A 57,671-nucleotide genomic window follows, 5' to 3' on the forward strand; every position below is an offset into this window, starting at 1 on the left:
TCACCCCTGAGAGATACAGGGGTGAGCGCTTTTTTGTTACTCTGCAGTAATGAAAAATTGAAAATGGAGAGTTGAGAATTGTGGTTACGCGCAAAGCGCGTCATAAAATTCCGTCCCGTGGACGGATACCTTCATTTTCCATTCTCCATTATCAATTACTCCACTCGTTATGATTTTACAAGAAAGGTCTGAATAAAAGTGTCCGAAGAAAACAAGTACACGTTTGAGAACAAGGAATACCGCGACACCTACCGTCACACGGTATCGCACATTCTCGCGCAGGCAGTAAAGCGCCTGTATCCGGAGGTCAAGCTGGCCATCGGTCCGTCCATCGACAACGGCTTCTACTACGATTTTGATGCGCCGTTCTCCTTCACGCAGGAGCACCTCGATGCTCTCGAGGCAGAGATGCGTAAGATCTGCAAGGAGAAGGAGAAGCTTGAGCGCTTCGAGCTGCCGCGTGCGGAAGCCATCAAGTTCATGGAAGAGCGCGAGGAGCCGTACAAGGTAGAGCTGATTAACGATCTGCCGGAAGACGCTACCATTTCCTTCTACAAGCAGGGCGAGTTCACTGACCTGTGCGCAGGACCGCATCTGGACTCTACCGGTCGCGTAAAGGGCAACGGCATCAAGCTGATGAACGTTACCGGCGCATACTGGCGCGGCGATTCCTCCAAGAAGATGCTGCAGCGTATTTACGGCACCGCATTCCCGAAGAAGGACGAACTCGACCAGTACCTCAACATGCTGGAAGAGGCGAAGAAGCGCGATCACCGCAAGCTGGGCAAGGAGCTCGGCCTGTTCATGCTGACCGAGGAAGGCCCGGGCTTCCCGTTCTTCCTGCCGAACGGCATGACCCTCAAGAACACCCTCATCGACTACTGGCGCGAGGTACACAAGCGCTACGGCTACGTTGAGGTCTCCACCCCGATGATCCTCAACCGCAAGCTGTGGGAGCGCTCCGGTCACTGGGATCACTACAAGCAGAACATGTACACCACCGTCATCGATGACGAGGATTACGCAATCAAGCCGATGAACTGCCCGGGCGGTATGCTGGTCTACAAGGCTCAGCCGCACTCCTACAAGGAGCTGCCGCTGCGTGTAGGCGAGCTGGGTCTGGTACACCGTCATGAGCTGTCCGGCGCACTGCACGGTCTGTTCCGCGTGCGCTGCTTCACGCAGGATGATGCCCACATCTTCATGACCTGGGATCAGATGAAGGACGAGATCAAGAACGTCGTTCGTCTGTTCGATGAGGTTTACTCCACCTTCGGCCTGACCTATCAGATCGAGCTGTCCACCATGCCGGAGGATCACATGGGCGAACTGAAGGACTGGCAGTTTGCGGAAAAGACCCTTGCAGAGGCCATCACCGAGATCGGCAAGGACTACGTTGTCAACGAGGGTGACGGCGCGTTCTACGGTCCGAAGCTGGACTTCCATCTGGCAGACTCCATCGGCCGTACATGGCAGTGCGGCACCATCCAGCTGGATATGCAGCTGCCGGAGCGTTTCGAGCTTGAGTACACCGGCGCAGACGGCGAGAAGCACCGTCCGGTTATGATCCACCGCGTTGTCCTCGGCTCCATTGAGCGCTTCATCGGCGTTATCACCGAGCATTTTGCAGGCGCATTCCCGACCTGGCTGGCACCGGAGCAGGTTCGCGTTATGCCGATGACCGACCGCAATATTCCGTGCGCACAGGAAGTTGTTAAGCAGCTGACTGATAAGGGCTTCCGCGTAACCATGGACGAGCGCAACGAAAAGATTGGCTATAAGATCCGCGAAGCACAGGTTCACAAGATTCCGTATATGATCGTCATTGGCGACAAGGACGAGGAAAAGGGTGTTATCTCGGTTCGTACCCGCAAGACCGGTGAGACCACCGCGATGGAGACCGGCGAGTTTATCGAGAAGCTCGCGTATGAGGTTGAGAATAGGCTGAAGTAAGCAGCAAAACGGAGAGCGGAAGCGATATTCCGTTCTCCGTCACAATAGAATAAAGGTTCATAGAGTTTTGTCATGTATGCAGGGAGGGTGCGGCATGAAAAAATTTGTTTCCGCGTGTCTGATGGCAGGTCTGCTGACTTGTGCCGCCGGTGCGGCACAGGTCGGTACGATCAACAACAACTATCCCGGCGATACCGAAGCGCAGGCGCAGATGCTTTACGATCTCGGGCTGTTTAAAGGCACCGACAAGGGCTTTGCGCTGGAGAAATCCATGACCCGCGCAGAGGCCTCGGTGATGCTGACCCGCCTGCTTGGCGCAGAAAAGACCGCGCTGGCAGGAAACTGGAAGCATCCGTTTACCGATGTGCCGCAGTGGGCGGACAAATACGTCGGCTGGCTGTATCAGAATGGTTTGACCAAGGGCGTTTCCGCGACACTGTACGGCTCGCAGCGCAATGTCACCTGCGGCCAGTATTGCATTTTTCTGACCCGGGCACATTTGGATGCGGACAGCTATCAGGGTACGGCTTTTGTCGATAACGATGAGGTACGGCAGACGGATGAGGAGGGCTTTATCCGCGGAGATGCGGTTTCGCTCTCGGCGCGGCTGCTCAGTACGAACTACGCGAAAAATGGCGATGAAAGCGACCGCAGTGTGGCGGAAAAGCTAATCGACAACGGCGTTTTCACAGCGAAGCAGTTCAAAAATGCGGCATGGGACGTTCTGCCGCGTGATTACGGCAATGATTATCAGTACGATGACAAGTGGAACCTGATCGCTTCGCCGTTCGTCTGCCAGATCGCAGATGTGACAGTGGCGCAGTGTCCGATTGACGGAGTGCAGTCTGTCAGCGGTACAGACCGTTATGCGCGGAGCGATATGGAGCAGTCGGATTTTATCCTGTACCGCATGGACAGCAAGACGATGAAACTGACGCAAGTGCTCTCGCTGCCGAAAGAAAGCTCTGTGGAATATCTCGGCCGTGCCGGAGAAACCGATTATCTGCTGGTGTACGACCGGAAAACGGAAACGTATTCGCTGTGCTCAGTGCACGGCGATACGGTCAAAACCGAACTGCCCCTGACCGAAGCACAGCAGCAGGCAGCACATACCGTTTATCAGAGCGCACGTGGCTGCATCATCTGCACGGACGAGACGACCGGTTATAAGCTCACGGAAACAGGCGTGGAGCCGTTGGGCGTGGCAGCGGGTATCTGCCGGCTGACGGATAACGGCATGACTGTTACGCAGAACTGTACGGCGGACGAAACCGTGCTGACGGCGTATAACTGGAACGGTCAAAAGACAGACAGCTATACCATCTCGAATGCGTATCAGTCGGATGATGCTGAGGTGCGCAAGCATTGTGCGCCGCGGATAATTGGCAGCGACGGTGCGTTGCTCTGGGGCACAGCCGGGCTGTACCGCGAAGAGAACGGCCGTCTGGTGCAGGTGACAGACTCTCCGGTCATCAGCGTAAAGCAGGATGCCGATGGGGCCTATTATGCTGTTTCCTGCGATAAATCTGAGCGGACGGAATACTATTCGGATGGTATCGGATACATGGCGGGTGATATGCTCGTGCGTATCGCGCCGGACGGAACGCAGACCACGCTTACAACACTCGATGACATTCTGATCGACGAGGTAAAGACGGTCAAAAGCGGTGCTGTTCGCTTCACGATCGCTATTCCGACAGAGGGCCATAGAAGCGGACACTATACCTGCCTGTTGAAAGACGGAAGGATTACCGTCCGGTCTGCAACCGATGATGTATTCTACATCTGGGGTAACGATGCGCTGGAAAACGAACAGGAAAAAATAGATAAGATTATTGCGAACCAGAAAGGTGAAGAATAATGGCAGAAAAGAAAAAGCTGGTCAGCGAGATCACGTCTATGGACGTGGACTTCGCGCAGTGGTACACAGATATTGTTAAAAAGGCTGAAATGGCCGATTATTCGTCCGTAAAGGGCTGTATCATCATGCGTCCGTACGCACAGGCGCTGTGGGAGAACATCCAGCACACGCTGGACAAGATGTTCAAGGAAACCGGCCACGAGAACGTGGCAATGCCGATCTTCATTCCGGAAAGCCTGCTGCAGAAGGAAGCCGACCACGTTGAGGGCTTCGCGCCGGAGTGTGCATGGGTAACGCACGGCGGCAACGACAAGCTGGAGGAGCGTCTGTGCGTTCGTCCGACTTCGGAGACGCTGTTCTGCGAGCATTACGCAAAGATCGTTCGATCCTGGCGCGACCTGCCGAAGCTGTACAACCAGTGGTGCTCGGTTGTCCGTTGGGAAAAGACCACCCGTCCGTTCCTGCGCAGCCGTGAGTTCTGGTGGCAGGAGGGTCACACCGTTCATGCTACCGCTGAGGAGGCTATGGAAGAGACTCTGCGCATGCTGAACATCTATGCAAAGTTCTTCGAGGAGTGGCTGGCGATTCCGGTGCTCAAGGGTGAAAAGACCGAGAAGGAGCGCTTCGCCGGTGCAGAGAACACCTACACCATCGAGGCCATGATGCACGACTGCAAGGCTCTGCAGTCCGGTACCTCGCACTACTTCGGTGACGGCTTTGCACGCGCATTCGGCATGCAGTACACCGATAAGAACAACACCCTGCAGTATATGTATCAGACCTCTTGGGGCGTTTCTACCCGTATCATCGGCGCAATCATCATGACGCACGGTGATAACGAGGGTCTGGTTCTGCCGCCGCGCATCGCTCCGACCCAGCTGGTTGTTATTCCGGTTGCGGCTCACAAGGAAGGCGTTAAGGAGAAGGCAACCGAGCTGTACGAGCAGGTCAAGGCAGCGGGCATCCGTGCCAAGATCGACCTGAGCGACAATACCCCGGGCTGGAAGTTTGCTGAGTACGAGATGAAGGGCATTCCGCTTCGTCTGGAGGTTGGTCCGCGCGATATCGCTGAGGGTCAGTGCGTACTGGTTCGCCGCGACACCCGCGAAAAGACCGTTGTTAAGTTCGAGGATCTCGAAAAGACCATTCCGGCATTGCTGGAGGATATCCAGAAGTCGCTGTATGAGAAGGCGCTCGCAAACCGCGAGGCGCATACCTATACCGCAAAGTCTCTTGACGAGATGAAGTCCATCCTTGCTGAGCACACCGGCTTTATCAAGTCCATGTGGTGCGGCGACCTCGCCTGCGAGGAGAAGGTCAAGGAAGAGACCGGTATGCCGAGCCGCTGCATGCCGTTCGAGCAGGAGCACATCGCAGATACCTGTCCGGTCTGCGGCAAGCCTGCAAACAAGATGGTTGTCTGGGGTATCGCGTACTAAGAGAAGTCTCAGAACCAAAAAACTGTACAAGCAAAAAGTCCCTCGTCAGTCGATGAGGGACTTTTTTGCGCCAATAGAGAAACTTTTTCAGCAGATAGAACGGTTTGTGCGGCAGTGATCAGATACCAGTTGCAAAGCTGTCGATCAGGAAGCTGCCGTCTGTATTCTGAACGAGAATGAAGAATGAAGCAGTGGCATCCTTCAGGTCATAGATCGAATTTGCCGACGGCTTCATTTTTAACGGACAGTCGAAAACCATCGGCTTGCCGTCATACAGAACGGTGATTTTATAGCCGGCTGGGAGCAAATACTCCCAGCCGGCTGCGTGTAAACGGGTAGATAGATTATCTGCAGGAATTATTGCCGCTGCAGGAATTGTTATTGCCGCAGCCGCAGCCGCAGCCGCTGCGATTGTCATTTATGCCGGCACTGCCGGTGAACAGACAGCCTGCCTTGTCGCTCTGCGGCGGGAAAAAGGCGTCGATGGGGAAGTCGAAGCTCGAGAAGATCTCGCACGGGTCCTGCTCACCGCCGACACCGCTGTTCGAGCAGTCGCGCCGCGGCAGACATACGTCGTAAGCGGGCATGAGCAGCTGAATGTCGCGTTCAAGTCGGATGATCGAGAACTGACCGAGGGTTACGAACAGCTGATAGCCATCGTTGCTGAGCACGAGATCGTCACCGCCGAAGCACGAGCAGATTGAACGGGGTACTTCGTGCAGAGCGCAGCAGCAGCAGTTGCAGCTGGTTTCCGGCGCTACCACACGCGCGTCCAGCATGATCGGATCAACGACCTCTACGACTGCAGTCGGCTTGTTGCTGTCAGGCCGCAGCTGCACATCGCGGCCGTCCTCGATATACTGCGAGGAAAAGATGCGCGCGCCGCCTTCGCCGCCGAACAGTACAACACGTTTGTCGAATACCGCCAGACCGTCCACAATACGCGGACGACCGATTACGCAGCTGATTTCACATTCAATGCGGTAGAAAAAGCGGATATCAACGCTGTAGAAACCTCGATTAAACTGAATCCGCTCAACATCAATAGAAACACAGAGCAGTTCTGCTTCACGCGGCTTCACAGATGCAATGCCACCGGCATTGATCAGCTCCTGCGCATCGCGGGTGAGATACACGCGAATGTCACGCAGGCACTCCTTACTGCGGCAGGAGTCGTAAACCTTTTTGGTGTGGACGCAGACCGCTTCGCGGAAGCCGCCTGCACTGTTGCCGTTATTGCCGCCGATCGGACCCGGGCAGCAAACTTTTTCAGCCATGTATATTACCTCCAAACAAAAATTGAAGCAACTTCAGTATCAATCTATTCGGAGATTTTCCGGGGTGTTACATTAAGAAGTCCCTCTGTACCTTCAATACAGGGGGACTTCCGTCAAAGAGGGATGGGACTGCTTTATACGTCCATCCAGACGCCTCCGGCCTTATGGCTGCGCACACAGGCATCGACAAAGCGAACGCCGAGCACGCCGTCCTCCACAGTCGGAAAGGTGTCGGTCGTGTTCTCACGACCTGCCTTGCGATCGGAGAGCACATTACAGAACGAACGGTAAATATTCGAGAACGCCTCGATAAAGCCTTCGTTATGGCCTGCACCGACGCGGGAAAGCCGCGTGCTGGCATTGAGCAGATAGTCTGCACCGGCGGACAGCCGCTGACTCGGCTGGCTGCGCGGCGTGTAGATCAGGTGGTCGCAGTCGGTCGCGGTCCATTCGAGCGAGCCCTCGGTGCCGATGACATAGATGCCGCTGTCACACTCGTGTCCAATCGCAATCTGGGATGCCCAGAGCGTGCCGGTTACGCCGCCCCCGAAATCCATCAGCACGTTTACATTGGTATCGAGCGGCAGATCACGCGGATAGGTATCCATCATCGCCAGCACGCGCTTGACGTGCAGGCCGGTAAACTGCGTTACCATCTGCTCTGCATGTGTGCCGAGATCGTTTGCACACAGCGAGGAACCGATCTTTTTCGGCTGAAAACGCCATGCCGAGGTGTCCACCTTGCCGTCAACCGCACCGGAAATGACCCAGTCCTCCGGATGCTGCACGCGGACGTGCAGAATATCGCCGATTACACCTGCGCGAATCATCTCACGCGCCTGACGGATGAGCGCATAGCCGGTGTACGAATACGTTATGCCGAACAGAAGACCGCGCTCCTCTGCAAGGCGGGCAAGTTCCTCGGCTTCCTCAGTGCGGAGCGCAAGCGGCTTGTCGCATATAACGTGGATGTCATGCTCAAGAAAGCACTTTGCAATCTCGTAATGCGTATCGTTTGCCGTCATGATGGAGACAAAATCAATACCGTCCTCGCGCGTGGACTCCTTGTCTGCCATTTCGCGGAAATCCGCATACACGCGGCTGGTGTCAGGCAGGTGATACGCCTCAGCGGTCGCGCGGTTCTTATCCATGCTGCGAGAGAAGCAGCCGCAGACCAGCTCGGCGGAATCGTCCAGCATAGCGCCCCAGCGGTGGAATTTGCCGATGTACGAACCAAGCCCGCCACCAATCATACCAAATTTCAGCTTCCGAGGTCTGCGATGCGATCATTGCATCCTCGATGCAGCAGGCTGCAAAGCGTCCTTGTTGCACGGACCTGCGGTCGGCTCAATGCCGCGCAGATGGTTGATCCAGTGCTGCAGCTCGTTATCATACGCCTTCGGGAAACGCTCTGCCCAGTTGTCCATAATCTCGTTGTCAACCTTGAGACGCGAACGGACGATCGGTTCTGCGGGCAGCGGCAGACGGATCGTGTCCTTTTCACATACAATTTCCATGCCGATCTTGTAGCCATAATCGCTGTTAACCGAGCATTCTACGTCGATCAGGATGTTGCTCTCGGTCCACATGAGCGCCAGCTGCGGGTCGTTCAGACCGTCAGCTGCAAACTTCGTGTTGCGCGCCGCCAGCATTTTACCGCGGACAAGCTCCTCGCCGAACAGCCAGCGGAACTGGTCAATCTCTTGGATGAGCACGTTGGTCACCTGCATGGCGTTGGTAAATCCGGCTGCGATGCGCGGCATGCGGCTGATGCAGTGCGCCATCAGCGGCTTGCCCAGTTCACCGGAATCCAGAATGGCCTTGATTTTGCAGTAATCCGGGCCATAGCGGCGCATAAAGTCGACCTGCACCAGATTCCTGCCGGCGGCCTGCTTATTGCGGACGATCTCGGCGCAGTCCGCCTTGGTGGTTGTCAGCGGCTTTTCGCAGAATACCGGCTTGCCGGCTGCGATGGCTTTGTTAGTCATCTCGGCATGAACGCCGTCCCACGCAGTGATGACGATAGCGTCAACCTTGTCGGATGCGATGAGCGCGTCCACGCTCTCCATACTCTCCGCACCGTATGCAGCAGCGAGCGCATCCGTCTTTTCCTTATTGATATCGTACAGCGCGGTGACAGCAACGCCGTCGATCCGCTTGGTCAGTCGCTTGAGGTGCTCCTGACCGATAAAGCCGCCCGCACCGATGATACCTGCCGAAATCGTTTTCTTCTCCATGATCCGTGCCTCCTTTTTGTTCTTCGTGGCGCTCTTTATGCCTCTATTATAGAACAAAATTACACAGAGTCACGTCAGGAAATTAACCTATTCTGTGCAGAAATTAACATCAGAAGTTCATGGAGCGGAATTTACTCGGCGTCATTTTCTCGCGGCTGCGGAATACGCGGGAAAAGTGGCTTGCGCTGTTGAAGCCGCTCTGCTCGGCGATCTGCTCGATGGAGAGCGCCGAACCGGTCAGCAGCACCTTTGCGTGGCGCAGACGCTGCTCCTGCAGATAATCATGCGGATGGAAGCCGATGTACCTGGCAAAACAGCGAATGAGATGCGTGACACTGACATGGCACAAATCGGCAAGTGTTTCGAGCGTGACATCTTCCCGGAAGTGCTCGGCGATATACTCGACCGCCGGACGAATCACCTCGGGAATATCCGGCTTGGTGTCCGGCACGGCAAGACAGCACAGCACGGATTGGATGCAGACCGAAATGCGGTGCTCATTGCACATCTGCTTGTCTCCGTAGTAGAAAATCTGCTCAAAATACTGGAGAATCTCATGATTTCCGTCAAAGCAGATGCCGGTGCCGCCAGTCAGCAGCCGGACATAAGCCGCGCTTTCGCCGCCGGAAAAGTGAAACCAGAGGAACTCGGTCGGCTCGGTGACGTAATACCGGTGGGGAAGGCGGCAGTCCATGAGTACAAGCTGTCCGGCGGTAGCGTCCGCGCTCTGTTCTCCGCAGAAAGTGTGCAGCGAACCGCTGCGCACATACGCACACAGGTACATATCCAGAAAATCCCGCTTGACCTCATAGCCGGGTACGCACTGATAGCGTCCGTACTGGATGAGATAATACAGGTGCTCCCGCGCAAAGGGAGATGGAATGGTAAAGTCCACATGCGACGAGAGCAGCAGGCCTTTGTCGGGTGGTTTCACAGGCATCACCTCTGTGAGAGTATACAAAAATTATAATGCAGATTTACACAAAGAACAAGATCGTATCCGGCAGATTGCCTAAAATGTACATGGAAAACAAAAACAGGGGAATTAACCCATCAAATCCTCATCGGTGACGAAAAACTCGTTGTCGAGTTCCGCGCACCGGCGGTCCAGCTCAGAGGTCGTGCCGAGCGTGCGGCGCACGGCATCGTACTCGGCTTTCGCGCGGTTGTTTACCTTGCCAGTTCGCGTTGCGCGGATGAGCAGGTTTTTCGGGGTATCGAGCGGCGAAATATACTCAACGACAGACACCTTGTAGCCTTCGGCTTCCAGTTTGAGCGCACGCATGCTGTCGGTCAGCACATCGTTAAAGCGCGCCTTGAATACGCCGAATTTGGTCAGCGGCTCGAGTCCGGGCATGGTGTACTGATCGAGCAGTTCCTTGTGGCAGCACAGCACGCACGCGATGTATTTCGCCTTGGCGCGGATAGCTGTGCCAAGAGCCAGATCGGTCGCAATGTCGCACGCGTGCAGCGAAATCACAGCGGTGACGTTTTTCGGCGGCTGGTACGTCCGCAGGTCCGCGCAGATGAACGTCATATTGTGATAGCCGAGACGCTTGGCCATTGCACGGCTCTCATCAATAACGTGCTCCTTGATATCCACGCCGATAACACGGCAGCGACGATGCAGCACCTCGTGGATATAGTAATTCATGACAAAGCTGAGGTAGGACTTGCCGCAGGCGCAGTCCAGCAGCACAATTTCGTCGCTGTCATCCTGCTCGAACATCGGCGCAACCAGTTCGACGTAGTGGTCGATCTGATTGTACTTGCGGATCATGTCGTTTTTCAGCTTGCCGTCTGCGGTTAGGATGCCGATCTCGCGCAGCAGCGCTGCCGCCTGATCGACACGAATGAGGTACTGCCGGCCGCTGTCGAGCAGCGGATTGGCGGCAGCCGCCTTTTCCTCGGCGGTCGCTTCGCGCTCGGCCTGCTTCATCTGCACGCCGCGTGCCGTCACGGACAGCGTAACAACCGTGCTGCGCTCGGTGTAGGTGAGCACGCTCTCGTCGTATTTCTCGGCCTGCTCGGCAAAGAAGGTACAGAATTCAGCCGCGTCTACGCGGCGGTCGCTGCCCTGAAAATGCAGCGTGTAGTCCTCGTCCGCGCGGGACAGCTTTGCGTCAAATTTCTTTTTGCCGGAAACCAGGGTGCAGTCTGCCTGCACAAAAAAATCGCGGTTTTTGGTCAGCCGTGCTGAAATGCCTGCCAGCAGCAGCTTGAGCTTCGCGGAATCTCCCTTTTGCATGAATATCACAACCTTTATTGTAATGTTTTTTGTTTTAGTATAGCACAACGGAAAGCATTTCCGCAATTCCAAAGTATAATTTGTGGAAACGAGTGAGATAATATTACCGAAATCACAAAAGGAGGTCATTCTCTATGAGTAACGATCGCTGCAACAAGTCTATCCACTGCACGGTGGAGCAGTGCGCAAACCATTGTCCGACCGCTTCTTACTGTGCGCTGGACAGCATTACCGTTGGCACGCACGAGGCTAATCCAACGATGGATCAGTGCACCGACTGTAAGTCCTTCCAGCGAAAGTGATGCTGATTTCCCCTCGCAATGCAGAAAAGGGAGCCGGATTTGTCCGACTCCCTTTTCGGGTTTACCTATTAAAAATAAAGCGTTGGAATGCGCTGTGCTTTGACCTCGGAATCCTGCAGAACATATTGATTGAGCCACGCCACAAAGGCTTCCGCGCCGTCGAAGCAGAGTGCCTTTGTGCCGTCCGGCGCAGTAACCCAGTAATCATGCTCGGTCGATGACTGCAGCCATTTGTCAAATTCAGCCTGATAGACTCGCGCATTTTCGGCGACAAACGCCGGAACAGACAGCAGGCACTGACCGTTCTGTCCCAAATCCAGAAAAATAAACGAAGTGTTCTGCGACTGATTATTCATTCTCCATCCTCTATCTTCAATTCTCCATTTTAAGCTCCGGCATCACCACATGCCGCATGGTAAAGTAGCACGCCAGACCGCCGATGCAGTTGGACACCGGCTCTGCCGCAAATACGCCGCTCACACCGAGATTCCAGCAGTACGGCAGCAGCAAAGTCAGGGGCACAACAATGAACGCCTTGCGCAAAAGCGAAAAGAACACCGCGTATTTCGCCCGACCCAGTGCGCGGAACGTGCTCTGACCGGAATACTGGAACGCCATCATCACAAAGCCGAAAAAGTAAATGTGCAGCGCCGGAACAGCCGCCGCGACCAGTTCCGTGTCCTGATTGAAAATGCGGATGAACAGGGCGGGGAAAAGAGAGACCAGTATCCAGACAAGCATGGTATATCCAATAGCAATCTGTGTCATAAACCGGATGGCGTCCCGGGTGCGCCTGTACAGCCTCGCGCCATAGTTGTAGCTGATGGCGGTAGATGCACCGTCCGCGATGGCGAGCACCGGCGTTTGTGCGATCTGGCGCACGGAGTTAAGTACAGTCATGACGCTGATGTAAAGGTCGCCGCCGAAATTGCGTAGAGTAGCATTGCACGCCACCTGCACGAGCGTATCCGTGAACGACATGACGAAGCTGGCGATGCCGAGCACGGTAATGCGCTGAATACACTGCCGGTCCGGACGGAAACCGCGGAAATCCAGCTTTAGCTCGGCTTTTTTGCCGGTTAAAAACTTGACAACCCATGCAGCAGACAGAAACTGCGACAGTACGGTTGCGATAGCAGCGCCGCACACGCCGAGGTGCAGTGCGAAAATGAAAATCGGGTCGAGCACGATGTTGGCTGCCGCGCCGAGCGCCACGGTGAGCATGCCGGTTCGGGCAAAGCCCTGACAGTTGATGTACGGATTGAGACCGAGCGACAGCATGACGCACAGCGTACCGATCAAGTAAATCACGATGTACGAGGACGCATACGGGTACGTTACCTCACTGGCGCCGAACAGGTACAGCAGCGGGCGATGAAACGCGATGCCGAGCACGGTCAGCACGGCACCGCTCAGCAGCAGCATAAAGCCGGCGTTGACCATGATGCCTTGTGCGCCTTCCCGGTTGCCTTTGCCGCGTGCCATCGCGCAGAGCGGAGCACCGCCCAGTCCGAACAAATTGGCAAACGCGGTAATGAGCGTCACAAAGGGGAAGCACAAGCCAATACTCGCCAGCGCAAGCGTGCCCTCGCCGGGGATCTTGCCGATATAAATACGGTCTACAATATTATACAGCAGATTGAGCAGCTGCGCGATCAGCATCGGTGTGGCCACCGCAAGTATCCTGCGGCGGATGCTGCCCTGAGAAAAGTCGATTTGCTGCAAACGAATACAGTCCTTTCAAAATCAGAAAAAGCAGGGAGAAGTCCAAGCTTCTCCCTGCTTTATTGTATCACTGCTGCTGATTTTCGTCAAGAATCCAGCAAAATCAGTGCGCGGTACAGCATTTCGCACGCCGTTCGGCGGTCGAGCGGAGTTTCGGGATTCTGCGCCTGCGCCGAGGTGAGCACGGAGACCCGTTCAAGACGGCTCATTGCCGGCTGTGCCCAGTCCTGCGGCGAATGGTCGGACATCGACCAGGCGTACTGCACACCGCTCAGCGTGCCGTCAAGCAGGTGATCGAGCACCACGCCGGCTTCAGCGACTGTGATGGTTTTCTCGCCGCGAATCTCACTTACGCCGGAGGCGGTCGCGTAGCCGCTGACCAGTCCGTTTGCGGCTGCGGCGCTGATATACGGCTTAGCCCATGCAGAAAGTCCGCTGTCGTCCGCAAAGTCGGTCTGGTCTGTCGGCGCAACGGACAGGTCTGCCGCGGCGGCTGTCATAGCGATGAACTCACTGCGTGTTACCGCTCGGCTGGGATGGAAAAACGCACAGCTGCCGATGGTTTCTCCGGTCATTACACCCTTTTGCGATAGATAGATCGCCGCGTAATGCGCCGGATCACCGTCCATGTCCGAGTAGGTGAGTCCGGTCTTATTCTTTTTGATCTCAATCGTGATAGCGGCAGGCTGCGCTGTATTGCCCTCGGCGTCCACGGCGGTATAGCGGAAGCTGTCGCGTCCGGCTTTGCGGCCCGGTGTGTAATATAAGGTACTGCCCTCGATCTTCGCTGTGCCCAGCCGCGGCTTTTCGGTCAGTTGATAGAGCACTACGTCGTTATCCGCGTCGGTCGCGGACAGTCTGGCCTCCACGGCAATATCCACGCAAGTCTGCGCCGTGACCGGCTGCACCACCGGTGCATTGTCCGCCGCCTGTGCAGTTACTGCGGCAGCGCCGATCAGTCCCGCATAGGCGAGCACGGTTGCGAGCAGCACCGCAATGATGCGAATCTGCCTGTTTTTCAAAATCCTTCACCCTTTCCGGTCGTTTCTTCTATCGGAAAGTATGCACGCGGCTGTTAAATTTTATACCGGATCGGCAGAATTCCGGTCTGTGTATGTTTTCTTCCTGTCGGGAAACGGAAAATTCCGCAAAAGCCCTTGCCGAAAACGCAGAAATGTGGCATAATTCTATTATATATACATTGGGAAAACAGAAAGGAGATTGGCGATGGAAAATCATCAGCTTGTTCTGGTGCTCGACTTCGGCGGTCAGTACAATCAGCTGATTGCACGACGCGTCCGCGAACATAATGTTTACTGTGAGGTTAAGCCCTATAAGACCTCGATTGAGGAGATCAAGGCGCTCAATCCGATCGGCATCATCTTTACCGGCGGTCCGAACAGCGTTTACGAGGAAAAATCCCCGAAATGTGATCCGGCTCTGTTCGAGCTGGGCGTACCGGTTCTGGGCATCTGCTACGGCTGTCAGCTTATGGCGCACACCCTTGGCGGCGAGGTAACCGCAGCACAGGAGGACACCGCGCGCGAGTACGGCAAGACCGAGACCTTCTACAACACGGACTGCAAGTTGTTCAAGGGTCTGCCGGGGCAGGGAATTTCCTGGATGAGCCACGGCGACTACATGGCGAAGGTGCCGGAGGGCTTCGAGTTGGTCGCTCACACCGATATGTGCCCGACTGCTGCCATCGCTGACGAGAAGCGCGGCTTCTACGGCGTACAGTACCATCCGGAGGTAAATCATACTGAGAACGGTTCGCTCATGCTGAAGAACTTCCTGTATGAAGTCTGCCATGCAAAGGGCGACTGGACCATGGGTGACTACAAGAACAGCTCCATCAAGGCCATCCGCGAGAAGGTCGGTGACGGCAAGGTTCTGCTGGCGCTGTCCGGCGGCGTTGACTCCTCGGTTGCAGCTGCTCTGCTGGCTGAGGCAGTCGGCAATCAGCTGACCTGCGTATTCGTAGACCACGGTCTGATGCGCAAGAACGAGGGTGATGAGGTTGAGGCAGCTTTCTCCAAGTGGGACATCAACCTGATCCGCATGAACGAGGAGGACGCATTCCTCGGCGCTCTCAAGGGTCTGACCGATCCGGAGGACAAGCGCAAGGCCATCGGCGCACAGTTCATCCGCACGTTTGAAAAGATGGGCAAGCAGATCGGTGAGCAGGTCGGCAAGATCGACTATCTGGCACAGGGCACTATCTATCCGGACGTGATCGAGTCTGGCAAGGACGATGCCGCTGTCATCAAGAGCCACCACAACGTAGGCGGTCTGCCGGATTTCGTGGACTTCAAGGAGATCATTGAGCCGCTGCGCATGCTGTTCAAGGACGAAGTTCGTCAGCTCGGCTTTGAGCTGGGCCTGTCCGAGCAGCTGGTTATGCGTCAGCCGTTCCCGGGTCCGGGTCTCGGCATCCGTATTACCGGCGAGATCACCAAGGAGAAGTGCGACATTCTGCGTGAGGCAGACGCAATCTTCCGCGAGGAGATTGCAAATGCAGGTCTGGACAAGGAGATCAACCAGTATTTTGCCGTTCTGACCAACACCCGCACCGTAGGCGTTATGGGTGACAGCCGCACCTACGATTACGCACTCGCGCTGCGCGGCGTAACCACCAGCGACTTCATGACCGCTGACTGGGCGCGCATTCCGTACGAGGTACTCGATAAGGCTTCCAGCCGTATCGTAAACGAGGTTGTCGGCGTAAACCGTATTGTTTATGATATTACCAGTAAGCCGCCGGCTACGATTGAGTGGGAATAATTCGTTTACCAAGAAACATAAAGTCACCCCAAGTCTCGGGCAGCGGAAGGCTGTCCGGGACTTTCTCTATACGGTATTTTTAACCGAAAATTTGCTGATTCGGTCGATGAATTGCGAATTTTGACGAATCGGGTTAAAACGTTGCACAAAAAGCGCTGAAAAGGTTGACAAACGCGGAAAATATCGCTACTATATATGTGCAGACAACGGAAAAGCAGGTGTCTGTCAACACTCCATTTTCTGATGAATCCGTTCCGTGAAGAAGCAGCCGGAACGGATTTTTATTTGTTTACAAGCGCATAATCGCGCATACCCGGTATCGCACCGCCGGAGACTTCCCATAGATACAGACTGGCCACGCTGCAGTACGGACTGAATCGCCGATGATATTTCTCAAACAGTTTGCGGTCAATTTTGCGGTGGTGATATACCATGCGCAGTCCGCGCTGGATCGCCAGATCATCGTAGCTGAACACGTTCGGCCGCTGCAGGCAGAACAGCAGGATCATCTCGGCAGTCCATACGCCGATACCCTTAAGCGAACTGAGTGCGCGGATTGCATCCGCGTCGCTCATGTACTTCACGCTTTCCAGATTGAAAGCGCCGCTGCGTATCTTTTCGGCAAAATCCGTGATGTATTCCGCCTTGCGGAAGGTCATGCCGAGTGACTGCAGCAGGGGAACACCGGCTGCGGCGATGCTGTCGGCGGTTACCGTGCCGAGCGCGTCCTGCATGCGCTGCCAGATGGTCGCCTGTGCTTTTGTGGAAATCTGCTGCCCGATGATATGGTGCACGACCGAGGAAAACAGGTCGGTGTCCACTGTTCGGTTAATATGGCCGAGCCGGTCGATGACAGCGGCAAGTCTGCTGTCTTTGGCCTTGAGATAGTCGGTTTCGGTCTGTCCGTACGCGAAATACATGGCTGTCACTTCCTTATGCAAACAGTATAACAGAAAGCGGTTTGCAAAGCTAACAGGAGAGGATAAAACTTGGCAGTTCCACCTAAATTTTCGGCAGCACTACCAATTTTTACTTTGCGATTTCGGTGATACTGCCAGATACTCTGTGCTTGACATTAACCAATCCGTTGCGTTATAATTTTTATGCAAAGTTTATTAGCCGAATCGGGGGCGTAGCTCAGCTGGGAGAGCGTTTGACTGGCAGTCAAGAGGTCATGGGTTCGATCCCCACCGTCTCCACCAAAATGAATGACCCTACCCAATTCGAACAAGTCGATGAGACTTGAGGATTGGGTAGGGTCATTTTATGTCCTGAAAGTCTTGGTATGACAGGGATTTCAGTGAGTGGCGCGCTGAAGCAAATATGAGACACGAAAATACAAACCGTCTCAAAACGTAGTAGAAAACGAGCAAATTAGGCGATTCGAACACGGATGTCTCATTTAACAGTTGCACAGCAGCTCTCTTCCATTTGGCATGGCGTCAGATTTTCAATGTGCGATGAGGTCGTTTGGTATTGTAAAACTCAATATAGGAAGCTACACTGGCTTGAAATGCTCTATCGGAAGGATGATTTTTCCGGTAGAGTTCTTCTTTTTTCAACGATGCGAAGAATGATTCTGCGACCGCGTTATCATGCGGCTTGCCGGGCTGAGAAAAGGATTGCTTCGTATTGTATTTATGCAAAAGCTGTTGAAACCGGTGAGAGGTATATTGCGCTCCACGGTCGCTATGAAAAATAAGACCAGATGGGGGATGGCGTTCTTCATGCGCCATTTTAAATGTTGCTGTGAGAAGTTGGGTGCTGTTCTTTTTTGAAACCTTATGTGCGATCACTTTGCGTGAGAAAAGGTCGATAATCACGCAAATATAAAAGTAGTGATCCCCAAGTTTAAAACAGGTGACATCGCTGACCCATCGTTGATTTGGCTGCTGAGCGTTAAATTGTTGCCGCAGGATATTTTTCTTTCGTTCCGGTTCACGCAGCTTTAGATATTCCTGCTTCGCCGTCGTCCGAACGCTGCTTAAGCCCATTTCACGCATGAGTCGCGAAACATATTCCGCGCTGACTTGGTATCCACGCTGAACGAGAATCGTCCGAATTTTCTCTGCACCCAGCACCTGCCTATATTCGTCAAACACATCACGGATGAGCTGGCAGTATTCTTGGCGACGTTTATCAAACCAAGCGTTGCCGCGCTTGCTGCGTAACATATGGTTGTAAAATGTACCGCGGTCAACATCCAGCGCCTCGCATATTGTGTGAACTTCATATTTTCCATAAAACGGCTCTAAAGCATGAAGCCGTTCCTTTAATGGTGCGGATACCAGACAATCAACAGATTTCAAAATTGTGATGATATTCTGCAATTTTTCAACTTTGCGCTGGAGTAATGCGTATTCTTGATAGGAAAATTTCAATGGCTTGCCCGAGCTGCCTGTCGGAAAAGATTTAAGCCACCGATATAAGGTGCTGCGCGGGATACTGAATTCACTGGAAAGAGCGATAACACTTTCTCCTTGCTGATAGCGTGCAACAATGAATAGCTTTTCTTCGTTTGAATATTTCATGGTGATGCCCTCCTTTACCAATCAAGGATAGCATAAAGAGTGAATATTAGAATAATTCCATAATCGCTTGTGGCGCGAATTGTTTTTTAATCAGCTTATCTTACGAATTAGATAGTGATCAGAGAACATGTTAATAAATATAACCGATGCATTCTAAATGACTTTGTATAATATAGACAAATGGAAAGAATGGAGGTATACTTTAAGAAAATAGGCGATTAAATGCATAAGACTTTTTTGATTGAAGAAGTTAATAATTGAAAATATACTCATTGTATATCATAGGAAATAATTCGTTAAGGTAGGTAGATTAGAATGAAACTGTCTAAACTGAAATTAAAGAATTATAGAAGCTTTGGCTCAGAAGAGCAGGTCATCTTAATTGATCAACTAACGACATTTATTGGAAATAACAGTGCGGGAAAAACTGCTGCACTGTCAGCCCTTAATTGTATGTTTAACTGAATCATTTAATAGATTTCTAATTATCTCTTTAGATGTTCTTATATGCCGGTATAGCCCGTTATTCCGGGCTTTTCCGGCACTTTTCATATCGGAAGAACCTCACAAATCTTTTTATTACCCCTTATGTTTTCGCTCTCAAAAGTAGTAAAAGCAGTAGTAAATTCTGCGTACTACTTATGCCGCCTTGGTTTCCTCGGCGCTTTCCGCCGCAGGCTCCGGCTTGGCCTCTGCGGTGGTTTTTGCCTTGGCTTGCAGCCGTTCCATTTCCTCCTGTGCGGAATGGAAAGTAGCGTGGGCGTAATAGTTCAGCGTCATTACAATGTTGGCGTGTCCCATGATGTACTGCAATGCCTTGGGGTTCATGCCCGCGTTTGCCATTCTGGTACAGAATGTATGCCGCATGGTGTGCGGCGTCATCACATCGGGCAGCGGCTCCTTGTGGCACTTGTTGTACTTCTTGGCAAGGCACTTGAACATGGCGTCATAGTTGACGGCGGTTTTGGGCAGACCGTCCCGGTTCAGGAACAGGAAGTCCTTATAACCGTCAACCTCAATGCACCTGCCGTCCCTGCGCTTCTTCAACACGCGCTCAAACGCTTCATAGGCGGCTGCGCTCATAGGCACTTGACGGAATCCGCTTTCTGTTTTTGGCGCTTCGGTATAGTAACCGTCCTCGGTGCTTCTCAAAAGCTGGTGGTCTACATTCACAAAGCGCTTCTCAAAATTCAGGTCGGCTGGCGTCAGGCCGCAGAGTTCGGAAATACGAAGCCCGGTTTCCAGCAGGATCACCACCTCGTCATAATACTTGGCATAGACGGGATCGTTCTGCATGAAGTCCAAAAGCTCGTTTTCCTGTGTAGGGGTAAGCGGCACCTTTGGTACGGTATCGTCGTTGATAACCTCATTGATCTGGAAGTCAAAGGGATTCTTGCGGAGGCAATCGTCCTGTACGGCCATATAAAAGATGGCTTTTAAGGAACGCTTGCTGTTGCAGATGGTGTTGTAGGCAACGCCCTTTTCCTGCATACGCAAGGCCCATTCTTTCGCGTCAGACAGCTTCACGCTGTCAATGCTGGCCGCGCCCAGCTTATCTTCGGACAGAAGTTTCATCAACTGCTGGCGGCTCTTTTGGGTTCCTTTCCGCACATTCCCGCGCTGCCGGGTGTACTTTTCATAAAGCTGGCACACGGTCATTTTCTTGCCGATGGTGTCTATCCCGTCGTCAAGGTCTTTCTGTATCTGCTTGATTTTCTCGCGCAGGGAAAGACAGGGCCGTTTCCCGGCAGGTACTTTGTCGGTGGGTACTAACTTCCATGAGTAAACAAACTGGGGTTCTCCAAAGGTGTTAATGTATTTGTAAGCGTATCTTCCATCTGATCGCTGGCTCTCTCCAGACTTCAAAAGGCGGCCTTTGTTGTCCCGTCTTTTTTCATCTCGTTCTTTTCTTGGCATTTCGTCATGCTCCTTTCCATGACGGAAAGAGCCTTGACACGCTTATAACCTATTATAACACGCGCAAGGCCCTTTTTCACTATATTGTGTCAAGGGAATCAATGATTTTTTCAAACTGCTTCCGCTTGATCTGGATGCGGTTGCCGTTCAGGATCACCCAGCCAGCGGTGGGGTTTTCCTCGGAAAGCCGACGCAGTTTGTTTTCCCCAATCCGAAAATATTTGGACGCTTCCTCAATGGTAAGCGTGTATTTTTCCCAAATAGGCACATCGTTATTACTCATAACAAGGCCCCCTTTCTTTTCAAAACAAAGGTTGTTTTTGTGAAAGTGGGCAGAAAAGAACGGACGGCTGCTGGCACAGCTCCACGGGAATCTCACCCCCGCGTGGTTCTCACGCGGCCCTGCTCGTTGCCTGCGACGCTTCAAACGCTCGGACTACGACGGCAAGGGAGTATCATTGTCCTATCTGCGCGTCGTCGCCCGCAGGCTGCCACACCTGCTTTACGGCACGGTAAAATCGCTCCGCTTACCCCAATGAGGGAAAGCCTCTTGGCGCACCTGCCGCCCGGCTCGGCACAGACAGAATGTATCCGTCTGCCCTATGACGCGCCGCCATTGTCCTGCGGGCGTATTTGTCAAGGAGCAAAGGGGCCGCCAGGAAAACAGGCAGGCGGGGAAAGGGAAAGCCGCCTGTCTATGGCCGGGGCCTTAACCGTCAGTCGCCAATGGGACTAACGATGGAATGGATCAGCTTGATTTGCAATCGGCGCTTCATATACTCGTCAATGCAGATATGAGGCTGGCCGCTGCCGTCATAGAGCGTCCGGGTACACAGCTTATTGATATAGCCGTCGTAATGCTGCAAGACACGCTCCACGGCTTCGGCGTTACCGGCGCAGGCCGCGTCGATCACAAAATCCGGCAGAGGGCTTTTGCCCTTGTAACTGGATTGCTTCATCCGCGTTTAACCTCCCTCCGGCATGAACGCCATCAATTTTATACGCAAGTCTTTCAGGGTGCTTGTCCTGTGGCGCTGTACTGCGCTGCGGGACATTCCCATCAGGCGGCCGATTTCTTCGTCAGTCAAATCCAGAACAAAGCGGAGAATCAAAATACTCTGCTCGTCTTTTGGCAGGCTGGCAAACGCTTCGGCCACAAGCTCGTTGTCGATATGTAGGTCATAGCCATGCGAACTGAATGTAAAGCTGTCGCAGGAATACCGATCTACGGTCGAGAGCTTGTCCCAATCAGCCGGGGAAACAGCGTCCAGCGACACTTCACGGTCGCGGCGGCACTTCATTTCCCGCAGATAATCTATCGCCTCATGGTACAGAACCAGCTTGCAGTAGCGGTCAAACTGGCTCCATTCACCGTATTTGCGGGGGATCGCTTCCATCTTCTCACCCCCTTTCTATGGGGGATGTGGTGGTTCTCTCCCTTTCCGCCAATAGAGCGAATGGAATCTCTCTGGCTGCCCGCTAAACGCCTCCTTTTTTCACTTTTTTGAAATTTCTTTTTGCGCCGGATAGCAGGCCGCAGGAAACAACAAAATTCGCCCGGCAGGTCAAAGACCCACAGGGCGAAACAAAAAGCAATATGTTCTTTCCCTACATGGTATAGTACATACGCACAGCCGCTTGTCCCCGCTGCCGGGGGACGGCTTTTTTTGACAGGCTAATCCCTGTCGGATTTTGTCGAAGTAGTTTTCGTTGCATAGCGGCTCCCTCCTAAAGCCGCCATGCCAGAACACGGTGCAGGGGTCGTCGAAGCAAAAAAACGGCGGCCTTGATCTACTCAAAACCGCCGTATCCGTCAGTGATACAGGAAAGCGCACGAAATCCTCTGCCCGTCAGCGGTTTTTTTCTTTTCCCCGCTGTGGAGGCAGATGTTTGAATATGTAGGCTCGTTTCATTCCACAAAGAACAGAACCTGCCGGATCAGCTCCGGGATATTGACCGGGGCGGTGATATAGTCGTTCACGCCCTCATGCCGGTATTCATATTCCGTGGCAGGGTCGTTGTTCTCGGTGAGGATAAAGAACGGCAGAAGCCGGACAGGGGGATTCTTCATTTGGAACATCCCCGCCACCCGCCGTAGCGTATGAAACAGCTCCATTGCTGTGCCGTCCGGCAGTTCCAGATCGCACAAGATCAGTTCTATTTCCTTATCCTCAAAAATCCGGCGCTTGGCTTCCCAAATCGAGGAAACCAGAATCAGGTCAAAGCCCTTTTGTAGCATAGCAGCCCGCAGCACTTCGGCGCTGGTATCTTCTGCATAGACAAAGAGCAGCTTGTGAAAAGTCGGGGCCTTTTCGCCGGATAACTGCCGGTAGGCGTATTCCACCAGCTTATCTTGTAGTAGCAGTCCTTTCATTTTGTCCATGCACAGCGTCGCGCCCCGGCGCATAGCTTCCTGTTCGTAGTCGTCCTTGTCATGACAGGACGCCAGAATAAAAGGCAGCTCCTTGTCTGCGGCCCGCACCTCGTCCAGAAAGTCCATGCCGGAACCGTCCGGCAGGTCGAGATCACAGCAGACCACCAGCGGCATTTCCTCTTGGATGGCGGTCCGCGCTTCTTTCAGCGTACAAGCCGTTTTTACCGGGTAGCCCCGGTGCTGTAAGTATTTTTGCAGGCACCATGTATAGGTGTCGCTGTCGTCGATCAGCAGTATCTTTTTCATGTGTCCTCACCCCCAATATTGATTTACCACAAGCATAAACTACAAATGTTACACAAATGTCCGAGGTGCCTTTGATTTCGACAGAAAAACAGGCTGAATTGTTACAACGCTCGGACATTTCAAAAATTTCTTTGAGAAATGGCGAAAAAAGCGGGGCAGCACACGCCGCCCCGCCGATCCCATACGGCTATTCCATCGTCCTGATTTGCTCAACAAGAGATTGCTTTTTCAGATTTCCAGTTGTGTAAGAAATCAAGGTGAATTGCACAATCAGCAGGATTGCTAAATATATCAATACGATCAGCCACGGAAATGAATAGTAAAAGTATGGATTCATCGTTTTCACAACGACCTGTACGGATAGGAAGCCCAGTCCAGTCCCCAAAACCAATGTTACCAGCGTAGCAAAAACTGAATACATTAACCCCTCATAGCACAGCATTTTGATAAGCTGCTTTTTACTCAAACCAATCGCCTGTAACATTCCAATTTCCTGCCTACGGGATAAGAAGTTTGTGATTGTCGTATTGACAAGGTTGATTAAAGAAAAGCACACAACAATAACAGCCACGATCAACAATACCCCGAAAGAAAGTTGTTGAAGTCCGCTATAATAAGTGATACTTTCTTTTATGGTTTCCATAACCAAATCGCTATTTCCGTCTATCAGTTGATTTAATGCAGCTTCAACCGTATCATATTTTTTCATATCGGTAATTACGGAAATCGTACCTGTGCAATCTATCCCGGTCGCTTCATTCATAAACTGCTCCGGAAGCGCAAAGCATTTTGAGAAGCCGGAGTAAGAATATTCGTTTACAATGCCCATGACGGTATAGGCCTTTGTGCGAATTTGGCCGGATTCGGTTTTATAGTCCACTTCGACGGTATCACCCAACGCAGCCTCAATATCATAGAGATCGGCACGCTCTTGAAGCAAGACAATTCCATTGCCTGCCACCAGTTCATCATAATCAGTCGTTCCCGCAATTCGCTCTTTCTCCAAATTCTGCTGTTCATCTCGGCAAAAGCCCTGAATCCATTTTCCAGAATTACCATTTACACGATATTCTGCGTCCGTGTAATACCAGTGCTTGATTCCTGTAACGCCATCAATAGATTCTACTGCATTTATAAAATCGGCATTTAGAAAATTCTTTTGCTGCAATCCAGACAAAGAAATACCAGCAGTGTCCCACGATTGATTTGCGTTGAGCTGAATGTTAAATTCACCGACAGGGAAAGCCCTGCCTCTTGCCTCTGCAACGCCATCATAGGAAACTAACATTGTCGAAATCAATACAACCAATACTCCGCCGAGTGAAAGAGAAAGTATTGTTAAAGTGGACTTTGCCTTTTGTCTGGACAGATTCATTTTAGCAAGTGAAGCAGGCGTTATTTTACGGTGCAGCACGGAACTTTCTTTCATTTTTCCCTGATAATCGGAATATCGCAATGCTTCCAGCGGAGATACTGCCGCAGCTCTTTTTACAGGAGTATGAATGGCAATCATCACAATAATAAATGCAAAAAGGCCAACCCCGACCGTCACACATAAAGTAGTCAGCCAGTACCAACCGGCAGGAATCAGGAAGTACCCAATCACATTTCCAATAACCAGACCAATCGGGATAGCAATGGCAGCAAGTAATTTCCCCTCGCGGTAAACCATCTTTTTGATCTGTCGTTTTGTAGTTCCGATTGTGCGAAGCTGTCCATAGTTACGGATACTGCTTGCTACTGAAATATAAAAAATCGAATAGATCACAATGCCGGAACCAATGAAAGTTACAAAACCAATCAAGAAATAGAACAGCATATCGCTTCCGTGATTTTCGTCCTTTAAGTTAAAATATGTGGAACGGACAATCACATTATCATCGGAAATTTTTAATTGCTGCGCCAGAGTGTTTGCATAGTTGGTGGCTTCTTCCTCGCTCATATTTTGAGCGCCTTTCAGCCCAATGTAATAATCAATCATGCCCTCGTCGCCATACTGCTGTCTTACTAATTCTTTCGATATAATGGCTGTATAGCGCCCAATATCGCCGGTTTTCACATCTAAGATTCCCGTCAATTTGAAATCATGGGTAGTGCCGTCAGAAAAGGGGATTTGAATTGTCTGTCCCAATTCATTTGAATAGCCCAAACTATCCAAAAAGGATTCTTGCACTACAATTTCATTCTCCGAAGCTGGTAAATCTCCCGAATAGGGCATACTTTGGGATTTTAGCATATCTGCATTTGCATAAGTAAAATTCACGGTTGAATGGTTTACCTGTTCAGAAAATGCGTTAAAAAATTCCCCAACCCACGCAATTTCTTCTTGCTTGTATAGTTCCTGTCCCTGTTGTTCAGAAATCGCATGATACATAATCTGCGCTGTTTTTTGGTTGCGGTTCTGCGTTTCCTGCATAACCCCAAAGCCATAGAGGACAATAGCAGATAGCAATGCGCTGGCAAGTGCAATCGTCAAAATAATAAAGATATTTCTTTTTCGATTTGCCGATATACTGCGGTTTGATATGCGCTTTACTATGCCGCTGGTATCATTTTCAAAAGGCCATGTCATAGCCTGCCACCTCCTTACTCCACAATCTTTCCGTCCTCAATGCGGACAATCCGATCTGCAAGGCGGGCTATGTCGTCATTGTGGGTAATCATCACAACAGTTTGCCGGAACTCCGCACTGGTGCGCTTGATAAGCCCCAGCACCTCGGCGCTGGTCTTGCTGTCAAGGTTGCCGGTCGGCTCGTCGGCCAGCACGATAGCCGGTTTGGTAATCAAGGCGCGGGCGATAGCCACACGCTGCTGCTGTCCGCCGGAAAGATTGTTCGGCATATTTTTCAGTTTATCTTCCAGCCCCAGCAGGTGAACGATCTCGTCCAAAAACTTCTGATCCACCGTGTCCCCGTCCAGCTCCACCGGCAGGACGATGTTCTCATACACATTCAGGATGGGAACAAGGTTATAGTTCTGGAAGATAAAGCCGATGTTGCGGCGGCGAAAGATGGTAAGCTGTTCGTCGTTCATCTTCGACAGTTCTTTGTCCCGGACAATCACATTGCCAGAAGTAGGGGTGTCCAGCCCGCCCATCATGTGAAGCAGGGTAGACTTGCCGCTGCCGGAGGTTCCCACAACGGCCACAAATTCGCCGTCCTCCACGGAGAAGTTCACACCGTCAAGGGCGCGGGTGATGTTCGGCTCTGTGCCGTAATACTTTTTCAGGTCGATAGTCTGTAAAATGCTCATAAAATTCAATCCTTTTTTTGTTTGTTGTAAATGCGGAACGCTGCTGCGCCGGTGGCAGCCAACTGCACCAGAATCAGCACAGCGAACAGGCCGAAGCTCTCATAGTAGAACAGTTCATCCCAAAATAGGAGAACATCACAGAGAGCAGTCAAGGCAACCGTCCAGCGGATGTGCCGGGCCAGCCATTGCCGGAACACCAGCACAAGGGCAACGGGCGGGACGATCAGCAGCGCCAGATTCAAAATCAATGTCGGGGTCAGTTCCATTGCGTCGCCTCCTCACTTTTGTTGATAAGGGTATTGTAAAACCCAAATGTCCGCGAAATGTTACAGCGGCCAAAAAATTTCATTGAAAATCGGGGTGAAATGTTACAACGCTCGGACATTTCAAAAAAATTCACGGCGGACAGCCGGAAATGGTCGTCCGCCGAATCATACTACACAATCTTTTAGATAGATTGATTGTGAAATAATTTCAATCCAATCACCACATTTATCATAAATTCCACAATGAGAATTATACTAATGGCAACATTAAAATTACATAAGTTATATAACCCGATATAGATTTCACAAGTAAGAAATACAACTTGCAGACACAAATTTAAGTATGTCACTAAATGCTCGTTAGTTCTATTCCACAATCTAAACAGGAACATTGTAAAAATAGGTTTTCCCGTAAAAGCAAAAAGCACTGACAATACCGGCACCAAAAATACATAGTAAGAATCTACTGCATTGCTGGGGGATGTACCTACCCATTGAATTGCTATTTTATCAGGAACAACGAAAAATAAAACAATAGATAAAATAACATTGATTATTAAAATGATTGTTGTTGCTTTGCAAAAATTGATTTTTTTCATGGTGTTTTCTCCTGTTATAAGTGTGCTTTATTTAGTCGGCAACATAATGGAAAATTCCGAACCCTTGCCCGGCTCCGAAACCACTTTGATATAGCCGCCCTGCCGTGTTACGATCTCGCGGGCCAGATACAGGCCAATGCCCACGCCCTGCTGTTCGTGTACTTCTTCCTCACGATAGAAGCGCCGGAAGATGGCAGCCTGATTACTTTCGGAAATGCCCTTGCCGGTATCGGCTACTTTGATCTCCACATACATTTCCCACGGTATCACCGACACCGTAATTTTTCCACCTGCCGGAGTATACTTCACCGCATTGTCCAACAGGTTAAAGAGGGCTTCGGATGTCCACTTGCTGTCATGTGAAAAGGTCAAATTCTCCGGGCAGTCCACAGATACAGCGATTTTCTTTTTTTCCGCTACATACACGATCCCACTCATGGCTTGCGCCACGGTATCAAAGAGGCGGCCCGGTTTCTTGTCCAACTGGATCACGCCTGTTTCCAGACGGGAGGTTTTCACAAGGGCCTGAAAGAGAAAGTCCAGCTTATCCGTCTGGTTGCGGATTCCACGGATAAAATCGGTACGCTCCGCCTCGGTCATGGGCTTTTCCAGCAGGGTGTCCGTCGCCATTTTCAGATTGCTTACCGGCGTTTTCACCTGATGGGAAATATCCGATACAAGGGTCTGTAACTCCTGCCGTTCCTCGTCCACCCGGCGACGGTTCTCCTGCATGATCTGGTAAAGTCTCGCCAGCCGGTGCCCGATTCTGGCGAGCTGGGTTTCACTGTCCTCCGGGCGTTTTGGCGCTTCGTTTCCGGTGATCATGTGGTCTAAGGTTTGGCACAGGTCTACGGTAAACTGCGACAGCCGCTTTCCAAATGCCTGCGTCAGTACAAAGATCCCTGCAAGGGCGCACAGCAGCATCGCTCCGCCCGTCAGCAGCACCGCCGTCTGTTTTGTCACAAAAAACAGGGCTATGGTGATCCCGGACATGGAGAGGACAAGTCCTATTGCCACCCAGCCAAACAGCCGCTTTACCGAGAGGTTTTGAAACTTCATTTTGCCTCGCCTCCCGTCCATTGATAACCCATGCCGTAAACGGTCTTGATGTAGGGGGCACCTCCGTCGGATTCAATCTTGCTGCGAATCCGACTGATGGAGGTTGTCAGGGTGTGTTCGTCCACATACTTCTCGTCTATATCCCACAGCTTTTCCAAAAGCTGTCCACGAGTCAGCACTTGCCGGGGATTTTTGCGAAACAGGTTCAGCATTTTGTACTCCATCGGGGATAGAGTCAGAGGCTTTCCATTTAAGGAAGCCATCTGCTCTGAAAAGTCCAGAAACAGCCGTCCATCGTCGTAAATGTCTTTAGCTGGTTTGTGGTGTTCCAGCATGGCGAACATGGCTTTGATTTTTCGCTGCAAGGCTCTGATCACAAAGGGCTTTGTGATGTAGTCCACCGCGCCCACCTCATAACCCCGTATCTGGTCGCTCTCCTGATCGTTGGCGGTCAGGAAAATTATGATGGTGTCCGGGTGCTGGGGCTTTATTAGCCTGCACAGTTCAAAACCGTTGCCGTCCGGCAGGTTGATGTCCAGCAGCACTAAATCAAATTCCCGCTGGCGTATGGCTTCGGCTGCGGTTCTGGCGTTTAGGGCAGAAGTCACGCCGTAGCCGTCTGCGGTCAGGTTATAGGCCAACATCTTATTCAAAAAACTGTCGTCCTCGACAATTAAAATCTGCTTCATATCCTCACTTCCTTTGCTTTTTGCAGATAGTATAACAGGCAAATGTCCTTAGTTGCAGAAAACACAATTTTCTGATAAAGGAAAATTTACTCCATTGTTTTAATGCGCTCGATCACAGGATGTCTTTTGCTATATCGTACAGAGAAAACGGAGTAAGCTGCCAGTATGAAGAAAAGCGCTACAAAATATATGCTTATTTCTAAAACTGGAAAATGATAAGTCAATGTCCCGAATGTCCCAACCTGATTGAAAACTTTGCAAAGTACAAATCCTGTTAAAGTTCCAATCGTTAAAGTTAGAATAGCCGTACCAGAAACATAATAGAAACATTCTGTTTGCAGCATTTTGGAGAATTGCTTACTGCTCAATCCCACAGACTGTAAAATACCAAATTCCTGCTGTCTTGATATAATGTTTGTCATTAGCGTGTTGATAAGGCTGATTAGCCCAAAAACAGCAATGAAAAATACCAATCCGTATAACGGCATTTTTATGTTATTCATTTCCTCTTGCAGATAAGTAATAATATCGCTGATACTGAAAACTTCTATACCTCCACGATTTTCCGCCAACTGGAAAATCTTATTCTCAACTTCTGTAAGCTGATCTCTTTCCACATCTACAATGCAGGTTATGTTGAAGTTGGAAACATTTTCTTTCATCATAGGTAAGAGTTCCTGCGGAAAATAGAAAGAAGCTGAATCCCCACCGAGATTAGGAGCTTTCCCAATCCCCATTACAGTAAATTCTTCCCATTGTCCATCCGCTGTTTCCACTTTGACTATATCGCCAATTTGAGGAGTGTAATTATAATAGTCGCTTAACAGCTTGGCGGAATTATCTACGATAACTCCTTTTCCGTTGATAAGTTTCTGGCGGTCTGCGGTTCCCTCAATTAGTCCTTGTGAAAAGGCCTCGTACTGATTTTCGGGGATTCCAATTTGGGTAAAGAAATGGCTGTTACCATCCTTGAAAGGAGTGGGAAATTCCATATTTGAAACACAGCCCTGTATAAATTCAATATTCTTTACGCCATTCATATCTGAAATCGTTTCTTCCAAAACTTCATCCAATGGATTTTTCGTTTGAAGTGCATTGATCCCGGCGGGGCGATCTTCCGCATTTGTGTTGGCGGGATCAAGGGAAAGTACAATGTCGCCATTTGCAAATTGCTGTTTTGCCATGCTTTCTACATCAGTTGAATTAAGGTAGGTGGCGGCACACATCAGTAAAACTCCGGCAAATCCCAAAGACAATACGGTTAGTATAGCTTTTTTCTTGTTCCGGGCAAAGCTCATTCGGGCAAGCGAAGATGGCGTGATTTTTCGATGTTCGATCCGCGTTTTTTCTGTCGCCGGTGTATCAGTCGTATTGATTCGCAGCGCCTCAATAGGCGATACCATAGAGGCTTTCTTTACAGGGGTATGGACAGCAATTTTCAAGGCAATTTCTGTAACAAGGGCAATCACAACGGCACATTCCAGTGTAGTCATCCAATGCCAGCCGTCCGGCACGAAACAATAGCCCAAAACACTTCCCAATACAACGCCGATAGGAATTGCAGCACAGGATAACAAAAAATTTTCTTTTCGCACGATACGCTTGATCTGAACCGATGTAGCCCCCAGCACACGCAGTCTGCCATACTCATGTGTTTTCCCGATAACAGAAATGTAGAACAGACTGTAAATAACCAAAGAACAGGCCAGTACAATTAAACTGCTTGCTCCGATAATCACTAATAACTCCTGCGTGGATTTTTCTTCTGCCAATCCAAAATAAGTAGAGCTATACATAACATACTGTTCAGGTACACCGCTTTGTTCCGCAATTTCGTTTATCAACAGCTTCAAAGTTTCGCTGTCCATATTTTCGGTATTTTTCAAGCGAACCAAAAGATCGTAACAGTTTGCTTTTCCATACCGGCTATATAAGCCATTCGATACAATGACTTGATAAATACGGGACACATTTCTGCTTTGAATAATGCCGCAAACATGATATGTCTGATTTTCTCCAAAAGGCATATCCAGTGTAACGGTCTGATCCAGTTGAACCGGAAGCCCTAAATGCTCCAAATAGGACTGTTCCACAATGATTTCATTTTCTGCCTCCGGCATTTTTCCCAGTAAGTCGGTAACGCCTTTTAGTTCAAGTGCATTTTGATCTCTGTAATACACATCCAAAGTGTAGTCATTGATACGGCTCGTTCCCATTGCAGCCTCTTTGCCGACTGATTCAATCTGGTTGTTATGTTCCAGTTTTTCAAAGACGGTACTGGTACTGTTAATAAAACTGCTCTGGTAGCGTCCTTGCAGATAAAGCCTATTTTCACGGTCTGTTCCGAGATTATATAGTGCTAATACCATCATCAAACTAACTGCAAAAGCAATCGTTATGATAATAAACGCATTGCGTCTTTTATCCGCTTTCATGCTTCGATCTGCTAATTTTTTTACAATGGCGCTGGTGTCATTCTCAAAAGGCCATGTCATAGTTGTATCACCTCCATATTTGATAAGGCCATTGTAAACCCCAAATGTCCGCGAAATGTTACAGCGGACGGATTTTTTCAAAAAAGTGCTTTTTCTTTATTATAGGATAGCCCGCTTTTCCGTACAAGGCACAAAATATGAATTATAAAGTTTAATCTTCCTGCATATAGCAACATTCCATTGAGAAAATATGAAATATACAATGTAGATGGGTGGTGCTATATGGCAAATATCAAAGATTGTCCCGGCTTTGAAACTTTCGGCGCTGATGTAAAAGAGGCGCGGAAAGTCAAGCAGTTATCGCGTAAGACGCTGGCAGAACAGGTCAATATCGACTGGCGCTATCTTGCCAACATCGAAAATGACGGCACGATTCCCAGCCTGCCGGTTATCATACAGCTTATCAAAATCTGCGGGCTTCCCGTGGAACGGTATTTTAACCCGGAGATTATGCGGGAGGAAAGCGCACAGCGGCAGCGGGTCAGCCACAAGCTGAAACTCTGCCCGGAAGAATTTCTGCCGGTCATCGAGGGCGCGATTGACGGGGCCATTCAAATTCAACAGAAGAATGACGAAACGGAGGGTGCATGACAACCCTCTGTTTTGTTTTTGGGAGGACGCAAGCTGCGCCCTCTCTTTTTTTGTACGGTTTTCGGAAAAACCGGGATTTTGCGGGTATTTCCTTGGGGTCAGAACGCTTTTTAGGGGAAGAAGAACAAAGACAGCAAGCATAGGGAGTGTAGCCACACTCCCGGCAAACGGCTTCCCGTTTGTATCTTGGGGAAGTCCCCAAACCCCTGAATGAATGGAGGTGAGAAAGTGGCAAACCGAAAACGGAAGTTTGTGCTGCGCGTCCCGGTGACGCCGGAGGAACGGGCGCTGATCCAACAGAAGATGGCCCAGCTTGGCACAAAGAACTTTTCTGCCTACGCCCGGAAAATGCTGATTGACGGCTATATCGTCCATATCGACACCGGCCCCGTCCGGGCGCAGACCGCAGAGCTGCAAAAAATCGGCGTCAACATCAACCAGATTGCAAGGCGTATCAACAGTACCGGGACTGTGTACGCGCAGGACTTGGAGGACATCAAGGGGGCGCTGGCACAGATATGGCAGTTACAAAGATCCATCCTATCAAGTCAACGCTGAAAAAGGCGCTGGACTACATCGAGAACCCGGACAAGACCGATGAAAAGCTGTTCGTTTCTTCCTATGGCTGTTCCTATGAAACAGCGGATATTGAATTTCAAATGCTGTTAGATCAGGCGTACCAAAAGGGCAACAATCTGGCCCACCACCTGATACAAGCCTTTGAACCGGGGGAAACCACGGCGGAGCAGGCCCATGAGATCGGGCGGCAGCTTGCCGATGAAGTGTTGCAAGGCAAATACCCCTATGTGATTACCACCCACATCGACAAGGGCCATCTGCATAACCACATCATTTTCTGCGCCGTGGATATGGCGAACCAGCGCAAGTACATTTCCAACCGCCAAAGCTACGCCTTTATCCGGCGAACCAGCGACCGGCTGTGCAAGGAACACGGCCTGTCTGTGGTAAAGCCCGGCAAAGACAAGGGCAAAACCTATGCCGAGTGGGACGCACAGAAAAAGGGCAAGAGCTGGAAAGCAAAACTGAAACTTGCCATTGACGCGGCCATCCCGCAGGCCAAAGACTTTAATAGTTTTCTGCGGCTCATGGAGGCGCAGGGCTATGAAGTCAAACAGGGCAAGTTTATTTCATTCCGCGCTCCCGGACAGGAACGCTTCACCCGCTGCAAGACCTTGGGGGAGGATTACACCGAGGAACGGATCACCCAGCGGATCAAGGGCATTGCCATTGACCGGGGGTCGCGCAGAAGAAGCGCCGGGGAAATCTCCCTGCGGATTGCCTTGGAGGACAGTATCAAGGCCCAGCAGTCGGCGGGCTATGCGCGGTGGGCGAAGCTGCACAACTTGAAGCAGGCCGCCAATTCCTTAAACTTCATCACAGAACACCAGATTGACAGCTACGAGGGCTTGGAAAGCAGGCTGGCCGAGATCAGCGCGGCAAACGACGCGGCGGCCTCCGCCCTGAAAGACGCGGAACGCCGCCTTGGGGATATGGCGCTGCTGATAAAAAACCTCTCCGCCTACAAGCAGCTCCGGCCTGTGGCGCTGGAACTGCGAAACGCCAAAGACAAGGCCGCGTTCCGGCGGCAGCATGAAAGCCAACTGATCTTGTATGAGGCGGCGGCAAAGACGCTCAAAGAGGCCGGGGTCACAAAGCTCCCCAACCTGTACGCCCTCAAAACCGAGTATAAAAAGCTGGACGCAGAACGGGAACGGCTGTCCGCACAGTACAGCGAAGCAAAACAGAAATTGAAAGAATACGGCATTGTCAAACAGAATATAGACAGCATTTTGCGGACAGCGCCGGGAAAGGAGCATACGCAGGAACGATGAACATACCGAGAATGAGTTACCCCCAATACCGCAAGGCACGCAGGCTCACCCATGAGTGCTGCAACTACTGTAACGGAAACTGCCTCCTGCTGGACGATGGGGAGGAATGTGTCTGTGTGCAGAGTATTTCCTATTCGCTGCTGTGCCGGTGGTTCAAGGTAGCCGTCCTGCCGCTGGACGCGGCCCTGTGCGCCGAGATCACCAAAGGCCGGGACGAAATCAAACGCTGCGCCGTCTGCGGGGCGGCGTTTACTCCCAACTCCAACCGGGCTAAATACTGCCCGGATTGTGCGGTGCAGGTGCGCCGGAAGAAAGAGGCGGAACGCCAGCGGAAAAGATACCTCCTGTCTACGCATTTAAGGCGGTAAAAGTCCACGGAAATCAAGGGTTTTTCCGCATGGTCGGCAGGCAGGTGGATAAAGTTATCCTGTTCCCCTTAAAACGGGGTTCTAAATGCGGGAAAATGGACAAAAAAGAAGCGCCGGGCGCAGAGGCTTTGACACCTCCGCGCCCGGCGTTTTTTCAGCCTATTAACTGATCTACATAGGTAATCAGGGGATGCAGTTGTTTCAGGCGAAACATCTCAAATAACTTATCTGAACTTACCCATTGAACATCTACAACTTCTGTTTCCTGTAAACGCATTTCTTCAATCTTTATATCCCTATGAAACAGCCAAACATCGTAAAAATCCTGCACATTTTCCCGTCTGGTCTGATAAATCAATTTTTCACTTCCGGGAGTAAGCAGTATTCCTAATTCTTCTTTTACCTCTCGGATTGCTCCTTGCAAGCTGGTTTCCCCGGAAAATACAGAACCACCCGTACATTCCCAATAAAGAGGGTATTGCTTTTTCGGATGCCGCTGTGATAAAAGATACTGCCCCTGCTGGTTGACGATCCATACACTCACAGATAAATGATACAGCCCTTTGGGTATGATTTCTCCACGGCACATTGTTATTCCAGACTTTTCCCGTTTTGCATTATATAAATCCCATTTTTCCATTTTCATACCTCTTTGTGTGGGATCGGTGCTTGCCGAAAATCAAGTAAGTAAATATCCGCAATCCTTTCTATTTCTGTACGCTGATCTGCGGAATACTTATCATAAATCCCACCTGCTAACATACGGGCTGCCTTTGCGCTTTTAATTGCTGGAAGCACATCATCAAACACAATACAGTGTTCAGGTGCAACCCCTAATTTTCTTGCGGCCAATTCAAAGACATCCGAATATTCTTTTCCCCGCTGAACCTCATCTGTTGAACATAGAGCGTCAAATAATTCTAAAATAGAATTGTTCTTTAAGCATGGAATATAGAGCTTTTCCGGCAACCCCGTAGCAACTGCAAGTTTTATTCCATGTTCTTTTAAGCGCAGAAGATAATCAAGGGCATGGGGCAGCAGACCGACATGGTTACTGTATTCCTCGACCGCCATATTATTCCATTCCTCAATAATTCCCTCTACCGTTTCCTGCAATCCAAAAAGATCAATGGTATATTGTGCGGCTTCCTCAAAACTCCTTGCACATATTTCAGTTACATAATTTTCCGGGACGGGAAGATTTCTCTTTTTCAAAAACTGAATATCTATATGCTCCCATACATCCATTGAATCCAGAATTGTTCCATCTAAATCAAAGATTGCCGCATTAAAATCCATGTTTCTTTTCCTTTCCGCAAAATAAATCTTTCAGTTCCGCAGCAGCAGCTTTTATATCAGACTGCGCTATGATGGCAGATACAACAGCCAGCCCGTCAATTCCCATGGGCTTGAAACGCCCTGCATTTCCCTTATTGATACCGCCAATAACAACTATCGGCAAAGAAACGGCTGCGCGGATTTTCTGTAATTCTTCCATTGATACAGAATCAGCGTCGGTTTTAGTTCCAGTAGGGAACATTGCGCCAACTCCCAAATAATCTGCACCATCCTGTTGTGCCTGTATTGCTTCTGCAATGGAAGATGCAGATACTCCCAACAGCATATTTTCCCCAATTACTTTGCGGACGGCAGCCGCAGGTAAATCATGCTGTCCAATATGTACCCCCGTAGCCTGCACAGCCATTGCAATATCTATCCGGTCGTTTATGATAAGGGGAATATGGTATTTATCCGTAACCTGTTTCACGGCAACAGCCTGATTGTAAAATTCTAATGAGGACAATTCTTTTTCTCGGAGTTGTATCATTGTGCAGCCTCCTAAAATTGCCTGTTCTACCGCTTCTGTCAGGCTATCGCAGCTCATTAGTTGACGATCAGTAACAAGATAAAGTGTATAATCAAAGTTCATTTTGCACCTGCCTATTCTTTAGATAAACCATGCTGATACAATTCGTAGAAATGGTGCGTCGGGCCACAGCCTTTTCCAATCGCAAGAGAGTGTTCGATTGCCATTGTGACATAAGCCTTTGCAGATTCGACTGCAAGCGGAACACTTTTTCCCTTTGCAAGCTGGGAAGCGATTGCAGAAGAAAAGGTACAGCCTGTCCCATGAGTATTTTTCGTATCAATGCGGGATGTTTCAAAATGGTAGAAATTTTCTCCATCAAATAGGACATCAACAGCATTTCCTATATGATGTCCACCCTTGACAACAATCGCCTTACAACCCATGGCATATATTTTTCTTGCGGCAGCCTCCATATCTGAAACTGTGGAAATCTGCATATCCGCTATTTTCTCTGCCTCTGGAATATTCGGAGTAAGTACATCGGCCAGTGGAATTACTGTGTCTATCAAGGTGGAAACCGCCGTAGGATTCATCAATGGGCAGCCATTTTTGGCATACATAACCGGGTCGATTACGACATTTTGGGGCTTATATTGTAATAGTTTCTTTGCCACCGCTTTCATACATTCTGGTGTAGAAAGCATACCGATTTTTACTGCGTCCACTTCAATATCTTCAAATACGGCGTCAATCTGTTTTTCAATCATATCCGGGGTAATATCTTGGATGTCGATAACACGGCTGGTGTTCTCTGCAACAACAGAAACAATAACACTCATTCCAAATACACCGTGAGCAGAAAAAGTTTTCAAATCAGCCTGAATACCTGCACCTCCGCTGCAATCTGATCCGGCAATGGACAATACTTTTTTCATTTTGCATTTTCCTCCATTCTCTCGTTCCGATAGGCCATCTTCCAAAAAGCAAGCTCTAACAAACTTGCTTTTTCAAAAATATCAGCCAGATACTTTTTATTTGCTACTGATAACCCGGCACATTTATGCTCTGCAAAAGCAGACCATTCTTTGCAGCTTTCTGCATATTGTTCATCCGCATAATCTTTGATAAAGTCCCAATATCTTGACTGTCTGCTTGTAGGAACAGCCGCCAATTTGCGGAATATATAGCTGTAACTTAGCATACAGGGAAGAACCGCCATTAAAATTTCTTCATTCTTTCCATGTGACGCAATCTCAAACATGAAATCAATGTAATTTTGATTTTCAGGCAAAGGGGCGATCAGTTCAATATCATCATCTGTTATGCAAAATTGCTTTAGATAATCCAGCCGCACTTCCGATTCCGTATCATTTACAAAGTTCAGCATGGAGTAGTAAAGCTGAATTTCTCTTAATGTAGCAGCATGAAAAATTGCCTTTCCGTATATGCGGGCATAGTTTTTCAGATAGATACTATCCTGAATCATATATCTCTTGAATTTTTCAAGAGGTAGCTTTCCAGTTTGCACTTCCTGCACAAATGGGGTAGCTGCACATTCTTCCCAAATGGGGATGTTGTGGGTTAAGATGTCTTTCATAAATGCCATGTTTGATCCTCCTAAGATAAAAAAATAGAGCCTCTAAAACAATTAGAAGCTCTTTCAGACGCAATACGAGCGTAAGAAATTGCTTCCCTACGCCGGTATTAGCCGACAGGTCCAGAGGTCAGGTCTTACCTTTTTCAACTTGTTCAGTTCCCTCGCAAACACATATCATATCTTATTCAATTAAAAAAGGACATTCCCAAAACAGAGAATGTCCAAAAAATACGAATCTGTATTCTTCAGCTCCCTGCGTTGGTATTAGCCAACAGGTTCAAAGGGTCAGGTTTTAACCTTCTCAACTACAAGGTAGTCCCCCTGCTTGAGTATTATTATAGTTAAGAAGTCCCCAAAAGTCAAGTCTACGCATTTAGGGCGATAAAAGTCCACGGAAATCAAGGGTTTTTCCGCATGGTCGGCAGGCAGGTGGATAAAGTTATCCTGTTCCCCTCAAAACGGGGTTCTAAATGCGGAAAAATGGACAAAAAAGAAGCGCCGGACGCAGAGGCTTTGACACCTCCGCGCCCGGCGTTTTGCTTATTCGTCTGTGAAGTGGAACCGCTGCGCCGCAAAGTCGGCGTCACTCATGGTGTCCAACTTATCGGCGGTCTGGCAGGCCAGCGCTGCCATTTCCTTGTCCATGTCCGGCAAAGCTGCCCGGAGATTTGCCGCCGTCCTGCGGCGGTCGGCGTTGTGGTACAGACAGATCAGGTTTTCTTCTTCCACGGTGAAATACATTCCTCATACCTCCATTTCTTTTGATTTTTCCCGCGCCGGGGGCTTCTTTTTCTGCTCCTCCTTGGCGGCGGCAAGCTGCGCCCGGATGGACGGCTTCTTTTGTTTCTGCGTTGTCTTTTGGGTCTGCTTGGGCTTTTTGGCCTCCGCCTTGGTTGCCTCGGCCACATCCAAAAGGGAAATCTGTTCCCCGGCTTTTGCCCTTGCTTCCAGTTCCTCCATAGACGGGGCGTTGTTCATCATGCCGTCGATCATGTTGTAGTTCTGCTCGGTGGACATTTCCGCCGTCTTGATATGGCTTTCTGGCTGGGCGGGGATGGCAAAGGCTCTTGTGCCGTTTGCCATAATAAGATACCTGCCGTCCTCCGACTGGTGGTGGAATCCATACCCGGCGGCCTCCATCTGTTCCCGGCTCCTGTCGGTCAGATAGAAACGGCCTCTCGGCGTCTGGATTTGTTCGCCGGTCATGCACTCGTCCGGCGTGAGCTGCTTTTCCGGCTGGGCGAAAAACTCCGGCACCTGCCGGTAGTCGGCCCCCTCGTCCACATAGTAGGCGGTCTGTTTTCCATCCTGCCGGAACACCACAATATCCCCCATCGAGAGGGAATGTCCCTTGTAATCGGCGGGATGTTCCATGTTGAAGCGGCGGTAAATCTCGTCCAGTGTGATGTCCTTGTCCAGCGGCGCGGAGTAGATAAGCTGGTAATTCTTCCTGTCCACCGAAAGCCCATCCGCCTGCAATTCCTCATAGGAACGATAGCGGAAGTCGCGCCCCTCCGGGCCGGGCGGCACTTGGTAGATGGAAAAGTTGGGCTGCGCCGGGGCCTCATAGTCAGAGGCAACATATTCCTCCACCGTCAGCCCGGCAGTGGCGGCCTCCTGTTCCAGCTCTGCCTCGATCTGTTTTTTGTAGTCCTGCAAGCTCTGGTCGAAGTCGGCAAGCTGCGGCGGCTCCGGCAAGTGGTACTGGCCCTGATTGAGAAGCGGGCGGCACTCTTTTACATAGTCCAAAACCGCGTTGAAATAAGCGGTCTGTTCCGGCGTCAGGGTTTCCCCGGATCGCAGGGGACGCCGGGCCTCCTGCTCCATAGTGGCCAGATTGCAATGCAGCTCCATATATGGGACGAACTCATGCAGCAGCATATCCCGCTGGGCCTTGTCCGCCTCCCATGCCTCCGGCCCCTCATGGTGCAGCACATGGTTTTTCCAGCTTTCATCCTGTGCGTAGTATTCGTGATAGCCCCGGATATGCTGGATCAGGGAACCGTCCCCGTCGCCAAAGTCCTGCCGTCCCTCGTAGCTGTCCGGCTGGCCCTGCATGGTAAAATCAATGCGGAACTTGGTCTTGTCGTACCAATGGCCCGTATAGCCCGGCTGCTCCCGTTCATGGCGTCTGGCGCTGTCCAGCTCCTTAAAAACGGCCTCGGCTTCATGCAGCGGCATTTGCTGGCCGTCTTTCAGATGGGGGCTTTCACTCCAAAGGATCGTGACAACTGGCTCCGCTGCCGGATTCTGGGCGATCTGCCGCTTGGCGTTTGCAACGGCAATCTCACTTTCGATCTCGCTTTTCACAAAGGAATCCATCTGGCCCTTTTGCAGCTCATAGCCCTGTTCACACAGGCGGTTGATAAGCCCGATTACCTTGTCGTTATCGCCCACGGCCTCGGCATAGGCCACGATCAACTGCCGTTCCTCGCTGCCCAAACGCGGGGCGTTTTTCTCTGCCAGTTCAATCAGAGCGGCAGCCCGGTCAGCCGGGGACGCCTCCGGCATGAACGGCTTTCCATTCAAAAGGCCGTCGATCCCATTCCACGCCTGCGGCTGGGGAATGGCGTTGGCCTGTTCGGTTGCTTCCAGAAAATCATCCAGCCCGTCGCCGGTCAGGGGTTCTATTGTCCCAGCCGGTCGCTCATGGATGGCAAGGATTTCTTTTCCGGCTTCCGCAAGGGACAGGTCGGGATTGTCAAGCTGGCCTCCGTCCAGTTCTTTGTAGTCGGGACCGTACAGCGTGTAATCGTAGCCGGTTTCTGATGTCTGGATATACAGATATTCGCCGCTTTCCAGACGGTAGGCGGCCTCCTGCGGGGCTTTGGCCTGTTCCAGCGTTCCATCCCCGGCAATGGTAAAGCCCTGCGCCTGCGCCGCCTCCTTGGTTCCCTGCGACACTTCGCCGGTGGATTTCAAATCCGCGTCAATGAGGGTTTGCAGCATGGCTTTTACGCTGGCGGTCATTTCCTGCTGTTGCTCCGGGGGCAGCTTGGAAAATACGCTGTCCGGGTCTGGCTGCTCGGCGGCCTGTTCCAGCGGTGCGGCCTGCGGCTGCTCCTGCTGGGCCTGCCGTTCTTTCTGAAGCTGGGCAAGGTGGCCGTCAATGGTGGTAATCAGTTCATGGGCGGTGGCCCGGATGGTTTCAAGGGAGGCTTTCAGCTCTTTCAAGTCCTTGCCGGAACTCCAACCGGCCACATAGCCAAAGGAATAATCGGAGGTGTCCAGCCCGTAGTGCTGGCAGACGGCATAGGCCACGCTTTCGGCCTGCACTTCGCGGGTGCGGCTGTCGGGACGGTCGGCCTGCTCAATGGCCGGGGCTTCCGGGTCGATGGCGTGGAGCTTGGAATGGGCGATCTCGTGGATAGCCGTCTTTAGGGTCTGTAATTCGCTCATGCCCTCCTGAATGGCGATCCGCTTTTCCGTCAGGTGGTAGTAGCCGTGGGAACCGCTCGGAATGTCCTCAAAACCAATGGGAACCGGGGAGGTCTGTTCCAGCGCCTTAAAGAATTCCCCGTAGCGTTCCACGCTGCCGGTCAGTTCTTCCACGCCGATAGAGGGCAGCGGTTCTCCCTCGGTCTGGCTCACATCAAAGGCGGAAACGATCTTAAAGGCCGGAACCTGTATTTCCTGTACTTCGGTAACAGGCTTTCCGTCTTTTCCCATCACCGGCCTGCCCTGTGCGTCCAGCTTTTGCACTTCCTTTTTTGCCTTGAACGGGGCCGGGGCCAGTATCTTGATGGCCTTTTCGCCTTTCTTCACATTGCGGTGAAAATCGTCCCGCCACTTGTTGTAGCCTGCCACAAGCTGTCCGCCCTGCATGGCGATCAAGAGGGTATTGTTGAAGCTGTAACTGTGGAACTTGGACATGGTGGTGAGATAGGCTTTGTAGCGTTCACTCTCGAAAAGCTCCTGTATGCCGGTTTCCAGCCGGTCGGTGATCTCTTTCATGCGCTCGGCGCTGTTCTGGCCGTTTAAGAGAATGGGGGTGACAGGCTGCGGGGCCTTTGCGGGGGTTGCCGCCTCCGGCTGCACCTTGCTTTCCTCCCGCAGAATTTCCGGCGCAGGATAGGCCATCACCCGGTATTCCTCCGGCACTGGCTGACCCTCATGGACGCGCTGCCATTCGTCGCTGGTTCGCAGGATATAGCCGTAATCGGTAAAGGTTCCCTGTTCCTCGTTGGCGATAAAACTTCCCAGCCGGTCGGTGTCAATGGCCGGTTTCCACGGGTCGGGAACGACAAACAGCCCGGAATCATTCAGATAATATTCCCCCAGACTGCGGTTGTCCTTGGCGTTGATTAAGACAAAACAATCGGTGTTTTCAGCGTAGTCCAAAAGCTGCCCGATGGTCTGCATTTTCGCCGGGGACTGCATGACGGCGTTCAGCTCCGCAAGCTCCACGGCGTCCAGCTTTTGAAGCTGGGCAGCAAGGAAGTTCAGTTCGTCCACGCTGGCTGTCTTGATTAAGTCCTCCGGCAGTTCCAGCGGTTTTCCCTCCGGGGCGGAAAAGTCGCCAATGAACAAGTCCTGCTGGTTGTCGGCGGTGATATGGATTTCCTTTAAGGTTTCCTGTACCTGTTCGGCGGAAGTCGGCAGGGAAAGCCAGTACCCATGCGGCCCGCCGGTCTGCGCCTCGGCGCGGTTATCAAGAAAAATGGAAAATACTTCGTTCACGGGTTCCCTCCTTTCCGGGGTGGCTGTGGTCTGTTGCGGCTGTGCGGCTTCCTCCTGTGTGGGAAGTGCTGCGGCTTTTGCCGGTTCCTCCCCCTCGATGGTATAGCCGGGGAGCAGGCAGCCATTGACCTTAAAACAGTCGGCGTATTCCTTGGGGATGGCCGGGGAAATTTCGGTAAAGTAATGGTCGTGGGCTTTGATCCGGCCATTCAGGTACTTGTCCAGTTCTTCCCGGCTGGAAAAGACTTTCCGTTCCTGTCCGGCGATCTTTTCCATCGGGTTTCCGTGGGGTGCGTTGGTATAAAGACCCCAGCGGAGCGTCCACGAGTAGGGGACGGATTTTTGGGCGGCGCTGTCATACCGGGTGTTCTCGGAAATGGAGTAATCCATCTGGTAAACCATGTTGCTGCGGATATGGCGGTATTCGTCCGGGGCCTCCCACTGGTTTGCGGTGTGGGTGACGGGAAGCGTCCGGGCATATTCAAGGGCTTTGTCCAGAAACAGGGTTCTTCCGGCCTGTTCCTCCCATGCGGCGGCCTGTTCTTTCAGGCGGTCAAACACTTCCTGTTCTGCGGCGGCGCTTTCCGCCCGCAGGGAAAGAAGCTCCGCAAGGGGCAGCTTTACCATTTCGGAAAGATCGGCCTTGCCGCTTTCAAAGTAAATCCGACGCTCGATCCGCATAGTGCTGGCCGGTTCTAAATCGTCGTGGTCGTAGGAGCTGTAAGACATTTTGGGTTCACATCCTTTCTATGGCGGTGATCTGATACAAGGGGTTTGGGGCTTCCCCAAAGAGAAAATCCCCGGCCCGGCAGGTGCGCCGGGTCAGGGATTTTGCCGGGAGTGTGGCTACACTCCCTATGCTTGCTGTTTTTAGTTCTTGCCCCTCTGTTCCACGCGGTAGTTTACATACTTGCCGCCGGTATCGGCCAAAAGCACCGTCCCGTCATAGGTTTTGCCGGTTTTCATGGAGCGCAGGCCCTTTACCTTTGCCTTTCCGTCTTTAAGGAGCGCGGCGGCGATTTTCGGGGTGAACGCCTTGCCCCGTTCCTCAAAAAATCGGTCATTCTTCCACATGACAAACTGGCAGCTTCGGTTTCCGCAGTAGTAGTTCTTTTTGCCCTCGTAGACGCTTTCCCCGCAGCGCGGACATTTGCCGATAACCACACGCTCGGCTTGAAACAACTTCTGCGCGTCCTCGCTGATCTGAGAGTAGTTTGCGATCAGGCCCCTTGTCATTTCTGCAATGCCAGCCATGAAGCCCTCCGGGTCGGCCTGCCCCTTGGCAATGGCCGTCAGCTCTGTTTCCCACTGTGCCGTAAGCTGGGGAGAGGTCAGCACCTCCGGCAGCACGCAGGCAAGGTTGTGGCCGTCCTTGGTGGGAAGTAGCTGTTTGCCCCTGCGCTCCACAAAGCCCATCTGCACCAGCTTTTCTAAGATGGAGGCGCGGGTGGCCGGGGTTCCCAAACCTTGGCGCTCGGCGTCCTCCGGCAGATCGTCCGCACCGGCGCGCTCCATAGCGGAAAGGAGGGTATCTTCTGAAAGCTTTTGTCAAGGGGGTGCGTGGATATTTTTTATATTACTTACGCAGATTCTCTCTCTGCTTCTGCCTGAATAATGCGTTTCAATCTGTCCTCAGCAGTCAAACCGCTACTATGGTCAAAAAACACTTTGACTTTATAATTTGTTTTGCCTTGCTTAATCACAAAAACTCCATCCGGTTTGTTTTTCTCCGAATGGTTATTTGGGGTGGGTAGTGTACTGTTCACAATATTTGTCATACGATATTCCTCCTTGAATGAAAAAAGCCCGACAAGGAAAGGTCTGACAACGAAGTTCCGACAACGGACATCAGAAAACCTTTTTTCTTTATCGGGCGATACTATCTTTTTACTATTTCCTTTTTCTTTATAATATTGGTTGTCATGGTTGTCAGAGAGGGAAAAGTGCCGCAATATCAAGGCTTTCGGGATTTTTGCCCGACAACCAGACCGACAACCGGCTCGACAACCGAAGCGACAACGAGCTTTTATTTTTGCTTCAACCATTCTTCCGGAAGCCCTAACTGTTCCATTTCCTCTGTCGGGATTTCTTGAAAACCATCCATGCTGTTGTCAGGCTCGTTGTCGTTCCTGATACGCTCCCAGCCTTTTTGTCTGCGGTAAGGCTCTGGAAAATACCTAGGATTGCTGAACGCCCTCCAGCCTGTGACAGCGTTATTCATAATGTCGTTGATCTCTCGCAGTTCCCATTGTTTCGGTTCGTCATAATCATGCCCCAGTGCTTCCTTATAAAGCTGTTTGGAACAGACCATGCTGCCGGAATAGCGTTCCAAATAGTCTAAAATCTGTCCTGCCTTTGTGTCCTCCGGCATAAAGTCCTTTTGGTGGGCTTTCAGATAAGCGTTCATAGCCGGACTGAATCTCAGACGGAAATTTCCGCTTCTGTAAATCTCCATAGCTTCTGCCCACATCTGATTGATATACTCTCTTGAAGCCTGTTCATCTGCCAAAATATGAACCTCAGCCCTTTCAGGATAGACCATAACCGGAACGAAGCGGCGGTTGCCTGTTCGGTCGAGGGGAAGAAAGTCAAGGGTATTGGAAGAACCTCCAAACACACATTGTCGTTTTCTGTCTGCCGGATGTGTTTCATAGGGTATCTTATAGGTTTCCTTTTGGCGGCTCAGAAAGGACTTGATTTCTTCAATGCTCTTAGCGTTGGCGGTTGCAATCATTTCCGACATTTCAATAATCCAATGCCCCTGCATTTTGCGGTACACATTTTCATCATCCAGCTTCTTCAAGTCATCAGAGAACCAATCATCATTGACCGCAAGCAAACGGAAGAAAGAGGACTTTCCGGCTCCCTGACCGCCTACAAGACAGAGCATTACCTCAAATTTGCACCCCGGCTTAAAGGCTCGTGAGATAGCACCCAACAGAAACAACTTCAATGCTTCATAGGTGTAATCATCTGTATCAGAACCGAGAAAGCGGTGCAGACAGAAGCGTATGCGTTCCGTTCCGTCCCAGTGTAGGGCATTGAGAAAATCGCAGACAGGGTGGTAACGGTTTTCGTTGGCAATAACCGCAACTGCGTCTATGATTTTCTTTTCTACGGTCAATCCATAGTTTTCTTCAAAATATAGGAGCAGATATTTCACATCCACATCCGTCAATGTCGGGCTGTCACGATACCAACCGAGGGGCTTCACAATGTCGATTCTTTCGGTCAGAAGATTTTTTCGGATAGCTCCTTTCAAAAGTGGGTCATATTGCAGAACACGCTTATAATTTGCGGCAGTATTATAAACCTTACCTTTCTCGCTCTGCTCTAAGCTGTTTCGGATTTCTTCTACTGTGCATGGTTCTGTCTGCTGACAGTTCTGCAATTCGTTGTTCAAGTTTCAACACCTCCTTTCTCTGTTCTGCCACAAGTGCTTTTCGTTCCTCCAATGAACCATACAGAAGAATATCAAGCAGATATTCGATATAGTTCTTCTTATACAGTGCTTCTGCAAACAGAGGATTCCATTCCTCATCCGGCTGTTTAGGAGCGTATTTCTTTTCCCATTCTCTAAGAAGATGAAAATAATCCGTCAGCACCTTGTAGCAATGATTTTCTTCTTTTTGATATTTCTGCTCCGGTGTCGGCTCACGAATACGAGGGCGGACACTGGGCTTTTGTCGGCTGTCATAGTTAAGACCAAAATCTTCAGCAAGTTTGACAGCAGCTTCCCTCAGCCCGATACCGAATAGCTTCGCTGTGAGATCAACAGCGTCTCCGGTTGCTCCGCAGCCAAAACAGTAATAGCGTTCATCCAGCTTCATACTGGGGGACATATCCGAGTGAAACGGACAGCACGCCATACCTGTGCGACCCACTTTCAAGCCATAGGCTTCTGCGGCTTGTCGGGCAGTAACATTTTCTTTTACAATTTCAAATACATTCATGTGACTCCTTTCCTGAAACGAAAAAAGCACCTGTCATTTTCAAAACGAAAATAGCAAGTGCCTTAAAGTTCCATATTTAATTTTAGGTGCAAAAAAGCAGGAGACCTTTTCAGATTTCCTGCTTAGCAAAGCTGTGAAGATTTAATTGTGGTTGGGTTGCCAGTTATACAAACTGGGATTTTTCTTTTTAGAATGAATTATTTATTTTCTACAATAGCACCATATTTCGTATGCGGAAGATATTGTACCTTTAAATAAGTATTTTTATCAACATACCTTGAAAATACTGTGATTTCGATTTCATCATCTTTAACTTTATCATATAGAAAAATACTTCTTCTTTCAGAAGATATATCTGCACCACCATGAGATTGTTCAGTTACATATCCTTCTGCATAACTATACTGTTTGTTTATGATGTAAGGCATATCTAAAACAAAATCTTTCAAATATAAGATTAAAAGAATAGCTACTATAACAAGAATGGTATTAGCCAATCGAAGAAATATTATATCATTTTTTCCAGTATATTCTTTTTTTATCGCTTCTTTATCAAAAAATATCGAATAGATAAGTTTTCTTTTTTTAATTAGATAGATAATGCAAGCAATTAAAGCTATAACAAATAATGAAACTCTTATAAACAATCTAAATATAGCAAAATCCATAATATCATTCCCTTAAACTTCAAGTTTGTTGCTTACATTATACTTCATCAACCTAAAGAATGGAAGATATTTTCTTGCTCCCTAAAGCAAAAGCACCTGTCATTTTCAAAACGAAAACAGCAAGTGCCTTAGAGTTCCATATTCAGTTTTTGGGAAAAAAAGCAGGAGACCTTTTCTGATATGCTCCCTTTATGAGAGACAGTGAAAAAACAAACTGTCATCATGAAGGGAGCATATCATTCGGATCTCTTGCTTAGTAAAGCTGTGAAGATTTAATTGTAGTCAGTTTTTCTTATACCATCCGAAATTTATACTTTAATGTTCTCTCATAACAAAAATCAATTTTGTCCTCCAACAAAAATACCGTTTGGGGGATTATCCCATATAAAATTATCCTCAGCCACTTCGCTCTCTAATGCAATTTCAATTTTATATATCCCCACATTTTGGGCATTTTCATCATCCTCACTATACATATAAAAATTCATACAATACCGTTCCTTCTCTGTCAATATGAGATACATACCATCCAATTCCGTTTTCCTTTTACCATAGTTGCTTTCACTTGATGATGCACAATCGCCCTCAAAACTTTGGATACTGCCCTCAATATAATCGAAAAAAGCAGAGATTTCAGTGTCTAAATTCTCAATGTTCTTTTTGCTTTCTTCGGAAAATAGAGATTTGAGTTTCTCTGAATCCTGTTGCTTACATGCCTCGATAATTTGTTGACACATCTTATCCGTTTCATTTTGTTCAGAGCTAAACCAGTCATTGAAATATTTGTTAGAGCAGCCTGTTAAACCGAGTATAATAATCACACTGAAAAGCAACAGTACTTTCTTCATATAATTACATCCTTTACTTGATAATTGCAAAATCACTTATTGGATTAAGGTCATTACAAAAAATTTCTTACTATCATTATACTTCATCAACCTAAAGAATGGAAGATATTTTCTTGCTTCCTAAAGCAAAAGCACCTGTCATTTTCAAAGTGAAAACAGCAAGTGCTTTAGAGTTCCATATCCTGTTTTTTGCTTTTCGCCGGAAGTGTCCGGCTGACTTCACGCTCTGCCATTTCTTTCTTTTTTCGGCTCAACTGCTCTATAATGGAACTTTTGGCTTTCTTCTTGATTTGCTCCGTTCCGGCTTTTTTGACCTCCGGTTTCATCAGCGTGGTTTGAATTTTCTGAATGGTTGATTTCATAGCGTTTGTGATTCTGGCAATCACGCCATCCAATCGTTTCGTTGCATACTCGATTTCTTTCTTTGAAGCCTTACGCTCAGGGGAGAGAACCCATGCCTTAGACTGCTCCACCAGCTTAATATCCTCCTTGTGCGTTTCCAGTTTCACAGTATCAGCAACGACCTCAACCGCCTTGTCATAGGCAATATCGGCAACCTCGTCCACCAGAGCTTCCACATCCTCAATCTTCATCGTGAGTTCTTCCAGCTTTTGCTCCTGTGCTGCCAGTTGCTCCTTTTGCTTGAAAAGAATATAGTCCTGTTTTTCCAGATATGCACGACCACCATATTCCGGTTCTTCTTCCAGTTGTAAGCCATGCTTTTTCGCCACATCAAACAGCAGCACTCGGCAAGCTGAATCGAAAGTCATCTTGCGGTTATTTTTTCTTCCGACAGGCTTCTCCGGTTCCGGCAGTTCAAACCCCAGTGCTTCCAAAGCCTTTTCCTGTTGTGGGGCAATCTCCCCATATTGATTTTCACAGTCGAACACATGACGCTCGTGAATATGAGGGGTACTTTCATCCAAGTGCAGAGCCCAATTCAGGATATGGACATGAGAACCGAAACGCTCATTTACGATTTCCATAAATTCTGTGACGATCTCAATGAGCAATTCCGGTGGAACATGATTATCAAGCGTTCCAATCTGATAGACCGTTTCCTCTGGACAGGTCTTTTTGCTTTTGAGTAAATCTCCGGTTTCCTTATTTCTTTCAGGGTGTCGGTTCTTCACATTTCTTTCGTTCTGTCCGGTCACAAAATCACGATACCGCTGACGATAAAAAAGCTGTTCCACATCTTCAAAAGTGGCAGACAGCTCATTTTCCTTTTCGGGATTTTTGAAATTGCGGAAGCCATTGTAACAGTCCCAATAGAGATTTTGTTTGGCTCGTTCTTCGTCAATGTGTTCGCTGTTGGCAATGTCAAAACTGCGGTCATTGTGCTTCGGATTATAAACGCCATTCTTTCCGGCTCGTCCATTGTGTCTTGTTAATTTCACATGAGTTCCTCCTTTTCTTTTTGATTTCCCCGACAGGGGAGAAGGGCAGCGAAGCTGATTCCTTGCGGCTTTCTGCGTCAAGTAATACCCAGTACTAAGTGGCGAAACGCCACTTAACTGGGCAAGGCTGCCGCCCTTGACCTGCACAGGGATATTGCATTCCCTGTACCCATGCACAAAGGGTTGCACCCTCCGTACTCCCGCCCGAACAAACTGACTTCGCCCCGTCCCAAGCTCCGTCAGTTCCTTCGGTTTTACAAAACAGTCCACCGGACTATTTTGCAAAAAGAAAAACCGACGCATGATCGCTTTACGCTCAATACATCGGTTTCTTCATCTGACCTTAACGTTCATATTCAGTTGTGGCAGATTACGGATAATCTGCAAATGGATAAACAAAAACGACCAACTATGTAGCTGATCGTCCTTGCGTGGTTGCCTTAAAAAGTAGTTGATAAACACCCTACTCTTGAAAAGCTCGTTGTCATTTACATCTATTATTTTTGAATAGAAAAATTCCTTTATAGATGATAAAAGGAATTGAACCGATTACTCCAGCAAGTGTATAAATCGGGAAAGTAACAAATCCAATTATAATTTTAGGTGCGATAGGAGTTAGCCATTTCTTAACTAAACCACTATAAAAAATCAAACCTGTTGGTATTCCAGCAAAAAGCAATCCAAAAGAAAGAATACTTCTTGTAAATCCTAATGGTTCAGGAACAGACATATTTTGACTTGTCCAAAACGCAATGTACTCAGGGTCACTAAGTTGATTCATTTGATTAAGTGCTACAAAATAACCAAGTACACAACCAATAATTAAAAATAAACATATAAGCAATATTTGTTTCAACTCTTTTTTCATATTTCATCTTCCTTTACGGTCATATTCAGTTGTCTAACATCGTACTGTTATAAAATCTATGTCATTTACGATTTTTCTTATGCTGATTTGCCCAGTAAGATTTTACAGGGATTCTTCTTCTTTTTATGTCCTCCATAAATTCTTCTTTGTCAATATTACTATCAATGGTAAATAATTTTTCTCCATTTACATATACACGCATAGAACCTTTCCTTCTCTCGCAATAGGTAATATCTTCAAAGTGAAAAGTTCTCTTTCTGCCAAAAGTTGAACGCCATGTGATTTCATCTTCATCCACTTCCAGTTTCCACATAATCATATTCAATGAGCCTATAAAAAACACAACAAATGCAATGCCAAATACCAAGGGAGGAAATATATCATCCTGTTGGATAGCACTTGCTACAGTACAACCTCCTGTAAATAAAATTCCAAAAACAAATATAATAGTCAATGTTTTCTCTGTTTTTATTGTATAATGCGTTCTAATTATTCCCTTTTTCTGTTCTTCCTCTCGTTCTTTAGCTCTCTTTTGTTGAAGATTTATAAGATATTTCAAAAGAAGAAGTACAACTAAATAGGGGCCTATTTGTGTAATTATATTCAAACACATTCGTAAAAAATCATTCATTTTTTGCCCTCCATAGTTCCAGCTATATAAAAATGATTGTTTAAATTCGAGTATTTAAAACCTCACTTTTTCATATCTCATTATACTTCATCAACTTAAAGAATGGAAGAAAAAATTTTGTGTACAGAGTTCCTGTTCAAGCCTTGTAACGCACAATTCTGCAAAATCCATAGTCCCCGATACTTTCCTCACAGGCGATATACAGTCGGAATTCTGTCAGCTCATGAAATAAGAAAAACCGACGCATGATCGCTTTACGCTCAATACATCGGTTTCTTTATCTGACCTTGACGGTCATATTCAGTTGTGGCAGATTACAGGTAATCTACAAATTTCCCAAAACAAAATAGGATATTTATTTTTATTCTATTCAACTACATACCCATATTCTGTGTGTGGTAAATACCTTACAGTTATCTTATCTCCTAAATCGCTACCTGTTCCCCAATATTTTAATGAATGTTCTTCTCCAGTTTTCTCATCTCTAATATGTATTCTTCTTTCACTATTAGAGTTTTCTCCTGACATTGCACCTTGTGTAACTTCTCCGGTAACTTCAACTAAATTGTTAGATAGTAAATAAGGTATATCCAAGCAACAAGGAACAGTTATAAATATACCGAGAATCAATAACCCAACAACTGCCATCACATTGATTATTTTTTCCCATTTTTGATATTTTATTTTTTCTTCTTCATTGACAGCCTTTCGTTTTATAAACTTCCCATTTTTCTTTCTATGCAAAACATACATAATTAAGACTATAAATGATACTATAATCACTCCAAAAGTTCTAAACATCAATAATGCCATAAATTTGTACTCCTTTCAAAGCGACACGCTATTTATTAACAGCTTTATCAGCTAATCTTTTATCTCCCCATGGCGTTTTCAGCATAGGCTCATTATCAATAATTCCTGCTCTTAAAATTTCAAGAGGTTTTTCTAATTGTAAGATGTTTTTATTATCTATAATAATAGCAGTTTGAAATTCCTCAAAACTTTCAAAAACTCTGTCTTGAAATATAAAAGATATATTTTCTTTACATTCCTCTGCGTTAGCAGGTAAAACACAGGAACCCATCACATATTTTTTCTCATTATAGGAAAACTCAATAAGAGTAAAAGCCATATCATTATCATAATCAGACTTGATAATTTCCATTAGATCTTTTGCTTCAATAATGAGCGTTGGCTTTTCATTTTTCTTAAAACCAAACATGAATAACACCTCCAAGAATTAACTTTATCTTATTTTTCATTATACTTCATCAACTTAACGAATGGAAGAAAAAATTTGTGTGCAGAGTTCCTGTTCAAGCCTTGTAACGCGCATTTATGCAAAATCCATAGCCCCCGATACTTTCCTCACGGGTGATATACAGTCGGAATTCTGTCAGCTCATGAAATAAGAAAAACCGACGCATGATCGCTTTACGCTCAATACATCGGTTTCTTCATCTGACCTTGACGGTCATATTCAGTTGTGGCAGATTAGCCAATTTGAAAAATTACTCTGGCACATCTACTGAGTAGCTCAGACAATCGCCTCTTTTATTGCTTTTCAAATCGTTATAATACCACATATACATCGTTCTACCATATTCTTCATATTCTATAATCCCATCTGGCTTTTGACCTTCTACTTCTAATGAGTAAATTTCTTTATCATGTGCATAGCCAAAAACGAATCTGGTATCCGGATAATTTGGATTTAAGTCTTGTTGAATATCACTTATTGTTAAAGATAAATGGATAAATTTTTTGAAGTCTCCCCCATAAGTGGTATCTGGTGTAGTGGTAGCTGGTGTAGCATTTACAAACGCATATTGTACACTTGCTTCCTCCACCTGTTTTTTGCAGCGTGCCATCACAAAACCTTGAACGGGATCGTTATCGCTTCCTGCCCGATAGAAAATAGTATCATACTGTTTGCCATTCCATATATGCAATATTTCATCAACATGATTAAGAAAATCTTCTGGAACAGAAAATTCTTCATTTTCAGCATTCAAAGGAGAATTCAAAATAGCTTCTTCGACAGAACTATAATATATGAGTTCAGAATCCTTTTTATCGTAATCACTCAAATTGAATTCGACATATGCATTGTCTTTATTGTCATCTTCCGGAACATAAGTATAACGACCATTTTCAATATGGTCATCATAATCAACAAACAGTCCAATACATATCAGCGCTGCAAAAATCAAAAAAACTATTCCTACAATGATTAGCAATATTTTCAAAAATTTTTTCATACAAAAGTCCACCTTCTTGCTTCATTTCAGTAAATTATATCATACCGATATGAACAATTCAATTCACGCTCTATCAAGTAGTTTTTTACTTACCTATAACGCACATTTCCGCAAAATCCATAGTCCCCGATACTTTCCTCACAGGCGATAGGCAACGGTCAAAACATCAGGTCTGCACCTGACATTTTAACCGCATATCAGCCCTGATTATCACATTATCCCTGCTGGCTGTTCAGCCCATGCTTTTTCGCATATTCACTGGCTTTCTGTCTGCGTTCCTCACTGTAAGGCGGCAGGAAACGGATAGACAGACGGGACTTTGCCAGCTCATAAGAAACACCGCCTTGAACATTGGATTTTTCCAGTCGGCAAAGGTCAGGGTACTTCTTAGCAAAAGCAGCCAACCTCTTTTTCAATCCGGCGTTGTGGGTGTAGATATTTGCCTTGTCCTCGCCCTCATTAAAGAGAACGATTGTTTCTTTCTCAATCTTTGTCAGTCTCGTCATAGCAGCCCTCCCTACGGTTTTTCAACACCCTCAGCCTGCGGTAAAAGCAACGATACCACCTTTCAACACCCTCAGCACTCAGCTTGACGGAAAGCATATAAAACAGCTTCTTCGCCACCGGATCGGGTGCAAGGGCAGCCACCATACGCAAACGCTCGACAGTTGCTTTCAGGTTCGGACAGCCAAAGGCATAAAGGGCTTCCATTTCATTCCGGTTCATCTTCATTGTGTTTTCCTCCTTAAAGTTTGATAAATGAAAAGCGACAGACACTTCATAAGGAAATACCTGTCGCTTCGTTGACGATATAAAATTGTTGGTTTTGGACTTGATAAAATCAGCAGTAAATCATTTCCTGTCTGATGATTTCTTCGGCTCGGTTACGGATAGAGTTTATGGACTGTACCCACAACATCTGATTATCTGCTTTCATGGTTTCGGTCACACCCTCGGCTTGTTTCATCTGCTCAATGATAAGGCTGCACCTTTCCGCTGCCTGTTCGTTCAGGTCAGCAAGGTAAGTATGCAGTTCGCCGGATAAACAGAGGGCAGATAACCTTGCAGGGCGGTACTGCTCCAAATATGTCCTGTGCAGTCTGCCCCACATACCGATAGGGCGGTGTTCCTCCGGCAGCTTCAAGTCCGGCACATAGTAATCGCCCACAAGAACATAGTCCAGACCATTGCTTTCATCATGGATTCGTGGTTTCAATTCTGTCATGCTATTTTTTCTCCTTTCACTTTTTGCCGATTTGATTTGCTTGTGGCGTTCTGTTCAACACACACATTGCTATCAGAGCTTTTTTCTTCTGCTATACGCTCATGCTCCGCAAATTCTTTTGATTTCTCACGAATCTTTTTCATATACTTACGATTGGATTCTCGTTTTCTGCGAAGTCGTTCCGCCTCTTTTTCAGCAGCAATCCTTTCTTCCTCGGTTGGTTCATGCTGCTCCACAGGTACTTGAAATTGCCCGACATAGTTAAGATATATCTCCACCTCTGTGGTGCGGTCTGCACCTTTTCCTTGTGGCTCGTGAACCAGAATTTTGTCGATAAATTCATTTATCATGGCAGGAGTAAGTTCTGTAATGTTCTCATACTTTTTGACCAGCTTTAGAAAACGCTCCACATTATTTTGACCGCCTATAATCCGTTGCATATCAGCGGTGTCAGTCTCAATAATCTTGTTCAGCTCGTTCTGCTCATTTTCATAATCAGTAAGCATACTCTGAAAAAGTCTGTCCGGCAATCTTCCAATCACATTATCTTCATAGATTTTCCTGATAAGCATATCCAGTTCGTGAACTCGCTTCTGATTTCTTTCAATGCGGTTTTTTACAGTTTCAGAAACAGCAATATCTTTCATCGCCGATTCTTCTTGCAGAGAATAGACAAACTCCTGCTCATTCAAAGAAACATAATGGCAAGTCTCCTGTATGGTTTTCAGAATGATGCTTTTAAGTGCTTTTGTTGAAATATGGTGGCAAGTACAGTGACGATCATACTTCTGATAAGCAAGATTATAAGTGGAACATTCATAACAATCTGCCGGATTGGAATAACTTGTCCTTTTTTCGCCTTTGGCAGTATAGTATATTCTTTCTCGCCCTTTCCGCTGCCTGTGATTATACATCGGCGCACCACAATCAGCACAGTAAATCTTTCCGGTCAGAACATTAGGCTCGCCCATAGGATCTGCTTTTCTTACATTCTGTCTTAACTTTTGAGCAAGCAGCCATGTTTCTTCATCGACAATAGGCTCTTGTGTATCATCAAAAACCACCCAATCTTCCTTGTCTGCCCTTTTCGTCTTTTTGTCCTTATAGGAATTTTTGAATGTCCTGAAGTTGACAGTCTTTCCGATATACTCTGGTCGGGCAATCAGAGTAGTAACCTGATTTCCTCGCCACATATACGGATTTTCTTTGTCATAGTTGCTTGCATGATTTCCAAGTCCCTTTTTTCCAAGATAATAAGACGGTCTTTCTATTTTTTCTTCTGAAAGTTCTCTTGCTATCTGATAAGGTCCTTTTCCCTCAATAGTCATGCGATAAATTCTGCGGACTACTTCAGCAGCTTCTTCATCAATAATCCAATGGTCGGGGTTTTCGGGGTCTTTCAAATAGCCGTATGGTGGGATATTACTTGTATGAGCGTTGCCGGAAGAACCTCTGGATTTCAGTACAGCTTTAATTTTCTTACTTGTGTCCCTGACAAACCACTCATTCATGATATTCAGAAAAGGGGCAAACTCACTGGTTTCTTGACGGTCACTGTCAATACCATTATTGATTGCTATAAATCGAACTTCCTTTTCTCTAAACAGAATGTCAGTGAAAAAACCTACTTGCAGATGATCTCTGCCGATTCTGGACATATCCTTGCAGATACAGGCAGTGATTTCTCCGTTTTTAACACCTTCAACAAGTCTGTTCCATGAAGGTCTGTCAAAGGTCGCTCCACTCCAACCATCATCGGTAAAATGAACAAGATTCGTAAAGCCATGTTTTATAGCATAATCTTCAAGCATTTGCTTTTGATGAACGATACTGTTACTCTCTCCAGCATTATCATCATCACGAGACAGTCTTTCATACAAAGCAGTAATGCCATTGCTTTTATCTTTTTTTCTTCTCATGCTGAACTCCTTTCTTCAATTCCTATCCACTCCTTACGCTCACAAAATATCACATCTGTGTAGGATTTTGGCGGTGCGGTGAAATGCTCGGTGACTGTGGCAGTTACCTTGTCAAAGGTCTGTCCCTCGGTGATCTCCAGCAGTTCCCGCGCAAGCTCCGGGGCGGTGTCGTCGGCGTCTGTTTTGAACGACGCCTTAAATCGGCGGTCAAGCTCTTTCCAGCCGGGGGTCAGGATGGTCTTTCCCTTGGCGGTAAAGGTTTTCCCGGCACAGGTGAATGTGGCGGTGACAGCCTCGTACACATGGGGCGCGGCCACGGCGCACAGCAGCTTGCAGCACACAAGGGACAGCAGTTTCTTTTCCCCCTCGGCCAGCCCGTCAAAGCCTTTCTGCACAAATTCCATCGTCGGGACAATGGCGTGGTGGTCGCTTACCTTTTTGCTGTTCAGCACCCGGCCAAACTGCGGGGACAGGTCAAGCCCCGCCGCAAAGGGAAGCAGCGGCCACAGGCCGGACACAAGGCTTTCCGCCGTTGGCAGCATATCATCGGTCAAATACTGGCTGTCGGTGCGGGGATAGGTCAGCAGCTTCTTTTCGTAAAGCTGTTGGGCATAGTCAAGGGTCTGCTTGGCGGTAAATCCAAACAGCCGGTTTGCCTCCCGCTGCAAGGTGGTGAGGTCATAGAGGCGGGGCGGCTGCTCCGTCTTTTTCTCCCGTGTTACCGACACACAAACGGCCTGCGCCGTTTCACAGGCGGCTTTCAGGGCCTTGGCGTCGTCTGCGTTTCCCATGCGTTCACTGGCCGCCTCCATGCCGCCCGCCGCGATCTGAACAATGTGGTATTTCTCTTTCTGAAAGCTGCTGATCTTGGCCTCCCGGTCAACCAGCATTTTGAGGGTCGGTGTCTGGACACGGCCCACGGTCAGGGTCTTATGGTGGAGGATGGAGAACAGCCGGGTCGCGTTGATCCCCACCAGCCAATCCGCCTGCGCCCGGCAAAGGGCCGACTGATACAGGTTATCATAATCGGTTCCCGGTTTCAGGTGGGCAAAGCCGTCTTTGATGGCCGCGTCCTCCATGCTGGAAATCCAAAGGCGCTGAAACGGTTTCTTGCAGCCCGCCATCCGGTAGACGAAACGGAAAATCAATTCCCCCTCGCGCCCGGCGTCGGTGGCACACACAAGGCCGGTAACATCGGGGCGCTCCATCAAAGAACGCAGGGTGTCAAACTGCTTTTTCTTATCGTCGGGAATGATGTACTGCCATTCCTGCGGCAGAATCGGCAGGTCGTCATAGCGCCATTTTTTGAAACGCTCGTCATAAGTCCCAGCGTCGGCAAGGGAAACAAGGTGGCCGATACACCAGCTCACCAGATAGCCGTTCCCCTCCATGTAGCCGTCCTGTTTCTTGTCCGCGCCGATCACGCCCGCAATGCTGCGGGCTACGCTTGGTTTCTCTGCAATTACTAACTGATAGCTCATACTTCGTCCTCCTTATTTCCATCTTCACTTGTCATATCCTCGTCCGGCTCCGGGGCTTCGTCCTCGTCGTCCTCGTCCTCGCCAAAGTCATACTCGGCCAGATCGTCATTTCCTGTGGTGTCGGCTTTTTCCTTTTTGAATTTCAGGAAGTAGAGGGCTGCGCCGCCGCCCAGCAGCACCACCACAAAGAACACCACAAGGCCG

At 48.9% G+C, this 57,671-nt stretch carries 56 protein-coding genes, 1 tRNA gene, 2 pseudogenes and 1 riboswitch (1 of these 60 cut by a window edge); of the genes and pseudogenes, 11 read left to right on the forward strand and 48 right to left on the reverse strand.

Annotated features, from left to right (window positions below; all coding sequences use genetic code 11):
* The first annotated feature begins 198 nt into the window (after positions 1-198).
* The 3 genes from thrS (at position 199) to proS (ending at position 5,253) form a co-directional block, all read left to right on the forward strand.
* The gene (thrS, locus tag DW724_RS08115; protein WP_118761163.1) at positions 199-1,953 is read left to right on the forward strand and encodes a threonine--tRNA ligase; all 1,755 of its coding nucleotides are present in this window, start codon (positions 199-201) and stop codon (positions 1,951-1,953) included.
* Positions 1,954-2,047: 94 nt separating this feature from the next.
* The gene (locus DW724_RS08120; RefSeq protein WP_158580241.1) at positions 2,048-3,814 is read left to right on the forward strand and encodes an S-layer homology domain-containing protein; all 1,767 of its coding nucleotides are present in this window, start codon (positions 2,048-2,050) and stop codon (positions 3,812-3,814) included.
* A complete protein-coding gene (gene proS, locus DW724_RS08125) occupies positions 3,814-5,253 on the forward strand; it encodes a proline--tRNA ligase (RefSeq protein ID WP_118761165.1) in 1,440 nt (479 codons plus the stop codon). The genes DW724_RS08120 and proS overlap by 1 nt, the downstream gene beginning before the upstream one ends.
* A gap of 118 nt (positions 5,254-5,371) precedes the next feature.
* Here the strand turns inward: proS and DW724_RS15595 are convergent, their stop codons facing one another.
* The 6 genes from DW724_RS15595 to DW724_RS08155 form a co-directional block, all read right to left on the reverse strand.
* Positions 5,372-5,560, reverse strand: coding sequence for a hypothetical protein (locus tag DW724_RS15595; RefSeq protein ID WP_118761166.1), 189 nt, complete (start codon positions 5,558-5,560; stop codon positions 5,372-5,374).
* A 37-nt stretch (positions 5,561-5,597) separates the two neighbouring features.
* The gene (locus tag DW724_RS08135) at positions 5,598-6,530 is read right to left on the reverse strand and encodes a hypothetical protein (RefSeq protein WP_202183518.1); all 933 of its coding nucleotides are present in this window, start codon (positions 6,528-6,530) and stop codon (positions 5,598-5,600) included.
* A gap of 134 nt (positions 6,531-6,664) precedes the next feature.
* The gene (locus DW724_RS08140; protein WP_118761167.1) at positions 6,665-7,783 is read right to left on the reverse strand and encodes a Gfo/Idh/MocA family protein; all 1,119 of its coding nucleotides are present in this window, start codon (positions 7,781-7,783) and stop codon (positions 6,665-6,667) included.
* A 33-nt stretch (positions 7,784-7,816) separates the two neighbouring features.
* Positions 7,817-8,767, reverse strand: a complete 951-nt coding sequence (locus DW724_RS08145) for a Gfo/Idh/MocA family protein (RefSeq protein ID WP_118761168.1) — start codon at positions 8,765-8,767, stop codon at positions 7,817-7,819.
* A gap of 109 nt (positions 8,768-8,876) precedes the next feature.
* Complete coding sequence (locus DW724_RS08150; RefSeq protein WP_158580242.1) at positions 8,877-9,701, reverse strand: AraC family transcriptional regulator; 825 nt, start codon at positions 9,699-9,701, stop codon at positions 8,877-8,879.
* A gap of 111 nt (positions 9,702-9,812) precedes the next feature.
* Positions 9,813-11,015, reverse strand: a complete 1,203-nt coding sequence (locus tag DW724_RS08155; RefSeq protein ID WP_158580243.1) for a class I SAM-dependent methyltransferase — start codon at positions 11,013-11,015, stop codon at positions 9,813-9,815.
* A gap of 134 nt (positions 11,016-11,149) precedes the next feature.
* On the opposite strand from DW724_RS08155, the gene DW724_RS08160 reads away from it, so the two are divergent.
* A complete protein-coding gene (locus tag DW724_RS08160) occupies positions 11,150-11,317 on the forward strand; it encodes a DUF1540 domain-containing protein (RefSeq protein ID WP_118761171.1) in 168 nt (55 codons plus the stop codon).
* Between the two features lie 68 nt (positions 11,318-11,385).
* Here the strand turns inward: DW724_RS08160 and DW724_RS08165 are convergent, their stop codons facing one another.
* From DW724_RS08165 to DW724_RS08175, 3 genes are all read right to left on the reverse strand, one after another.
* On the reverse strand, positions 11,386-11,673 hold the full coding sequence (locus DW724_RS08165; RefSeq protein WP_118729481.1) for a hypothetical protein: 288 nt from the start codon (positions 11,671-11,673) through the stop codon (positions 11,386-11,388).
* Between the two features lie 16 nt (positions 11,674-11,689).
* Positions 11,690-13,042: an MATE family efflux transporter gene (locus DW724_RS08170; RefSeq protein ID WP_442861273.1), complete on the reverse strand. Its 1,353-nt coding sequence runs from the start codon at positions 13,040-13,042 to the stop codon at positions 11,690-11,692.
* Positions 13,043-13,128: 86 nt separating this feature from the next.
* Positions 13,129-14,064 (reverse strand): S-layer homology domain-containing protein, encoded by a 936-nt coding sequence (locus tag DW724_RS08175; protein WP_118761173.1) that lies wholly within the window; start codon positions 14,062-14,064, stop codon positions 13,129-13,131.
* A 205-nt stretch (positions 14,065-14,269) separates the two neighbouring features.
* On the opposite strand from DW724_RS08175, the gene guaA reads away from it, so the two are divergent.
* A complete protein-coding gene (guaA, locus tag DW724_RS08180; RefSeq protein WP_118761174.1) occupies positions 14,270-15,826 on the forward strand; it encodes a glutamine-hydrolyzing GMP synthase in 1,557 nt (518 codons plus the stop codon).
* A gap of 281 nt (positions 15,827-16,107) precedes the next feature.
* Here guaA and DW724_RS08185 read toward each other — a convergent pair whose 3' ends face one another.
* On the reverse strand, positions 16,108-16,746 hold the full coding sequence (locus DW724_RS08185) for a DNA-3-methyladenine glycosylase family protein (RefSeq protein ID WP_118761175.1): 639 nt from the start codon (positions 16,744-16,746) through the stop codon (positions 16,108-16,110).
* A 206-nt stretch (positions 16,747-16,952) separates the two neighbouring features.
* Between DW724_RS08185 and DW724_RS08190 the strand changes: the two genes are divergently transcribed.
* Positions 16,953-17,028 (forward strand) — tRNA-Ala (locus DW724_RS08190).
* A 240-nt stretch (positions 17,029-17,268) separates the two neighbouring features.
* On the opposite strand, the gene DW724_RS08195 is transcribed toward DW724_RS08190, so the two are convergent.
* Positions 17,269-18,357, reverse strand: coding sequence for an IS3 family transposase (locus DW724_RS08195; RefSeq protein ID WP_118761176.1), 1,089 nt, complete (start codon positions 18,355-18,357; stop codon positions 17,269-17,271).
* A 315-nt stretch (positions 18,358-18,672) separates the two neighbouring features.
* On the opposite strand from DW724_RS08195, the gene DW724_RS16410 reads away from it, so the two are divergent.
* Entirely contained in the window at positions 18,673-18,822 is a 150-nt protein-coding gene (locus tag DW724_RS16410) for an AAA family ATPase (RefSeq protein WP_118761177.1), read from the forward strand.
* Positions 18,823-18,996: 174 nt separating this feature from the next.
* On the opposite strand, the gene DW724_RS08210 is transcribed toward DW724_RS16410, so the two are convergent.
* The 12 genes from DW724_RS08210 to DW724_RS08270 all read right to left on the reverse strand — a co-directional run bounded on the left by DW724_RS08210 (position 18,997) and on the right by DW724_RS08270 (position 31,314).
* On the reverse strand, positions 18,997-20,274 hold the full coding sequence (locus DW724_RS08210; RefSeq protein ID WP_106999819.1) for a tyrosine-type recombinase/integrase: 1,278 nt from the start codon (positions 20,272-20,274) through the stop codon (positions 18,997-18,999).
* A 79-nt stretch (positions 20,275-20,353) separates the two neighbouring features.
* Positions 20,354-20,557: an excisionase gene (locus DW724_RS08215; RefSeq protein ID WP_055201461.1), complete on the reverse strand. Its 204-nt coding sequence runs from the start codon at positions 20,555-20,557 to the stop codon at positions 20,354-20,356.
* Between the two features lie 433 nt (positions 20,558-20,990).
* The gene (locus tag DW724_RS08225; RefSeq protein WP_004611627.1) at positions 20,991-21,233 is read right to left on the reverse strand and encodes a helix-turn-helix domain-containing protein; all 243 of its coding nucleotides are present in this window, start codon (positions 21,231-21,233) and stop codon (positions 20,991-20,993) included.
* A 6-nt stretch (positions 21,234-21,239) separates the two neighbouring features.
* Complete coding sequence (locus tag DW724_RS08230; protein WP_055201460.1) at positions 21,240-21,671, reverse strand: sigma-70 family RNA polymerase sigma factor; 432 nt, start codon at positions 21,669-21,671, stop codon at positions 21,240-21,242.
* Positions 21,672-22,183: 512 nt separating this feature from the next.
* Positions 22,184-22,954, reverse strand: coding sequence for a response regulator (locus DW724_RS08235; RefSeq protein ID WP_055201459.1), 771 nt, complete (start codon positions 22,952-22,954; stop codon positions 22,184-22,186).
* Between the two features lie 187 nt (positions 22,955-23,141).
* The gene (locus DW724_RS08240) at positions 23,142-25,526 is read right to left on the reverse strand and encodes an ABC transporter permease (RefSeq protein WP_055201458.1); all 2,385 of its coding nucleotides are present in this window, start codon (positions 25,524-25,526) and stop codon (positions 23,142-23,144) included.
* Positions 25,527-25,540: 14 nt separating this feature from the next.
* On the reverse strand, positions 25,541-26,206 hold the full coding sequence (locus tag DW724_RS08245; RefSeq protein ID WP_005362411.1) for an ABC transporter ATP-binding protein: 666 nt from the start codon (positions 26,204-26,206) through the stop codon (positions 25,541-25,543).
* 5 nt (positions 26,207-26,211) lie between these two features.
* On the reverse strand, positions 26,212-26,472 hold the full coding sequence (locus DW724_RS08250; protein WP_004611617.1) for a hypothetical protein: 261 nt from the start codon (positions 26,470-26,472) through the stop codon (positions 26,212-26,214).
* Positions 26,473-26,654: 182 nt separating this feature from the next.
* Entirely contained in the window at positions 26,655-27,071 is a 417-nt protein-coding gene (locus DW724_RS08255; protein WP_118761179.1) for a hypothetical protein, read from the reverse strand.
* A gap of 27 nt (positions 27,072-27,098) precedes the next feature.
* On the reverse strand, positions 27,099-28,130 hold the full coding sequence (locus DW724_RS08260; protein ID WP_117485236.1) for a sensor histidine kinase: 1,032 nt from the start codon (positions 28,128-28,130) through the stop codon (positions 27,099-27,101).
* Positions 28,127-28,819 (reverse strand): response regulator transcription factor, encoded by a 693-nt coding sequence (locus DW724_RS08265; protein ID WP_118761180.1) that lies wholly within the window; start codon positions 28,817-28,819, stop codon positions 28,127-28,129. The genes DW724_RS08260 and DW724_RS08265 overlap by 4 nt, the downstream gene beginning before the upstream one ends.
* 86 nt (positions 28,820-28,905) lie before the next feature.
* Positions 28,906-31,314 carry an ABC transporter permease gene (locus DW724_RS08270; RefSeq protein ID WP_118761181.1) on the reverse strand — a complete coding sequence of 803 codons (2,409 nt, stop codon included), beginning with the start codon at positions 31,312-31,314 and terminating at the stop codon, positions 28,906-28,908.
* 222 nt (positions 31,315-31,536) lie between these two features.
* Here DW724_RS08270 and DW724_RS08275 point away from each other — a divergent pair, with 222 nt between their 5' ends.
* The 4 genes from DW724_RS08275 to DW724_RS08290 all read left to right on the forward strand — a co-directional run bounded on the left by DW724_RS08275 (position 31,537) and on the right by DW724_RS08290 (position 34,126).
* Entirely contained in the window at positions 31,537-31,905 is a 369-nt protein-coding gene (locus DW724_RS08275) for a helix-turn-helix domain-containing protein (RefSeq protein WP_102289599.1), read from the forward strand.
* A gap of 228 nt (positions 31,906-32,133) precedes the next feature.
* The gene (locus tag DW724_RS08280) at positions 32,134-32,463 is read left to right on the forward strand and encodes a plasmid mobilization protein (RefSeq protein WP_002566656.1); all 330 of its coding nucleotides are present in this window, start codon (positions 32,134-32,136) and stop codon (positions 32,461-32,463) included.
* Entirely contained in the window at positions 32,424-33,758 is a 1,335-nt protein-coding gene (locus tag DW724_RS08285) for a relaxase/mobilization nuclease domain-containing protein (protein ID WP_118761182.1), read from the forward strand. The genes DW724_RS08280 and DW724_RS08285 overlap by 40 nt, the downstream gene beginning before the upstream one ends.
* Complete coding sequence (locus DW724_RS08290) at positions 33,755-34,126, forward strand: cysteine-rich VLP domain-containing protein (RefSeq protein WP_112115380.1); 372 nt, start codon at positions 33,755-33,757, stop codon at positions 34,124-34,126. The genes DW724_RS08285 and DW724_RS08290 overlap by 4 nt, the downstream gene beginning before the upstream one ends.
* A 154-nt stretch (positions 34,127-34,280) precedes the next feature.
* On the opposite strand, the gene DW724_RS08295 is transcribed toward DW724_RS08290, so the two are convergent.
* The 25 genes and pseudogenes from DW724_RS08295 to DW724_RS08420 all read right to left on the reverse strand — a co-directional run.
* A complete protein-coding gene (locus DW724_RS08295) occupies positions 34,281-34,766 on the reverse strand; it encodes an NUDIX hydrolase (RefSeq protein WP_233104350.1) in 486 nt (161 codons plus the stop codon).
* Between the two features lie 2 nt (positions 34,767-34,768).
* Entirely contained in the window at positions 34,769-35,425 is a 657-nt protein-coding gene (locus DW724_RS08300) for an HAD family hydrolase (protein WP_005361145.1), read from the reverse strand.
* Entirely contained in the window at positions 35,415-36,056 is a 642-nt protein-coding gene (thiE, locus tag DW724_RS08305; protein ID WP_118761183.1) for a thiamine phosphate synthase, read from the reverse strand. Before thiE ends, DW724_RS08300 begins: the two co-directional genes overlap by 11 nt.
* Positions 36,057-36,067: 11 nt before the next feature.
* Positions 36,068-36,871: a bifunctional hydroxymethylpyrimidine kinase/phosphomethylpyrimidine kinase gene (gene thiD / locus DW724_RS08310; protein ID WP_004611583.1), complete on the reverse strand. Its 804-nt coding sequence runs from the start codon at positions 36,869-36,871 to the stop codon at positions 36,068-36,070.
* Positions 36,868-37,542, reverse strand: coding sequence for a TenA family protein (locus DW724_RS08315; RefSeq protein WP_112115377.1), 675 nt, complete (start codon positions 37,540-37,542; stop codon positions 36,868-36,870). Before DW724_RS08315 ends, thiD begins: the two co-directional genes overlap by 4 nt.
* Positions 37,543-37,766: 224 nt before the next feature.
* A riboswitch (TPP riboswitch) is annotated at positions 37,767-37,866 on the reverse strand.
* A gap of 207 nt (positions 37,867-38,073) precedes the next feature.
* Positions 38,074-38,274 (reverse strand): transposon-transfer assisting family protein, encoded by a 201-nt coding sequence (locus DW724_RS08320; protein WP_112115376.1) that lies wholly within the window; start codon positions 38,272-38,274, stop codon positions 38,074-38,076.
* Positions 38,275-38,277: 3 nt separating this feature from the next.
* Positions 38,278-42,942: an LPD25 domain-containing protein gene (locus tag DW724_RS08325; RefSeq protein WP_118761184.1), complete on the reverse strand. Its 4,665-nt coding sequence runs from the start codon at positions 42,940-42,942 to the stop codon at positions 38,278-38,280.
* 141 nt (positions 42,943-43,083) lie between these two features.
* Positions 43,084-43,752: pseudogene (locus DW724_RS08330) on the reverse strand (DNA topoisomerase); the annotation flags it as partial.
* 41 nt (positions 43,753-43,793) lie between these two features.
* Positions 43,794-43,991: a hypothetical protein gene (locus DW724_RS08335; protein WP_005335835.1), complete on the reverse strand. Its 198-nt coding sequence runs from the start codon at positions 43,989-43,991 to the stop codon at positions 43,794-43,796.
* Between the two features lie 248 nt (positions 43,992-44,239).
* Entirely contained in the window at positions 44,240-45,604 is a 1,365-nt protein-coding gene (locus tag DW724_RS08345) for a virulence-associated E family protein (RefSeq protein WP_204987892.1), read from the reverse strand.
* Positions 45,528-46,166 (reverse strand): CHC2 zinc finger domain-containing protein, encoded by a 639-nt coding sequence (locus DW724_RS08350; protein WP_117553179.1) that lies wholly within the window; start codon positions 46,164-46,166, stop codon positions 45,528-45,530. The genes DW724_RS08345 and DW724_RS08350 overlap by 77 nt, the downstream gene beginning before the upstream one ends.
* Before the next feature lie 197 nt (positions 46,167-46,363).
* Positions 46,364-46,834 carry a hypothetical protein gene (locus DW724_RS08355; protein ID WP_022616344.1) on the reverse strand — a complete coding sequence of 157 codons (471 nt, stop codon included), beginning with the start codon at positions 46,832-46,834 and terminating at the stop codon, positions 46,364-46,366.
* Positions 46,835-47,172: 338 nt separating this feature from the next.
* Positions 47,173-47,682, reverse strand: coding sequence for a DUF5104 domain-containing protein (locus DW724_RS08360; RefSeq protein WP_024720781.1), 510 nt, complete (start codon positions 47,680-47,682; stop codon positions 47,173-47,175).
* Between the two features lie 167 nt (positions 47,683-47,849).
* The gene (locus DW724_RS08365) at positions 47,850-49,082 is read right to left on the reverse strand and encodes a plasmid recombination protein (protein ID WP_241522615.1); all 1,233 of its coding nucleotides are present in this window, start codon (positions 49,080-49,082) and stop codon (positions 47,850-47,852) included.
* 484 nt (positions 49,083-49,566) lie between these two features.
* Positions 49,567-49,950, reverse strand: coding sequence for a hypothetical protein (locus DW724_RS08370; protein ID WP_003021642.1), 384 nt, complete (start codon positions 49,948-49,950; stop codon positions 49,567-49,569).
* A gap of 61 nt (positions 49,951-50,011) precedes the next feature.
* Positions 50,012-50,581, reverse strand: a complete 570-nt coding sequence (locus tag DW724_RS08375; protein ID WP_118710272.1) for a DUF6560 family protein — start codon at positions 50,579-50,581, stop codon at positions 50,012-50,014.
* A 366-nt stretch (positions 50,582-50,947) separates the two neighbouring features.
* On the reverse strand, positions 50,948-51,394 hold the full coding sequence (locus DW724_RS08380) for a hypothetical protein (RefSeq protein ID WP_003023134.1): 447 nt from the start codon (positions 51,392-51,394) through the stop codon (positions 50,948-50,950).
* Positions 51,395-51,422: 28 nt separating this feature from the next.
* Positions 51,423-51,803 carry a hypothetical protein gene (locus DW724_RS08385; RefSeq protein WP_003023131.1) on the reverse strand — a complete coding sequence of 127 codons (381 nt, stop codon included), beginning with the start codon at positions 51,801-51,803 and terminating at the stop codon, positions 51,423-51,425.
* Positions 51,804-52,092: 289 nt separating this feature from the next.
* Entirely contained in the window at positions 52,093-52,842 is a 750-nt protein-coding gene (locus tag DW724_RS08390; protein WP_117553178.1) for a hypothetical protein, read from the reverse strand.
* A gap of 215 nt (positions 52,843-53,057) precedes the next feature.
* The gene (locus tag DW724_RS08395) at positions 53,058-53,348 is read right to left on the reverse strand and encodes a hypothetical protein (RefSeq protein WP_005930793.1); all 291 of its coding nucleotides are present in this window, start codon (positions 53,346-53,348) and stop codon (positions 53,058-53,060) included.
* Complete coding sequence (locus tag DW724_RS08400; RefSeq protein ID WP_117553177.1) at positions 53,326-53,574, reverse strand: ferredoxin; 249 nt, start codon at positions 53,572-53,574, stop codon at positions 53,326-53,328. Before DW724_RS08400 ends, DW724_RS08395 begins: the two co-directional genes overlap by 23 nt.
* Positions 53,575-53,683: 109 nt before the next feature.
* Complete coding sequence (locus DW724_RS08405) at positions 53,684-54,067, reverse strand: TnpV protein (RefSeq protein ID WP_117553176.1); 384 nt, start codon at positions 54,065-54,067, stop codon at positions 53,684-53,686.
* Entirely contained in the window at positions 54,064-55,986 is a 1,923-nt protein-coding gene (locus DW724_RS08410) for a recombinase family protein (protein WP_003023119.1), read from the reverse strand. The genes DW724_RS08405 and DW724_RS08410 overlap by 4 nt, the downstream gene beginning before the upstream one ends.
* A 53-nt stretch (positions 55,987-56,039) precedes the next feature.
* Positions 56,040-57,467: pseudogene (locus DW724_RS08415) on the reverse strand (DNA topoisomerase); the annotation flags it as partial.
* Positions 57,464-57,671: the 3' end of a DUF4366 domain-containing protein gene (locus DW724_RS08420; protein ID WP_055200130.1), read on the reverse strand. The gene runs 554 nt beyond the window's last position; the window shows 208 of its 762 coding nt (coding positions 555-762); its start codon lies beyond the right edge, outside the window — the gene reads right to left on this strand; the stop codon is at positions 57,464-57,466. The pseudogene DW724_RS08415 and the gene DW724_RS08420, both read right to left, overlap by 4 nt.

The organism is Butyricicoccus sp. AM27-36 (assembly GCF_003480945.1).
In the GTDB taxonomy this organism is placed as follows: Bacteria; Bacillota; Clostridia; order Oscillospirales; family Butyricicoccaceae; genus Agathobaculum; species Agathobaculum butyriciproducens.

Excerpts from the sequence above, each read along its gene's own strand:
- thiD (WP_004611583.1), bottom strand. The coding sequence starts at position 36,871 with ATGAAAAAAGTATTGTCCATTGCCGGATCAGATTGCAGCGGAGGTGCA.
- DW724_RS08255 (WP_118761179.1), bottom strand. The coding sequence starts at position 27,071 with ATGAAAAAAATCAATTTTTGCAAAGCAACAACAATCATTTTAATAATC.
- proS (WP_118761165.1), top strand. The coding sequence starts at position 3,814 with ATGGCAGAAAAGAAAAAGCTGGTCAGCGAGATCACGTCTATGGACGTG.
- guaA (WP_118761174.1), top strand. The coding sequence starts at position 14,270 with ATGGAAAATCATCAGCTTGTTCTGGTGCTCGACTTCGGCGGTCAGTAC.
- DW724_RS08160 (WP_118761171.1), top strand. The coding sequence starts at position 11,150 with ATGAGTAACGATCGCTGCAACAAGTCTATCCACTGCACGGTGGAGCAG.
- DW724_RS16410 (WP_118761177.1), top strand. The coding sequence starts at position 18,673 with ATGAAACTGTCTAAACTGAAATTAAAGAATTATAGAAGCTTTGGCTCA.
- DW724_RS08135 (WP_202183518.1), bottom strand. The coding sequence starts at position 6,530 with ATGGCTGAAAAAGTTTGCTGCCCGGGTCCGATCGGCGGCAATAACGGC.
- DW724_RS08375 (WP_118710272.1), bottom strand. The coding sequence starts at position 50,581 with ATGAATGATTTTTTACGAATGTGTTTGAATATAATTACACAAATAGGC.
- DW724_RS08325 (WP_118761184.1), bottom strand. The coding sequence starts at position 42,942 with ATGTCTTACAGCTCCTACGACCACGACGATTTAGAACCGGCCAGCACT.
- DW724_RS08260 (WP_117485236.1), bottom strand. The coding sequence starts at position 28,130 with ATGAAGTTTCAAAACCTCTCGGTAAAGCGGCTGTTTGGCTGGGTGGCA.
- DW724_RS08230 (WP_055201460.1), bottom strand. The coding sequence starts at position 21,671 with ATGGAAGCGATCCCCCGCAAATACGGTGAATGGAGCCAGTTTGACCGC.
- DW724_RS08275 (WP_102289599.1), top strand. The coding sequence starts at position 31,537 with ATGGCAAATATCAAAGATTGTCCCGGCTTTGAAACTTTCGGCGCTGAT.
- DW724_RS08195 (WP_118761176.1), bottom strand. The coding sequence starts at position 18,357 with ATGAAATATTCAAACGAAGAAAAGCTATTCATTGTTGCACGCTATCAG.
- DW724_RS08265 (WP_118761180.1), bottom strand. The coding sequence starts at position 28,819 with ATGAAGCAGATTTTAATTGTCGAGGACGACAGTTTTTTGAATAAGATG.
- DW724_RS08300 (WP_005361145.1), bottom strand. The coding sequence starts at position 35,425 with ATGGATTTTAATGCGGCAATCTTTGATTTAGATGGAACAATTCTGGAT.
- DW724_RS08155 (WP_158580243.1), bottom strand. The coding sequence starts at position 11,015 with ATGCAAAAGGGAGATTCCGCGAAGCTCAAGCTGCTGCTGGCAGGCATT.
- DW724_RS08295 (WP_233104350.1), bottom strand. The coding sequence starts at position 34,766 with ATGGAAAAATGGGATTTATATAATGCAAAACGGGAAAAGTCTGGAATA.
- DW724_RS08165 (WP_118729481.1), bottom strand. The coding sequence starts at position 11,673 with ATGAATAATCAGTCGCAGAACACTTCGTTTATTTTTCTGGATTTGGGA.
- DW724_RS08315 (WP_112115377.1), bottom strand. The coding sequence starts at position 37,542 with ATGGCATTTATGAAAGACATCTTAACCCACAACATCCCCATTTGGGAA.
- DW724_RS08400 (WP_117553177.1), bottom strand. The coding sequence starts at position 53,574 with ATGAAGATGAACCGGAATGAAATGGAAGCCCTTTATGCCTTTGGCTGT.
- DW724_RS08405 (WP_117553176.1), bottom strand. The coding sequence starts at position 54,067 with ATGACAGAATTGAAACCACGAATCCATGATGAAAGCAATGGTCTGGAC.
- DW724_RS08350 (WP_117553179.1), bottom strand. The coding sequence starts at position 46,166 with ATGAATGTATTTGAAATTGTAAAAGAAAATGTTACTGCCCGACAAGCC.
- DW724_RS08250 (WP_004611617.1), bottom strand. The coding sequence starts at position 26,472 with ATGGAACTGACCCCGACATTGATTTTGAATCTGGCGCTGCTGATCGTC.
- thiE (WP_118761183.1), bottom strand. The coding sequence starts at position 36,056 with ATGAACTTTGATTATACACTTTATCTTGTTACTGATCGTCAACTAATG.
- DW724_RS08390 (WP_117553178.1), bottom strand. The coding sequence starts at position 52,842 with ATGAAAAAATTTTTGAAAATATTGCTAATCATTGTAGGAATAGTTTTT.
- DW724_RS08370 (WP_003021642.1), bottom strand. The coding sequence starts at position 49,950 with ATGAAAAAAGAGTTGAAACAAATATTGCTTATATGTTTATTTTTAATT.
- DW724_RS08240 (WP_055201458.1), bottom strand. The coding sequence starts at position 25,526 with ATGACATGGCCTTTTGAAAATGATACCAGCGGCATAGTAAAGCGCATA.
- DW724_RS08320 (WP_112115376.1), bottom strand. The coding sequence starts at position 38,274 with ATGTATTTCACCGTGGAAGAAGAAAACCTGATCTGTCTGTACCACAAC.
- DW724_RS08410 (WP_003023119.1), bottom strand. The coding sequence starts at position 55,986 with ATGAGAAGAAAAAAAGATAAAAGCAATGGCATTACTGCTTTGTATGAA.
- DW724_RS08285 (WP_118761182.1), top strand. The coding sequence starts at position 32,424 with ATGGCAGTTACAAAGATCCATCCTATCAAGTCAACGCTGAAAAAGGCG.
- DW724_RS08120 (WP_158580241.1), top strand. The coding sequence starts at position 2,048 with ATGAAAAAATTTGTTTCCGCGTGTCTGATGGCAGGTCTGCTGACTTGT.
- DW724_RS08270 (WP_118761181.1), bottom strand. The coding sequence starts at position 31,314 with ATGACATGGCCTTTTGAGAATGACACCAGCGCCATTGTAAAAAAATTA.
- DW724_RS08360 (WP_024720781.1), bottom strand. The coding sequence starts at position 47,682 with ATGAAGAAAGTACTGTTGCTTTTCAGTGTGATTATTATACTCGGTTTA.
- DW724_RS08395 (WP_005930793.1), bottom strand. The coding sequence starts at position 53,348 with ATGACGAGACTGACAAAGATTGAGAAAGAAACAATCGTTCTCTTTAAT.
- DW724_RS08235 (WP_055201459.1), bottom strand. The coding sequence starts at position 22,954 with ATGAAAAAGATACTGCTGATCGACGACAGCGACACCTATACATGGTGC.
- DW724_RS08185 (WP_118761175.1), bottom strand. The coding sequence starts at position 16,746 with ATGTATTTCGCGTACGGACAGACCGAAACCGACTATCTCAAGGCCAAA.
- DW724_RS08225 (WP_004611627.1), bottom strand. The coding sequence starts at position 21,233 with ATGAAGCAATCCAGTTACAAGGGCAAAAGCCCTCTGCCGGATTTTGTG.
- DW724_RS08215 (WP_055201461.1), bottom strand. The coding sequence starts at position 20,557 with ATGAGTAATAACGATGTGCCTATTTGGGAAAAATACACGCTTACCATT.
- DW724_RS08145 (WP_118761168.1), bottom strand. The coding sequence starts at position 8,767 with ATGGAGAAGAAAACGATTTCGGCAGGTATCATCGGTGCGGGCGGCTTT.
- DW724_RS08355 (WP_022616344.1), bottom strand. The coding sequence starts at position 46,834 with ATGGATTTTGCTATATTTAGATTGTTTATAAGAGTTTCATTATTTGTT.
- DW724_RS08210 (WP_106999819.1), bottom strand. The coding sequence starts at position 20,274 with ATGCCAAGAAAAGAACGAGATGAAAAAAGACGGGACAACAAAGGCCGC.
- DW724_RS08245 (WP_005362411.1), bottom strand. The coding sequence starts at position 26,206 with ATGAGCATTTTACAGACTATCGACCTGAAAAAGTATTACGGCACAGAG.
- DW724_RS08290 (WP_112115380.1), top strand. The coding sequence starts at position 33,755 with ATGAACATACCGAGAATGAGTTACCCCCAATACCGCAAGGCACGCAGG.
- DW724_RS08140 (WP_118761167.1), bottom strand. The coding sequence starts at position 7,783 with ATGATTGGTGGCGGGCTTGGTTCGTACATCGGCAAATTCCACCGCTGG.
- DW724_RS08385 (WP_003023131.1), bottom strand. The coding sequence starts at position 51,803 with ATGTTTGGTTTTAAGAAAAATGAAAAGCCAACGCTCATTATTGAAGCA.
- DW724_RS08335 (WP_005335835.1), bottom strand. The coding sequence starts at position 43,991 with ATGACAAATATTGTGAACAGTACACTACCCACCCCAAATAACCATTCG.
- DW724_RS08380 (WP_003023134.1), bottom strand. The coding sequence starts at position 51,394 with ATGGCATTATTGATGTTTAGAACTTTTGGAGTGATTATAGTATCATTT.